Origin of the sequence: Pseudomonas sp. W2Aug9 (assembly GCF_023127755.1) — a bacterium.
Lineage (GTDB): Bacteria > Pseudomonadota > Gammaproteobacteria > Pseudomonadales > Pseudomonadaceae > Aquipseudomonas > Aquipseudomonas synxantha_A.
This window is the reverse complement of sequence record NZ_SPKL01000037.1, coordinates 215,617-264,190: the sequence shown is the minus strand read 5'-3', so window position 1 is coordinate 264,190 and position 48,574 is coordinate 215,617. Positions and strand designations below refer to the sequence as shown.

The following is a 48,574-nucleotide window of genomic DNA, read 5'->3' as shown; positions in this document are numbered from 1 at the left end:
AGGAAAAAAAAAAAAAACCCCCGCCATGAGAATGGCGGGGCTTTTTGCATTTCAAATGCCGGCTGAGGTGTTAAACCGTCGGGCCTCATCGGGAGCAAGCCCCCTCCCACAGTTAATCGCGTACACCCGCAAAGCCTGTACTCGACAGTCAGCACTCAACCACGGGGCAGGAACACATCGGCCAACAGTTGATTACGCGGCAGCCCCGCCAGAAACAAGCGCTTGGAAAAGGCTTCGACGCTGGCAGGATGCCCGCAGACCAAGGCCAGGGTTTGTCGCGAAGCAAGCCGCAGTTGCCCCAATGCCTGGGCCAACTCATCTGCGGTCCATAACTCCACCACAAGGTTCTGATGCTGCGCGGCCAGCGCCGCCAGGGGTTCGGCCAGGTAGTGAGCCTGGGCATCATGGGCCAGGTGAATGACACGGATGGCACCCTGGTGATCCTGGCGCAGCGCTTCGCGCAACACACCCCACAACGGACCCAGCCCAGTGCCGGAGGCCAGCAGCCACAAGGGCCGGGCTTGCCAGTCAGGGTCGTAGTGCAACGCCCCGCCGCGCAACTCGCCCAAGCGTAACGGCTCACCGACCTTGAAGTGGCGAGCAGCATCGCTGAATTCCCCGGGTTGACGGCAATCGATATGAAACTCCAGGTACGGGTCCTGCTGGGGCACGCTCGCCAGGGAATAGGGGCGTGCCACCTGCCCTGCCCACAACACCAGATGCTGCCCGGCGCGGTACCGCAGGCCACGCTCGGGTTGAAGGCGCAGGCGCAGCACCGTCGGACTCAGCCAATCGGCACCCTCCACCCGCGCAGGCAGGCCATCACGCAACGGATCAAACGCCTCGACCCTCAGATCAGCGCTGATCCGGCACTGACACGCCAGGCGCCACCCGTCCTGGCGTTGCGCCGAGCTCAGCGCGTCAGGCTGCTGGTCGTCGACTTCGCCCTGGCAACGCACCAGGCACGCATGGCAACTGCCGGCCCGGCAACTGTAGGGCACGGCCACACCTGCCTGATTCAAGGCATCCAGCAGGTTGCTGCCGGTGGTGACCGGCCAGTGGCGTTCGCCGACGTACAGTTCAGGCATATCAAGGTCTCAAGCATAAGGAGCGCGCACAGGGAATCATGCCTGCGACAGTTTGACCATAGTCGGGTGTATCGGCCACCGTGCCGGGTTATACTGCCGCGCCTTTTTAGCGTCGCGCCTGCACCACTTTGGCGTGCCTTGGAAAGGTGGGCTCAGCCGACCGATGCAGCACTGAACCCACCTTTATTGAATGTTCCCTTATAGAGGAGCGCGACTCATGACCGTGATCAAGCAAGACGACCTGATTCAGAGCGTTGCCGACGCCCTGCAATTCATTTCCTACTACCACCCCGTTGATTTCATCCAGGCCATGCACGAAGCCTACCTGCGCGAAGAATCGCCGGCGGCCCGTGACTCCATCGCCCAGATCCTGATCAACTCGCGCATGTGTGCCACCGGCCATCGCCCGATCTGCCAGGACACCGGTATCGTCACCGTGTTCGTGCGCGTAGGCATGGATGTGCGCTGGGACGGCGCCACCATGGGCCTGGACGACATGATCAACGAAGGCGTGCGTCGCGCCTACAACCTGCCGGAAAACGTCCTGCGTGCCTCGATCCTCGCCGACCCGGCAGGCGCGCGCAAGAACACCAAGGACAACACCCCTGCGGTGATCCACTACTCCATCGTCCCGGGTAACACCGTGGAAGTGGACGTGGCGGCCAAGGGCGGCGGTTCCGAGAACAAGTCGAAAATGGCTATGCTCAACCCGTCCGACTCGATCGTCGACTGGGTGCTCAAGACCGTTCCGACCATGGGTGCCGGCTGGTGCCCACCAGGTATGCTCGGCATCGGCATCGGCGGCACTGCCGAGAAAGCCGCGGTAATGGCCAAGGAAGTGTTGATGGAATCCATCGACATCCACGAGCTGAAAAAGCGCGGCCCGCAGAACCGTATCGAAGAGATGCGCCTGGAGCTGTTCGAGAAGGTCAACCAACTGGGCATCGGCGCCCAGGGCCTGGGTGGCCTGACCACCGTGCTCGACGTGAAGATCATGGACTACCCGACTCACGCCGCGTCCCTGCCGGTGTGCATGATCCCCAACTGCGCCGCCACCCGTCACGCGCACTTCGTGCTCGACGGTTCGGGCCCGGCGTCGCTGGAAGCGCCATCGCTGGACGCCTACCCGGAAATCGTCTGGGAAGCCGGCCCATCGGCCCGCCGCGTCAACCTCGATACCCTGACCCCGGAAGAAGTGCAGAGCTGGAAGCCGGGCGAAACCGTATTGCTCAACGGCAAGATGCTCACCGGTCGCGACGCGGCGCACAAGCGCATGGTCGAGATGCTGAACAAGGGCGAAACCCTGCCGGTGGACCTCAAGGGCCGCTTTATCTACTACGTCGGCCCGGTTGATCCGGTGCGCGAAGAAGTGGTTGGCCCAGCGGGCCCGACCACCGCGACGCGGATGGACAAGTTCACCCGCCAGATCCTCGAGCAGACCGGCCTGTTGGGCATGATCGGCAAGTCCGAGCGCGGCCCTACCGCTATCGAAGCGATCAAGGACCATAAGGCCGTGTACCTGATGGCCGTGGGCGGCGCCGCCTACCTGGTGGCCCAAGCGATCAAGAAGTCCCGCGTGGTGGCGTTCGCCGAGCTGGGCATGGAAGCCATCTACGAGTTCGACGTGAAAGACATGCCGGTCACCGTTGCAGTCGATAGCAACGGCGAATCGGTACACATCACCGGTCCTGCCATCTGGCAGAAAAAGATCAGTGAGAGCCTGGCGGTGGAAGTGCAGTAAGCGCTTTCTCCACAAGCATAAAGGCGACTGCGGCCCATGGCCCAGTCGCCTTTTTTATACCTGAAGCGATTGCCATGGCGAACTCTGTCAAATGTGGGAGCTGGCTTGCCTGCGATGACATCAATTCGGTGTGACTGAAGCACCGAGGTGTCTGCATCGCAGGCAAGCCAGCTCCCACACAAGCTCGTTCGCCACAAGATCCAGACAGCTCATGCTATGGTGCTCGCCCCTCACTGTGCCTGCTCATCATCGTATGATCGTGATCCCTCGCCCTCTGCGTCTGACGTTTTACTCGTTGCTGATCATCGCCGGCGCAGTGCTGGCCGCCGCCTTGGCCACCCGCCATGCCGAGCGCCAGGCCCTGGTGGATGAAGCCGCTCGAGCCAATCAACAGCTGGCGTTGTATGCCAACTCGCTGCATACCTTGATCGAACGCTACCGCGCCCTCCCCGCCGTGCTGGCGCTGGATTCGGAAATGATCAGCGCGCTGAAGGGCCCACTCGATAGCGCCACCCAGGATGTACTCAATCGCAAGCTCGAACGCATCAACGGCGCCGCCCAGTCCTCCACTCTGGAGCTGATGGACCGCACCGGCCTGGCGGTGGCCGCCAGCAACTGGAATTTGCCCAGCAGCTATGTCGGCCACAATTACGCGTTCCGTCCGTATTTCAGCCAGACCTTGAGCCAAGGCACGGGGCGCTTTTACGCGGTGGGGGTGACGACCGGCATTCCGGGGTATTTCCTATCCAGCGCGGTGGTCGATGAACACGAGCAGTTCCTCGGCGCCATGGTGGTCAAGCTGGAGTTTCCCGAACTGGAACGCGAATGGGCTCAGGGCAATGACTTGCTGCTGGTCAGCGATGCACGCGGCATTGTGTTTATCGCCAACCAGCCGGGCTGGCGTTATCGCAACCTGCGGCCGCTATCAGAGAGTGACCTGGCGGAACTCAAGGCCACTCGCCAATACGACAAGAAGCAGCTGCAACCATTGGAGACCCAGACCCTGCAGCGCTTCGACGACAACAGCCACCTGATGCGCGTCAACGGCCCGGACGGCAGCGCCAACTACATCTGGGAATCCCTGCCGCTGAAAGCCGAAGGCTGGACCCTGCACCTGCTGCGCAAACCGCAGTTCCCGTTTGAAGACCAACGCAATGCCGGCCTCGCCGCCGCCGGGTCCTGGCTGGCGCTGGTGTTTCTTGTGCTGTTCCTGAGTCAACGCTGGCGCCTGGCTCGCCTTCGCCAACGCAGCCGCGAAGAACTCGAACACTTGGTAGAAGAACGCACCCAGGCCCTGCGCACCGCCCAGGATGGCCTGGTTCAATCAGCCAAACTGGCGGCGCTGGGGCAGATGTCCGCCGCCCTTGCCCATGAGATCAATCAACCGCTGACCGCACAACGTATGCAGCTGGCCACCCTGCGGCTGTTGCTCGACCATGGCCGTGTGGACGACGCCTACAAGGCGCTCACGCCGTTGGATGACATGCTGACGCGCATGGCCGCGCTGACCGGCCACCTCAAGACCTTCGCACGCAAAAGCCCCAGCGGCCTGCGCGAACGCCTGGATCTGGCCACCGTGGTCGACCAGTCCCTGCACCTGCTTGACGCGCGCCTACGCGATGAGGCCATCGGCGTGGTGCTGGACCTGGCCCGCCCGGCCTGGGTACGCGGCGATGCGATTCGCTTGGAACAGGTGCTGATCAACCTGCTGCGCAACGCCCTGGACGCCATGGCCGACAAGCCGCGCAAACGCCTGGAAATCCGTCTGCACGCCGATCAGCAGCTGTGGCAGTTGAGCGTCAGCGACAGCGGTGGCGGGATTGCCGAAGAACATTTGAACAACGTATTCGACCCGTTCTTCACCACCAAACCGGTGGGTGACGGGCTCGGCTTGGGCCTGGCGGTATCCTACGCTATCGTGCATGAATTGGGCGGGCGCCTGATCGCCGGCAATCGTGGCGACGGCGCAGTCTTTACCCTGACCCTGCCCGTCGCGCTGGAGACACCTGGCCTATGTTGAACGCAGTGATTGTGGTGGATGACGAAGCCAGCATTCGTACGGCCGTCGAGCAGTGGCTGAGCCTGTCGGGGTTTGACGTTCAGTTGTACAGCCGTGCCGAGGAATGCCTGGCGCACCTGCCGAAGGACTTCCCCGGGGTGATCTTGAGCGATGTGCGTATGCCCGGGCTCAGTGGCCTTGAATTGCTGGCCGAGGTACAGCGGCGCGATGCCGACTTGCCGGTGATTTTGCTCACCGGCCATGGTGACGTGCCGATGGCCGTCGAAGCCATGCGCGACGGCGCCTACGACTTCCTGGAAAAACCCTTCAGCCCGGATGCCCTGCTCAACAGCCTGCGTCGGGCGCTGGACAAGCGCGGCCTGATCCTGGAAAACCGTCGCCTGCACCAACAGGCCGATCACCGTGCACAACTGGAATCCAGCTTGTTGGGGGTGTCCAAGGGCCTGCAAACCCTGCGTCGCCAGGTGCTGGACCTGGCGACACTGCCGGTCAATGTGTTGATCCGTGGCGAGACCGGCAGCGGTAAAGAACTGGTTGCCCGCTGCCTGCATGATTTCGGCCCACGAGCCAAAAAGCCGTTTGTGGCGCTCAATTGCGCGGCTATCCCCGAGCAATTATTTGAAGCCGAGCTGTTCGGCCACGAAAGCGGCGCCTTCACCGGCGCCCAGGGCAAGCGTATCGGCAAGCTGGAGTACGCCCATGGCGGCACCGTGTTCCTCGATGAAATTGAAAGCATGCCCCTGGCGCAACAGGTAAAACTGCTGCGCGTGTTGCAAGAGCAGAAGTTGGAGCGATTGGGTTCCAACCAGAGCATCAATGTCGACCTGCGCATCATCGCCGCTACCAAGCCGGACCTGCTCGAAGAAGCACGCGCCGGGCGTTTTCGCGAGGACCTGGCTTATCGCCTGAACGTCGCACAATTGCGCCTGCCGCCCCTGCGCGAGCGTCGCGAAGACATTCCGTTGTTGTATGAGCATTTCGCCCAAAGCGCTGCCGAACGTTTGGGCCGCCATCTTGAGCCATTGAGTGGGCCGCAGCTGAGTCGCCTGCTCAGCCATGACTGGCCGGGCAACGTACGTGAACTGGCCAACGTCGCCGAGCGCCAGGTGCTGGGGCTTGGAGAGCCTGAACCTGAAGGTATTGAACCTGGGCAATCGCTGGCGGCGCAGCAGGAGGCTTTCGAGGCGCATTGCCTGAAAGCCGCGCTGACCCGGCATAAAGGCGATATCAAAGCGGTGCTGGCCGAGCTGCAACTGCCGCGTCGGACCTTTAATGAAAAGATGCAGCGGCATGGGCTGGTGCGGGAAATGTTCCTCTGATCCTGCTTATGTAGCTCGCGAAGGGTCCAGCAGCCATAAGCGGATTTCCGCTCATCCCGCAAAAATAATCGGCAACTTTCCGCTCAAAAAAACCTCGCAACCCTTCTATTCCGGGCCTTCATCCACTTGGCACAGCTTCTGCTACAGCCCAAGCCAGGCAGTGCTCAAGCACGCTCCATAAAAACAACTAGATGAAGGATCCTTCAATGGATAACTCCAACTCCCTGCCTCTGGGATCGGCGTCTGCGCCGGCAAAAGAACGCACCACTTCCAGCCGCATCAAGTCGATCTTCAGTGGATCGGTCGGCAACATGGTCGAGTGGTACGACTGGTACGTCTACGCCGCCTTCTCGCTGTACTTCGCCAAGACGTTCTTCCCCAAAGGCGACACCACCGCCCAACTGCTCAACACCGCCGCGATCTTCGCCGTGGGCTTCCTGATGCGCCCTATCGGTGGTTGGCTGATGGGCCTGTATGCCGACAAGGTCGGGCGTAAAAAAGCCCTGATGGCCTCGGTCTACCTGATGTGCTTCGGCTCGCTGCTGATTGCCCTGAGCCCTGGCTATGAACTCATCGGTATCGGTGCGCCGATCCTGCTGGTGTTTGCCCGTTTGCTGCAGGGCCTGTCGGTCGGTGGCGAATACGGCACTTCCGCCACTTACCTCAGCGAGATGGCGACCAAGGAACGTCGTGGTTTCTACTCCAGCTTCCAATACGTGACCCTGATCTCCGGCCAACTCATCGCGCTGGCGGTGCTGATCGTGCTGCAACAACTGCTGACTACCGAACAGTTGTACGCATGGGGCTGGCGTATCCCGTTCGCCATCGGCGCCTTGTGTGCAGTGGTCGCGCTCTATCTGCGTCGTGGCATGGAAGAAACCGAGTCGTTCACCAAGAAGGAAAAGGCCAAGGAAAGCGCAATGCGCACCTTGATGCGCCACCCCAAGGAACTGATGACCGTGGTCGGCCTGACCATGGGCGGCACCCTGGCGTTCTACACCTACACCACCTATATGCAGAAATACCTGGTGAACACGGTCGGCATGAGCATCTCCGACTCCACCACCATTTCGGCAGCCACGCTGTTTCTGTTCATGTGCCTGCAGCCGATCATCGGCGGGCTTTCGGATAAAGTCGGTCGTCGCCCGATCCTGATTGCCTTCGGTGTCCTGGGTACCCTGTTCACCGTGCCGATCCTCACCACCCTGCACACCATCCAGAGCTGGTGGGGCGCGTTCTTCCTGATCATGGCAGCGCTGATCATCGTCAGCGGCTATACCTCGATCAACGCCGTGGTGAAAGCCGAACTGTTCCCCACCGAAATCCGCGCCCTGGGCGTGGGCCTGCCGTATGCGCTGACGGTGTCGATCTTCGGCGGTACCGCTGAATACATCGCGCTGTGGTTCAAGAGCATCGGTATGGAAACTGGCTACTACTGGTACGTGACCGCGTGTATCGCAGTGTCGCTGATGGTCTACGTGACCATGAAAGACACCCGCAAGCACTCGCGGATTACCACGGACTAAAAAATGTGGGAGGGGACAACCCCCCTCCCACATTGGATATGATGTGGGCCCCAGAATCGAGAGCAGAACAGGTCATGTCCGACGATATCCACTTCTACGAACCCGCCAACGGCCACGGCCTGCCCCATGACCCGTTCAATGCCATCGTCGGCCCACGCCCGATTGGCTGGATCTCCTCGCACGACAGCGAAGGCCGCCTGAACCTGGCGCCTTACAGCTTCTTCAATGCATTCAACTACATCCCACCGATCATTGGGTTTTCCAGTGTGGGGCGCAAAGACAGCTTGAATAACATTGAGCAGACCGGCGAGTTTGTGTGGAACCTGGCCACTCGCCCGTTGGCCGAGCAGATGAACCAGAGTTGCGCGGCGGTCTCACCGGATGTGAATGAATTCGAGTTGTCCGGCCTGACGCCGGTGGCTTCGAAAGTCGTCGCTGTACCCCGCGTCGGCGAGAGCCCGGTGTCGTTTGAATGCAAAGTGACGCAGATCATCCAACTGCAACGCGCCGACAAGGAGCTGGTGCCGAGTTGGCTGGTGCTGGGCGAAGTGGTTGCGGTGCACATCGCCAAGTGGTTGCTAAAGGATGGGATCTACGACACTGCTGCCGCCGAGCCGATTTTGCGCGGCGGCGGCCCGGCGGATTACTTCCAGTTGGGGCCGCAAGCGCTGTTCAAGATGTACCGCCCGGGCGCCACAAAACCCTGACTGACATACAGTCAAATTGTGGGAGGGGGCTTGCTCCCGATGGCTACGTATCAGCTTAAAATTTGCTGGCTGATACACCGCTATCGGGAGCAAGCCCCCTCCCACATTTGATCGGCAGCGTTCGTTAGTTGGAAGCCGTTGCCCAAGTCAGTTGACCTTCCGCGTCCACGTCGACCAGGTCCTCTAGCTGCACAGTGGCCGCATCATCGGCATCCGAAGCCGTCTTGAACTTCTGCCCGTCAAGGATCTTGTGGAACTTGGGGGCGCCCATGCCATCCAGTGCCTTGACGGCGATGGCAGCGCTATAGCCACCCTCTTCTTCACGCATCAAGGCGGAAACGGCTTCGTGGTGGGCAAATTGTTTACGTGCCATGTTGCAGGTCCTGGCCAATGGAAACGTCGGCCATTGTAAACCGGTTCAACCGGCCAGTTGCAGGTACTCGCCGTAGGCGTTGACGGCAGATGCATCGGTGAAGGTCTGGAAGTCCATGCTGCGCACGACCATGTCGTTGAGCAACTCCGTAAAAATCATCAAGGTCGGTGAGCTGAAGTAGGCACTCATGGCCTCCTCGCTGCTCCAAAAACCTGATACCAGCCATATATCAGGATCGACCTGGGAATGCTGCAACGAAAATTGCAGGCAACCTGGGGCTTGGCGGCCCGGTTCGATCAAACTGCTCAAGCGTGCACCGAGTTCGGTGCTGCACCCGCTACGGGCGCGGATAAAGGCCATGTGGCTCGCGGGAATGGGGGTGGACATGTTCGACTCTCCCGTTGAGAAGTGATGCTCGGCAAGCACGGTGAGGGTGTGTTGCCACAGGATCAAAGATAGCGGCCCAGCTGTGGATGCGGTTAGTCGATTCCTGCAGGCTTATTGCACAATCCTGCGAGAAACATAGAGAGGACATTTGGCCCCCGGGATTTATTCCATGCACCGGCCCAGTGTTTCAGGGAGATGACAGGCGGCCTGCTTGCCTGATTCACTACCTATCGCAGGATCAGGCAAGGATCCTGCAGAATCGACGTAACACTTTTTGAAAAGCTGCCGCTAAGCTGAGCCCATCAAAGCAGCGTGTAGAGGACGCCCCATGTCGTCGCCCGAACCAAAGCCCATCCCCGTCGATGCCGAGATGGAGAAACAACGCGCCGAGCTGGCCAGTATCGTGCACCGCCACACCTGGGAAGATGGCTCCTACGGCACGGCGATCACCTCGCTGTATCTGAACCGCCACAACACGCCACGGGATTTCATGCCGGTGCTGGTGGAACCTGCGCTGTGCATCCTCGCCAGCGGCAGCAAGGAAGTGCGCCTGGCCGACGAAATCTTTGCCTACGACCCGCTCAATTATCTGGTGTTCTCGGTCGCCATGCCGGTAGCCGGCAGAATCATCGATGCCACCCCGCAAGACCCCAACCTGTCGGTCCGCATCAATATCGATCCGGCCCAGCTCACCGCGCTGATTGCCGAAGCCGGGCCTATGGGGGTGCCGTCGCGTCCCACCTCTCGCGGCATGTATGTGGACCGCATCGACACCCCGTTGCTCGACGCCGTGCTGCGCCTGGCCCGCCTGCTGGACACGCCCAAAGACATCGCCATGCTCGCGCCGTTGATCAACCGTGAAATTCTCTATCGCTTGCTGCGGGGCCCACAGGGTTATCGCCTGTATGAAATTGCCGTAGCCAACAGCCAGAGCCATCGCGTCAGCCAGGCGATCAAGTGGTTGAACGGCAACTACGAACAACCGCTGCGCATCGACGACCTGGCCAAGGAAGTGAACCTGAGCGTCTCGACCTTGCACCATCGCTTCAAGGCGATTACGGCCATGAGCCCGCTGCAGTATCAGAAACAGCTGCGCTTGCAGGAAGCCAGGCGCTTGATGATTGCCGAAGGACTGGAAGCCTCGGCCGCGGGGTATCGGGTGGGGTATGAAAGCCCGTCGCAATTCAGCCGGGAATACAGTCGGTTGTTTGGAGCGCCACCGCTGCGCGACCTGGCCCGGTTGCGCCAAAGCATCTGATGTACGCAGCTCAGGTGTTTGTTAGTCCAAGGTTCTTGGTAGTTGCAGGGTGACGCGCAGGCCGCCTTCGCGCAGGTTCTGCAAACTCACTTCACCGCCATGGCTATGGGCAATGTTGCGCGCGATCCCCAGCCCCAGGCCATACCCCTGCTGCTGGCCGGCCAGGCGAAAGTGCGGTTCGAACACCTGCTCCAGACGCTGCTCCGGCACACCGGGGCCTTCGTCATCCACATGCAGGACGAACTGCACACCATCGTCCTCGATATGCAGATGCGCGTTCTGCCCGTACTTCAAGGCGTTGTCGATCAGGTTACCGATGCAACGCTTGAGCGCCAGCGGCTTGCCCGGGTAGGCCGCCAGGGCCGCGCCTTCAAGGGTTACCCGGCCGTTGCCGTTGGGCGCCAGGTACGGTTCCACCAGGCATTCGAGTACATGATTGAGGTCAACCGGCTGGATGTTTTCGTGGATGTCGGTGTCTTTCACGCATTGCAGCGCGCCTTTGACCAGCAGTTCCAGCTCATCCAGGTCGCGGCCGAATTTGGTTTGCAGGTTCTCGTCTTCGAGCAATTCCACACGCAACCGCAGGCGGGTAATCGGGGTGCGCAAGTCGTGGGAAATTGCGCTGAACAACTGGCTGCGCTCGGTCAGGTAACGGCTGATGCGTTCGCGCATTGCGTTGAATGCGCGGCCCACCTCCACCACTTCACTGCCGCCGCCTTCGGCCACCGGTTCTACATCGGCGCCCAGCGACATATCCCGCGCCGCCCGCGCCAGGCGCTTGAGCGGCCGGCTTTGCCAATGCACCAGCAAACCGATAAACAGCAGCAAAAAACCACTGGTCAGCACGATAAACCACACCTGCTGGGACGGCAGGCCCTGTTCTTCAAGGCTGGTGTACGGCTCTGGCAACAGCGAGGCGATGTACAGCCATTCGCCGGGAGCCAGTTGAATCTGGGTGACCAATACCGGTGGGTTAACCGGCTCCAGGGTTAACGCGTAATGGGCCCAGGAGCGTGGCAGTTCGTCGAGCTTGAGGCCGGCATTGAAGATGCGCAGGTCTTCGGCGCTGACGAACTCCACCGAGATATGTACATCGGCGCCCAGGGTTTGGCGTAGCACCTCATCGACCGCCTCCAGCACCGCTTGCTTGCGTGGCGTCTGCGGCAGGATCGCCATATCCAGCGGGCGATCATTGAGGGTCACTACAAAGCGGGTACCGCCCATGCTGCGCAACTGATCAAGGACCAAAGGTCGATAGGCCACCGGCAGCGAACGGAAATAACTCACGCTGGCGGTCATCGAGTGCGCCAGGCTGCGGGCGCTGGTCACCAGGCCCTCAAGCTGGGTGGCGCGCAATTGCGACACCCAGATCACGCTGGACAGCGCCTGGGCGAACAGCACGGCGAGCAAGGTCAGCAGCAACATGCGCCCCAGCAGCGAGCGTGGCACCGGAAAGCGGCGGCGGCGCTCGGTCAAAGGTTCAGTGGGCATTGCCGGCAACCACGCTGGCTGCCAGTTGATAACCGCTGCCGCGCACGGTGCGGATCAGCCTCGGGGGTTTTTCGGTATCGCGCAGGCGTTGGCGCAGACGGCTGACGGCCATATCGACGATACGGTCAAGCGGCATCAGGTCACGGCCACGGGTAGCGTTGCCGATAGTGTCGCGGTCGAGGATCTGTTGCGGGTGATCAAGAAACAACTTGAGCAAGGCAAAGTCCGCGCCGGAAAGGATGACCTCTTCGCCATCAACGTGAAACAAGCGGTGGCTGATCATGTCCAGGCGCCATTCATCGAAGACCAGCACATCACCGCCAGTGCTGCGCTCCTGGCCGAATTGGCAACGGCGCAGCAGCGCCTTGATCCGCGCCTGCAACTCGCGAGGGCTGAACGGCTTGCCGATATAGTCGTCAGCGCCCAGTTCCAGGCCGATCACGCGGTCGGCTTCGTCGGAACTGGCGGTGAGCATGATGATCGGTACCTGCGCCTGGCGCGGGTGCTGGCGGATCCAGCGGCACAGACTGAACCCGTCTTCATCCGGCAACATCACATCGAGGATGACCAGGTCGCACGGCGCCTCGTTCATCGCCTGGCGGAACCCCGCACCATCGGCCACGCCACGGACCTGGAAGCCGGCGCGACTGAGGTAGGTTTGCAGCAATTCGCGGATCTCCTGGTCGTCGTCGACGAGGAGAATGGATTTACTGATTACGCTCACGGGGGCCTCCTTGTTGTTATGGGGTGTTCTGTAGGGCCTCATCGGGGGCAAGCCCCCTCCCACATTTGCCTGCATTCCAGAGTTGGAACGCGGTCAAATGTGGGAGCGGGCTTGCTCGCGAAGAGGCCATCACAGCCTATGCAAAAGCCTGCTCAAGCGCCACGCCAGCCCCGGTCAGCCCCGAATACGGCGCTGTCACCAACCACACCGGAATACCTTTGAAGTAGTCGCTCATGCAGCCTTTATCCGCAAAACTTTTGGCGAAACCGCTGGCGATAAAGAAGTCGGCAAACCTGGGTATCACCCCACCCACGATGTACACGCCACCGCGCCCACCGGTGGTCAAGACGTTATTGCCCGCGACCCGCCCCAGCCAGATGCTGAACTGGTCCAGCACTTCCATGGCGACCGCGTCACCGGCCAGGCCCGCTGCGGTGATGGCTTCGGGCGTATCCAGCACCGGCTCGTGCCCGTCCACCGCACAAATAGCGCGATACAGACGCGGCAACCCGCCGCCGCTCAATACGGTCTCGGCGCTGACATGGCCGATCTCCGTGTAAATATGCTGCCACAGCTGGGTTTCCCGCGGGCTGCTCAGGGGCAGGTCGACGTGCCCGCCCTCCCCCGGCAATGCCGCGAAACGCCCGGCGCCAAGGTCCAGCAAGGTGCCAACGCCCAGGCCAGTGCCCGGGCCGATCACCACCGCTGGGCGCAACGGCTCCGGCGTGCCTTCGCAGACCACGCGGAACTCGTCGGGCTTAAGACGCGTCATGCCCAGGGCCATGGCCGAGAAATCATTGACCAGCAGCAGTTCATCCACTTGCAGGGCTTGGCAAAACGCCGTCTTGCTCAGGCGCCAGTGATTGTTGGTGAACTTGAACTCCTCGCCACTCACCGGCCCGGCCACCGACAGGCACACCGCACCGATGTCCCCGATTTCCAGGCCTTCCTCTGCGAGATAGACCTTGATCGCTTCTTCAGGGCTTTGGTGATCCGCTGTGGCATGCACGCGGATCGAATGCAGCTCCTGATCTCGCCATAACGCAAAACGGGCGTTGGTACCCCCGATATCACCGACCAGCGCAAGCTTCACTTAAGCGTCTCCAAGGCAGAGGTAAAGGCGCTGGCGCCCTGCTCTGCGGAGCTTGCGGCCAAGCGCATGAATGCAAACAGCTCGCGACCTGCTCCCACGTTATTGCCCAACAGGCCCGTGGCAGGCGTGCGCGCTGCAAATACTTCGGCGTCCACTTTAAGCTCCAGGGTGCCGGTGACGCCATCGACGCGGATGATATCGCCATCCTGCACCCGCGCCAGCGGCCCGCCGCTCTGGGCTTCGGGGTTGACGTGGATCGCGGCAGGGATCTTACCCGAGGCGCCGGACATTCGCCCATCTGTTACCAACGCCACTTTGAAACCACGGTCCTGCAACACGCCGAGAAACGGGGTCATCTTGTGCAATTCCGGCATACCGTTGGAACGTGGCCCCTGAAAGCGCATCACCGCAACGAAGTCTTTTTCCAGCTGGCCCGCCTTGAAGGCGTCGGCCAGGTCTTGCTGGTCCTGGAACACCACCGCCGGCGCTTCAACCACCTGATGCTCGGGCGCGACAGCCGAAACTTTCATCACGCCACGGCCAAGGTTGCCTTCCATCACGCGCAAGCCGCCTTCCGGCGAGAACGCACGGGCCACGGGGCGCAGGATGGTTTCGTCGAGGCTCTCGATCGGGCCATCGCGCCAGACCAGCTCGCCGTCCACCAGGAACGGCTCCTGAATGTAGCGGCTCAAGCCCTTGCCGGCCACGGTGTTGACGTCTTCGTGAAGCAGGCCGGCTTCGAGCAGTTCGCGGATCAGGAACGACATACCACCCGCCGCCTGGAAGTGATTGATGTCGGCCTTGCCGTTTGGGTACACGTGGGACAGGGTCGGCACCACCTCGGAGAGGTCGGCCATGTCTTGCCAAGTCAGGATGATGCCCGCCGACATGGCGATGGCCGGCATGTGCAGCGTATGGTTGGTGGAACCGCCGGTAGCGTTTAGCGCAACGATGGAGTTGACGATGGATTTCTCGTCGACGATCTCGCCGATCGGCGTGAAGTTGCCATTGGCCTTGGTCAAGCGCGTGACCTGGTGCGCCGCTTCGCGGGTCAACGCGTCACGCAGTGGCGTGTACGGATTGACGAATGACGCGCCCGGCAAATGCAGACCCATCACTTCCATCAACAACTGGTTGGTGTTGGCGGTGCCGTAGAAGGTACAGGTACCGGGGCTGTGGTAGGACTTCATCTCCGATTCCAGCAGCTCTTCGCGGCTGGCCTTGCCTTCGGCGTAGCGCTGGCGCACATCGGCTTTCTGCTTGTTGGAGATACCCGACGGCATCGGGCCGCCGGGCACGAAGATCATCGGCAGATGGCCGTAGCGCAGCGCGCCCATCATCAGGCCCGGGACGATCTTGTCGCAGATCCCCAGCATCAGCGCGGCGTCGAACATGTTGTGGGACAGCGCTACCGCCGTGGACATGGCGATGACTTCACGGCTGAGCAAGCTCAGTTCCATGCCTGGCTCGCCCTGGGTCACGCCGTCGCACATGGCGGGGGTGCCGCCGGCGAACTGGCCGACCGAACCTACTTCACGCAGGGCTTTCTTTATTTGTTCAGGGAAATGTTCGTAGGGCTGATGCGCCGAGAGCATGTCGTTATAAGAAGAAACAATTGCCACGTTGGCAGCATTCATCATGCGCAGGCTGTTTTTGTCTTCGGTGCCGCAACCGGCCACACCGTGGGCAAAGTTGGCGCATTGCAGCTTGCCACGCATCGGACCGTCGCTGGCTGCGCCGCGGATGAGCGCAAGGTAAGCCTCGCGGGTGGCGCGGCTGCGGGCGATAAGCCGTTCGGTGACCTCAAGAACGCGGGGATGCATGTATAGAACTCCAGGCTAACGGATGTGGCGACCTGAGTGTCTATGCTGATCAAACGCCCACGGCTCATGGGATGGCAGGGGGTCGTTTGGATCATCGGACCAGTTGATTCAGGTCACTCGTTGTAGATTGAACAAAATATTGCCACTAAAAAGGCTTGTTTTCTATTTTTATGCGAATAATCTTGTAATTCTTACAACAAATCGACGACAGGCACTTTTCCAATGACTCTACGTATCGCAATCAATGGTTTTGGCCGTATCGGCCGTAATGTCCTGCGCGCACTGTATACCCAAGGCTATCGCCAGGATTTGCAGATCGTCGCCATCAATGATTTGGGCGACAGTTCGATCAACGCCCACCTGCTCAAGTACGACACCGTACACGGCACTTTCGATGCAGAGGTCGCCCACGATCAGGAAAGCCTGACCGTCAATGGTGACCGGATTGCCGTCAGTGCCATTCGCACCCCCGCCGACCTGCCGTGGGCTGCGCACAAGATCGACGTGGTGTTCGAATGCACCGGCCTGTTCACCGACCGTGACAAGGCTGCCGCCCATATTACCGCCGGCGCGCGCAAGGTGATCATCTCGGCTCCGGCCAAGGGCGCGGATGCCACTGTGGTTTATGGCGTAAACCATGACATTTTGCGTCAGTCCCACCAGATCATCTCCAACGCGTCGTGCACCACCAACTGCCTGGCGCCGGTCGCGCAGGTGCTGCACCGTGAGCTGGGTATCGAAAGCGGCCTGATGACCACCATTCACGCCTACACCAACGACCAGAACCTGACCGACGTCTACCACACCGACCCGTACCGCGCGCGCTCGGCCACCCAGAACATGATCCCGAGCAAAACCGGCGCGGCTGAAGCCGTTGGCCTGGTGCTGCCGGAACTGGCGGGCAAGCTGACCGGCATGGCGGTGCGGGTACCGGTGATCAACGTGTCTCTGGTGGACCTGACTGTGCAGTTGAAGAAAGAAGCCACGGCCGATGAAGTCAACGCCCTGCTGAAACAGGCCAGCCAGCACTCGAAGATCCTCGGTTACAACACCCTGCCGCTGGTTTCCAGTGACTTCAACCATAACCCGCTGTCGTCGATCTTCGATGCCAATCACACCAAGGTCAGCGGCAAGCTGCTCAAGGTGCTGGCCTGGTACGACAACGAGTGGGGCTTCTCCAACCGTATGCTGGATAACTGCCTGGCGCTGTGCAACGCCGAGTAATCCCACCTGTGGGAGGGGCAAGCCCCCTCCCACAGTTACATCTTGTCCAGAGTAGGTTCAGGGAAATAGCCACTTGCCATTTCGGTTGATGATAAGCATTATCATTAACTGCATATCGGTCTGGTATCACTGTGAGCCAATCTCGCTTCAACCAAGTCTTTCTCACCCAACGGGTGATTCTGTTACGCACCTTGCAGCGGATGGTGAATAACCACAGCACTGCCGAGGACCTGTTGCAGGAAACCTACCTGCGCGTCACTCGGGCCCTGAGCGAGCGGCCGATCGACCACCTTGAACCCTTTGTGTACCAGACCGCGCGCAACCTGGCGCTGGATCACCTGCGCTCGCGCCGGATCCAGGCCCGCACGTTGCAGGAAGACGTCCCGCTGGACGTGCTGCAAAGCGTCGCCGCCCCTGCCAGCACGCCTGAAGAAGCCATTCAGGCCGAGCAACTGCTGGAGCATCTGAGCGTCAGCCTCGGCCAGCTGAGCGCTCGTCAGCAGCGGATTTTCATCCTCAGCCGCCTGCACGGTTGCAGCTACCAGGAGATTGCCGATCAGTTGAACGTGTCCTTGAGCACCGTACAAAAGGAACTGAAATTGATCATGGCCATCTGTGTAGGTGTGGCCGAACGGCTGGATCAGCCTTAAGCTCCATCCGACAGAGCTATCGATCCATGCTGTACGAAAAAATGAATAGAACGTGGCGAAGACCCGAGGAACACCGTGACGGACCCGAATAAACTGCGCCCCCATGCGTTGGCTCATGAGGTGCTGCAAGACACGGCCATGGACCAAGCCCTCGATTGGCTGATCGCCTTGCAGTGCCCGCAACCCGGGCAGCAGGCCGAGTTCGACGCCTGGCTGGCCGCGGACCCGGCGCATGTCCACGCGTTCAGCAAGGCCCAGGCGGCCTGGGCAGGTGCACCGGTACACAGCGCCGCCGTGGCCCTGGCGGTGCCACGCAAGCCAAGCGGCTGGCGCCGGATCAAACCGCACTGGAAGCCCTTGGCCACCGCGGCCGTGCTGTTGATCGGTCTGTTCAGCTTCAGCAACTTGCCGATGCGCTTGCAGGCCGATCACCTCACCGTGGTCGGCGAGCGCCAGCGCCTGCAACTGGACGATGGGTCCAAGGTGCTGCTCAACACCAACTCGGCATTTTCCAGCCGCATCACCGACCACCAGCGCATTGCGCGCCTGTACCAGGGCGAAGCGTTCTTCGACATAGCCCCCAGCCGTGGCCTGGCCCTGGAAATCGACGCCGGCCCCGTGCGTGCCAGCGTGCGCGACACCGCCTTCGCCGTGCGCTACCTCGATGGCGAGGCCCAGGTACAGGTGCAGCGTGGCGATGTCGACCTGAGCAACACCTTCGACGATGCCCGCGTACGCCTGAGTGCCGGGCAAAGCATCCGCATCGGCCCCAAGGGTTTCGGCCAACCGGCCAAGCTCGATGTCGGCAAGGATCTGGCGTGGGTGCAGGGTCGTCTGGTGTTCGAAAATTGCCCGCTGAGCGAAGTCCTGGCTGAACTGCGCCGCTATTACCCTGGCTGGATCGTCAACAACAATGAGCAACTGGCCAGCGTCGCCGTCACCGGCAACTATCGTCTCGACCAGCCCCTGGACGTGGTGCGCTCCCTGGCCCACATCACCTCGGCCAAGCTGTCGGAATACCCGGCGCTGGTGATTCTGAACTAAATGAGAATTATTTTTACTCGATGTTAACCGGCGATACGTCTCGTTATAGCCAATGCAACTGATTCCTATTTGGTTCAGTTCGCAACTATAAGATTCGTATCCCGGAGCGCTCTCGATGTCCTCTCGTTTCAACCGCCGGTGTTCTTCGCCCGTTTTGTCTTTGCTGACCGCTGCGATCCTGCTGGCTGGCGCGCCCGTCATGAGCGCCACCGCCGCCGAACCCGCCCCTCGCAGCCACGGTAATTACAACTTCAGCATCGAGCAGCAACCGCTCGTGTCGGCGCTCAACGCCTTTACCGCGGTGACCGGCTGGCAAGTCGGCCTGCCGGCAGAGCTGGGCCAGGGAGTGTCGTCCCCTGGTGTGCGCGGCCCGCTGTCGCCGGAAAAAGCCCTGGAGCGGTTGTTGGTGGGGACCAACCTGAGCTACCGCAAACTGGGTAATAACAACATCGTGCTGGAGAAACGCGCCGCGGGCGGCGCCCTCGCCCTGCAACAGGTGACCATCAGCGCCACCCGTAACGAACAGGATGTGAACAGCGTACCCAGCACCGTCAGCGTGCACGACCGCGAGGAACTGGACCGCCAGAACACCAACAACATCCGCGAACTGGTGCGCTACGAGCCCGGTGTCTCCGTCGGCGGCGCCGGCACCCGCTCAGGCAACGCGGGCTATAACATCCGTGGTATCGACGGCGACCGCATCCTCACCCAGGTGGACGGCGTCGAAGTGCCCAACAACTTCTTCAACGGCCCCTACGCCAAGACCCGTCGCAACTACGTCGACCCGGAAATCGTCAAGCGCGTGGAGATCCTGCGCGGCCCGGCCTCGGCCCTGTACGGCAGCAACGCCATCGGCGGCGCGGTGAGCTATTTCACCCTCGACCCGGACGACATCATCAAGCCCGGCAAGGACGTCGGCGCCCGCCTGAAAACCGGCTACAGCTCCGCCGACGAGAGCTGGCTGACCTCCGGCACCTTCGCAGGGCGGGTACAGGACTTCGATGGCTTGCTGCACCTGAGCCAGCGCAATGGTCATGAAACCGAATCCTACGACGGCAACAACGCCACCGGCCTGGCCCGCACCGGCGCCAACCCGGAAGACGCGCGCACCACCAACGTGCTGGCCAAGCTGGGCTGGAACTATGGTGATGAAAACCGCCTGGGCCTGACCTACGAGAAGTTCAAGGATGACCGCGACGTCAACCTGAAGAATGCCGTAGGCGGCCCGTTCATCGGCGGTCGAGGCATGAACCTCTACCGTGCCCGCTCGGGCAACGACACCATCACCCGCGAGCGCTTCGGTCTGGAAAACACCTTTGCCCTGGAGTCGCCGATCGCTGATCGCATCAAGACCAGCCTCAACTACCAGATCGCCAAGACCGACCAGACCACCGCCGAGATCTACCAGGCTGGTCGCCGCGTACTGCGTACCCGCGACACCCTTTACGAAGAAAAACAGTGGGTCTTCGACGCTCAACTGGACAAGGCGTTCAGCGTCGGCGAAACCGACCACCAGGTGACCTACGGCACCACCCTCAAGCAGCAGAAAGTCACCGGCTCGCGCGAAGGCTCCGCCTCGTGCCTGGCCATTGGTGGCGGCTGCACCGCCATCGGCGCGCCCAGCCCGCAAGCAAGCGACAGCGTGAAGAAGGCCAGCGACTTCCCCGACCCGACCATCAACACTTACTCGTTGTTTGCCCAGGACCAGATCAGCTGGGATAAATGGACCTTCCTGCCCGCCGTGCGGTATGACTACACCCGGCTCAAGCCCAAGCTGACCCAGGAGTTCCTCAACACCGTCAACCCGACCGGCGAATATGCCGTCGATGGCAAGGACAAAACCTGGCACCGCGTCACGCCAAAGTTCGGCCTGACCTACGCCCTGACAGATAACTACACCTGGTTCGGCCAATACGCCGAAGGCTTCCGCACCCCCTCGGCGAAGGCCCTGTATGGCCGCTTCGAAAACCTCAACATTGGCTACACCGTCGAACCCAACCCCGACCTCAAGCCGGAGACCAGCAAAGGCATCGAGACCGGGATACGCGGCAAGTTTGACGAAGGCTCCTTCGACATCGCGGTGTACTACAACAAGTACCGCGACTTTATCGACGAAGACAACGCCGTGGTCGGCGGCACCGTGGAGCAATTCCGGGCCGTCAATATCAAGCGCGCCACCATCAAGGGCGTGGAAGCCAAGGGCCGCCTGAACCTGGATGCGTTCGGCGCGCCGAAGGGCCTGTACACCCAGGGTTCGATTGCCTACGCCCACGGTCGCAACGACGACAATGGCGAACCATTGAACAGCGTCAACCCGCTCAAGGGCGTGTTTGGCCTGGGCTACGACCAGGACAACTACGGCGGCCTGCTGAGCTGGACCCTGGTGAAAAAACAGAACCGCGTCGACAGCACCACCTTCCACGCTCCCGACGGCAGCACCGACGGCCCGTTCAAGACCCCGGGCTTCGGCATCCTCGACCTGACCGCCTACTACAAGGTCACCAACGACGTGACCATCAACGGTGGCCTCTACAACCTCACCGACAAGAAGTACTGGAACTGGGATGACGTGCGCAGTTACGACAGCGTCGGCGAAGCTGGCGTAACCGGCCCGGCCAACCTTGACCGCCTGACCCAGCCCGGTCGCAACTTTGCGATCAACCTGATCTGGGACATCTGACCCACCCGCCTCACCTCGCCGGAATCCATCAGCGGCGGGGGGAGGATTTTTTACTGTGCCACGTCTTCTTGTTCGTCTAGTTGATAACAGCTCTCTTTAAGGGCACCCAGGCGCTCCCTCTTTCAAGGACTTTTTACATGACCGCTTCTCCTACCGCAGAACGCCCAAGCCTGCGCTCCCAGCGCCTGAACCAGATCACCAATGAACCGCACACCAAGCTGGATGCGTTGGTGAAGGCTCATGCGCCGTTCGAAACCCAAGCCAACTTCGCCCGCTTCGTGGTGGCCCAGTACCTGTTCCAGTCGGAACTGGTGGCGCTGTACAACGATGCCGCGCTGAACACGATCATTCCCGACCTGGCCGCCCGCTGCCGCGCCGAAGCCGCCAAGCTCGACCTGGCTGACCTGGACACCGACGTTCCGGCTCCGGTCGCCGGCGCGGTGAAAAACCCAAGCCAGGCCGAAGCCCTGGGTTGGCTATTCGTGTCCGAAGGCTCCAAGCTGGGCGCCGCGTTTCTGATCAAGCGCGCCGTCGGCCTGGGCCTGAGCGAAACCTTCGGGGCCCGCCACCTGGGCGAACCGACCGGTGGCCGCGCCGAAGGCTGGAAAAGCTTCACCCGCACCCTCGACAGCCTGGAGTTCAGCGCCGAAGAAGAAGCTGCGGTAGAAAAAGGCGCGATCGATGCGTTTGTGCGCTTCACCGTGTTGCTGGAACAGGCGTACGCTAGCGCCCCAGAAATGGCGTAAATGTTCCGGTAGACATCGGTTCAATGTGGGAGCAGGCAAGCCAGCTCCCACATTTGAGTGCATTTCATGGCAGATAATGTGTAAACCCTCCCACCAGAAAACTGCAGCATGACCGGCAAAACCCAATCCTCCTCAAAGATCGCCCAACTTCTTTATGGCCTGCTGGCCTACGTCAGCCTGGGGATCGGTTTGGTCGCGATTGTCATACCGGGTTTGCCGACCACCGAATTCATCCTGCTGGCCGCCTGGGCCGCCACCAAAAGCTCACCGCGCTTAAGCGCCTGGCTGGAAAACCACCGCCTGTTCGGGCCGATCCTGTTCAACTGGCGCAACGGCAAGATCATTGCGCGCCGGGCCAAGGTCAGCGCCACCGTAAGCATGTTGCTGTGTGCCGTGTTGATGCTGGTGATGCTTGATCATGGCTGGCCGGTGTACCTGGCAATCGCCGGGATGAGCCTGGGCAATCTGTGGATCTGGTCTCGCCCCGAGCAGCTCGCACGGCCCGTATAACGCCCGGCGTAGGCATTTTCCTACCGCTCATCGCCTATTACTCATGAATTGATTTGTGACGCCGATGTTTCAGGAACGGCGCCGAATGGACTTGGCTCTGCTGCGTGCATACCCACAAGTCCATTCGTGAGTGAACCTATGTTCGACACCCTTTCTATCCGCTTGAAAATCGTGCTGCTATCCGGCCTCTGCCTGCTGGGAGTGATCGCACTGGTGGTCGGCATCAATATCTACAACACCAACCAGAACGATCGGTTGGTCAGTGATTCAAGCTCACGAATGCTCACCGCCAGCGTGGAACAGCTGCTGCAAGCCAAGGCCGCCGAACAGGCCGGGCACTTGCAAAAGACCTTCGGTGAAAACCTGCTGGCAGTCACCGCCCTCGCCGACCAGATCAAGGACCTGCGTCAGTTGGGGACCAAGCGCTCCATTGAAGCCGGCGCCCTGCGCGAAGAAATCAACCAGAGCGTGAAAACCGCGTTCGAGCGCAACACCAAGGTGCTGGGCATCTGGCTGTCGTTCGAGCCCAACGGCCTGGATGGCAAGGACAGTGAATTCGTTGACGACAAGGCTCGCGTCTCCAACGAAAAAGGTCGCTTTTCCAGCTACTGGAGCCGTGCCGGCGGCGAAAGCCTGAACACCATCATGGTCGAGGATGACCTGACCAAGACCACCCTCAACCTTAGCGGTACGCCTTACAACATTTGGTATACCTGCCCACGCGACACCCGCAGCACCTGCCTGCTGGACCCGTATGAAGACACGGTGGCCGGCAAACCTGTGCTGATGACCACCATTTCCCTGCCTCTGATCGTCGACGGCAAAGTCATCGGCATCGTGGGTGTCGACATCGCCCTCACTGCCCTGCAAGCCACCACCGATGCGGCACAAAAGGACGTGTTCAACGGGGCTGCTCACCTGGAAATCCTGTCCAGCACCGGCCTGATTGCAGCCTACAGCGGCGAACCGGCCAGGGTCGGCAAGAACCTGGTCGACACCCTCGGCGCCGAAGGCAAGGAGATCGTGCAACTGCTGGGCAATGATCGGCCCATGATCCGCGAACAGAACGACACGATTCGCGCCGTGTACCCGGTCAAGCCGATTGCCGATGCCAAATCCTGGGGTGTGGTGATCAAACTGCCTAAAAGTGTGATGCTGGCTGATAACGAAAAGCTGCAAGCCGTGCTCGACGAAGCCCAGGCTACCGGCACCCTCAAAGCCTTGCTGGTGGCAGCCGCCGCCGGCTTGCTGGGCTTGTTGCTGATCTGGCTGACCGCCACCGGCGTGACCCGTCCGATCAACAGCGTGGCGGCCATGCTCAAGGACATTGCCAGCGGCGACGGCGACCTCACCCAACGCCTGGCCTACACCAAGAAAGACGAACTGGGCGAGCTGGTGAATTGGTTCAACCGCTTCCTCGACAAGCTGCAACCGACCATCGCCCAGATCAAACAAAGCATCACCGAAGCCCGAGGTACGGCGGATCAATCCTCGGCCATTGCACGCCAGACCAGCGAAGGTATGCAGGTGCAGTTCCGTGAAATCGACCAGGTCGCCACCGCGTCGAATGAAATGAGCGCCACCGCCCACGACGTCGCCAACAGCGCCTCCAATGCCGCCAGCGCGGCACGCGGCGCCGATCAGTCGGCCCGCGAAGGCATGTCGATCATCGAGCAGAGCACCCGCGACATCACCACCCTTGCCGAGGAAGTCAGCAAGGCCGTGACCGAAGTTGAAGCCCTGGCAGTCAACAGCGAGCAAATCGGTTCAGTCCTGGAAGTGATCCGCAGCATTGCCGAACAGACCAACCTGCTGGCATTGAACGCCGCGATCGAAGCGGCACGCGCCGGCGAAAGCGGGCGCGGGTTTGCGGTAGTGGCCGACGAAGTACGCAACCTGGCCAAACGCACCCAGGATTCGGTCGAGGAAATCCGCGTGGTGATCGAGCGCATCCAAAGCGGTACCCGTGGGGTAGTGGCGACCATGCACTCCAGTCAGCACCAGGCCCAGAGCAATGCCGGGCAGATCCATCAGGCGGTGCAGGCGCTGGGCAAGATCAGTGACGCGGTCACGGTGATCAGCGACATGAACCTGCAAATCGCCAGCGCTGCCGAAGAGCAGAGCGCGGTGGCCGAAGAGGTCAACCGCAACGTCTCGGCGATTCGCACCGTGACCGAAACCCTCACCGGCCAGGCCACCGAGTCGGCGGCGATCAGCAGCCAGCTCAATGCCCTGGCCAGCCAGCAGATGAAGTTGATGGATCAGTTCAGGGTGTAATTCACACCACAGGTCCAATGTGGGAGGGGGCTGCGCGACAGCCCCACGTTGACGATGTGACCGGGTGGTTGGGTGGTTGGGTGGTTGGGTGGTTGGGCCGAGTACATATCCGTTATTTAGGTAACGGCCACTATAGGTTCCGCTCTTACAGCGGGTCACTTTCGAAAAGCGCGAAAGTAACCAAAGCGCTCTTGCCCCACCACTCGGCACCTCGCTTAGGCTCGGTGTGCCCGTAATCCGACATTGATTTGGGGGGCCGCCGCCACGCGCCATCCATGGCGCGGGGCGGCTAAGATCAAGATCAAAAGCACAGCGAGGCGGCCTTATAGCCGACCTGATCGTTGAAGCGTGCGCGTACCCCTGTGGGAGCGGGCTTGCTCGCGAAGGTCGTTAACGATGACGGGGGAAATCAGAATGAGCGCGGCGCCCTCAGGTTTTTCGCGAGCAAGCTCGCTCCTACAGAAAAGCAGAAGCACCGCCAGCGTATCTACGATGCGAAGCGAGCCGCTCTTGATCTTGCTTTTGATCTCAAGCGCCCCGTTAAACCACGCTGGCCGAACGCAGGCTTGAATCCGTGGGTAACCCGGCAGGACGCCGGGTTAGCCGCACTGGGCCAGGGATGGCCCATTGCGGCGGCCCACGGATTCAAGCCTTCGTTCGGGCACACCGAGCCTAGGCGAGGTGCCGAGTGGTGGGGCGAGGACCTTTTGCTTACTTTTGGCTGGGCCGGCATTCCGGTCCTTCCAAAAGTGAGCCGCTGTAAGAGCGGAACCCTAAGTGGCCGTTACCGCAGCAATGGATATGTACTCGCCCCCCCAACATCCTAGTTAGCTGTCAAGCCCCCTCCCACATTTTGACCGCACACCGCTTAGCGTCCGCTCCAGGCCTGGACAAACGGCGTCAGGTCTTCCTTCGGCGCCGTACGCGGCGGGTTCTGCGGCGTGCCCAGGTAAAGGAAGCCAATCACTTCTTCACCCGCCGTCAGCCCCAAGCCTTTGGCCACATGGGCCGAGTAGGACAACTCCCCGGTCCGCCACACCGCACCAATCCCCTGGGCATACGCCGCCAGCAGGATGCCGTGGGCCGCACAGGCCGCCGCCAGCAATTGCTCGGACTTGGGCACTTTGAAGTGCTCCTGCAAACGCGCAATCACCACAACTACCAACGGCGCACGCAGCGGGCCGTTCTGCGCTTTGTCGATGACGGCTTGCGGTGCGTCGGCATCCTGCATCCGGGCGGCTTCGGCCAACAGCGTGCCCATTTGCTCACGGGCTGCGCCTTCTACGGTGAGGAAACGCCAAGGGCGCAATTGACCGTGATCGGGCGCCCGCATGGCGGCAGCGAACAACAGGTCGCGCTGCTCCTGGGTCGGTGCCGGGTCGAGTAAACGCGGCACGGAAACACGGTTGAGCAAAGCGTCGAGAGCCTGCATTGGCCACCTCCAAAAAAAATGTGTGGTCATTCTAGCGGGAAAGAATCGCGATGCCACCAAACGATAATTGCTCTTATTCAAACCGCCCGGCCCTGTTAGACTTTGCGACCAGATTTTGCCCCCTCGTCCAGGAATCTCGATGTTCCGTTCGCTTTCCTACCTGTCTGCGGCGTTGCTGGCTCTATGCCTGACTGCTTGCGACGACGCCCCTCGCTTCACCAAGGCCGAGCCGGGTGAATCGCGATCCGGTGGCGCGACAACGGTAAACAAGCGCGACCAGAACGCCTTTTCCCTGCCCTCGGCCAACCTGGCACCCAGCCGTCGCCTGGATTTCAGCGTCGGTAACAGCTTCTTTCGCAACCCCTGGGTGATCGCGCCGGCCACCACCACGGCACGGGATGGCCTGGGCCCGCTGTTCAATACCAACGCCTGCCAGAACTGCCATATCAAGGACGGCCGTGGCCACCCGCCACTGCCTGATGCGCCCAATGCCGTGTCGATGCTGGTACGCCTCTCAATTCCTCTCTCCATTACAGAGCAGCCCCCCTACGCCAAGCTGATCGAACAGCTCGGCGCGGTACCCGAGCCGGTGTATGGCGGGCAGTTGCAAGACATGTCCGTGCCGGGCGTCGTTCCGGAAGGCAAGGTGCGGGTCGACTACAGCCCTGTCCAGGTCAGCTTCAAGGACGGCACCGTCCTCGAACTGCGCAAACCCGACCTGAAAATTACCCAGCTCGGCTACGGCCCGATGCACCCCGACACACGCTTCTCGGCACGCATCGCGCCGCCGATGATCGGCCTGGGCCTGCTCGAAGCAATCAGCGACGCCGATATCCTGCGCAACACCGACCCCAAGACCGCCGACAAAGACGCCATCGTCGGCCGCGCCAATTGGGTCTGGGATGACGCCCAGCATAAAACCGTACTCGGGCGTTTTGGCTGGAAAGCCGGGCAACCCAACCTCAACCAACAAAATGTTCACGCGTTTTCGGGTGATATGGGCCTCACGACCTCCCTGAGACCCTTTGATGACTGCACCGACGCCCAAGTGGCGTGCAAGCAGGCGCCAAACGGCAATGGCCCTGACGGCGAGCCGGAAGTCAGCGACAACATCCTGCGCCTGGTACTGTTTTACACCCGCAACCTCGCGGTGCCTGCACGCCGAGACGTCAACACGCCTCAAGTGTTGGCCGGCAAGAACCTGTTCTACGAGGCCGGTTGCCAGGGCTGTCACAAGCCGACATTCACCACGGCCGCCAACGCCGCCGAACCCGAGCTGGCCAACCAGGTGATACGCCCCTACAGCGACCTGTTGTTGCACGATATGGGCGAAGGCCTGGCCGACAACCGTACCGAATTCAACGCCACTGGCCGTGAGTGGCGCACCCCGCCGCTGTGGGGCATTGGCCTGACGCAAACCGTCAGTGGTCACACCCAGTTCTTGCATGACGGCCGCGCCCGCAACCTGCTTGAGGCCGTGCTGTGGCACGGCGGGCAAGCACAAGCGGCACAGCAACATGTGTTGTCATTTAACGCCGAACAGCGGGCCGCGTTGCTGGCGTTCCTGAATTCTTTATAAGCTTCGCCCCACTCACAGAAGGGAGCTCGACATGTTTCGTCCCAAGTTGTTGTTCACCAGCCTCGCCGCCCTTGCCCTGGGCGCGTGCTCGCCCCAGGACCCGCAAGCGGTGACCTCGGCGGCTATCGCCAAGCAGGTGATCCTGCCGACCTACAGCCGCTGGGTTGAAGCCGACCGCCAGTTGGCCGTAAGCGCCCTGGCCTACTGCCAGGGCAAGGAAAGCCTGGACACTGCCCGCGCCGACTTCCTGCACGCACAAAAAGCCTGGGCCGAGTTGCAACCGTTGCTGATCGGCCCACTGGCCGAAGGCAACCGCGCCTGGCAGGTGCAGTTCTGGCCGGACAAGAAGAACCTGGTGGGCCGCCAGGTCGAGCAATTGGTCAGCGCCCAACCACAGATCGATGCGGCCGCCCTGGCCAAATCGAGCGTGGTGGTGCAGGGCCTGTCGGCCTACGAATACATCCTCTACGACGCCAAGCCCGACGTTGCCGACGAAACCCAGAAAGCCCGCTACTGCCCGCTGCTGATGGCCATCGGCGAGCGTCAGAAAGCCCTGGCTGAAGAGATCCTCGCCAGCTGGAACAGCACTGACGGTATGCTCGCGCAGATGACCAAGTTTCCGAACCAGCGCTACGCTGATTCCCACGAAGCCATCGCCGATCTGCTGCGCGTGCAGGTGACCGCGCTGGACACCCTGAAGAAAAAACTCGGCACGCCGATGGGTCGCCAGACCAAGGGCATCCCGCAACCCTTCCAGGCCGATGCATGGCGCAGCCAGTCCTCCCTGCAAAGCCTGGAGGCCAGCCTCGCCGCCGCCCAGACCGTATGGGTCGGTGTCGACAACAAAGGCCTGCGCGGCCTGCTGCCGAGCGATCAGAAGCCGTTGGCCGAGAAGATCGATGCCGCCTATGCTGCGTCCCTGAAACTGTTCGCCAGCAACCAGCGCTCCCTCAACGAACTGTTGAACGATGACGCCGGGCGCCAGCAACTCAACGATATCTACGACAGCCTCAATGTGGTCCATCGCCTTCACGAGGGCGAGCTGGCCAAAGCATTGGGCGTCCAACTGGGCTTCAACGCCAACGATGGTGACTGATGATGCTCAGGCGACAGGCTTTGGCGCTGGGTAGCGTGCTGCTCAGCGCCCTCACGTTGGGCGGCTGGACGCTGTTCAAAGGCAAAGACAAGGGGCCGCTGCTGCTCTCGGCACGCGATGATGCCGACGGCAAGCACTACGCTGTCGGCTATCGCCTGGACGGCAAGCCCGTCTTTGCCACCCAGGTCGGCCAGCGCTGTCACGACATCATCAACCACCCCACACTGCCAATTGCGTTGTTCGTCGCCCGTCGTCCGGGCACCGAGAGCTACCTGATCGACCTGCGCGATGGCACGCTGCTGCAAACCATCACCTCAAAGGCCAACCGGCACTTTTACGGCCATGCGGTGATCCACAAGAGCGGCGACTGGCTGTACGCCACCGAGAACGACACCTCCGATCCCGGTCGTGGGTTGTTGGGTGTGTATAAGTTCGAAGGCGAGCGGCTGGTACACAGCGGCGAGATTTCCACCCACGGCATCGGCCCGCACCAGGTCTCCTGGATGCCCGACGGCGAAACCCTGGTGGTGGCCAACGGCGGCATTCGCACCGAAGCCGAAAGCCGCGTGGAGATGAACCTCAACGCCATGGAACCGAGCCTGGTGCTGATGCAGCGCGATGGCACCTTGATCAGCAAGGAAACGTTGGGCCAGCAAATGAACAGCGTGCGCCATATGGGGATCGCCAGCGATGGCACCATCCTCACCGGGCAGCAGTTCATGGGGCCGTCCCAGGAGCGTTCCGAGTTGCTCGCAATCAAGCGCCCGGGCCAGCCTTTTATAGCGTTCCCGGTAGCCGATGAGCAACTGCAAGCGATGGGGCACTACACCGCCAGCGTGGCGGTGCACAGCGAACTGCGCCTGGTAGCGCTCACGGCGCCGCGTGGCAATCGTTTCTTCATCTGGGATATGGACAGCGCCGAGCTGCGCCTGGATGGGCCGTTGCCCGACTGCGCCGGTGTGGGTGCAGTGGCGGACGGGTTTGTGGTTACGTCGGGACAGGGACGTTGCCGCTTCTATGATTGTCGTCAGGAACGACTGATGGCCAAGCCATTGGAATTACCGGCGGGGTTTTGGGATAACCACCTGCACCTGATCTGAAAACTGCCCCTCTGCAGGAGCGAGCTTGCTCCTACCGTTAAAGCGTCAGGCGTAAAAAAAGGGCCTCGCATCGCAAGGCCCTTTCCAGGAGTTTTACTCGTTTCAACTTTGCGGCCTCATTGCTTGAGACATCCCGAACATGAATAGCAGCAAATCATGATCAGGCCTGGCCGCCACACTTGCCTTGGCAATCCGCGGCAGCAGGCATTGCCCGCCACCGTCTACCGCACTGAGCACTTGTGTGCGAGGTTGTTCCCACGCTGCCAGGGCAAGGGCTGAAATGCCCAACGCCCCGACCAAAAACAAACCTCGTGCTATTTCTAGCTTCATCTGGTTAAACCCTTGATAGCGCTGCCAAACGCCGTCTCGTAAAAGTAGCTGAGTTTTTTCCAGTCGGTATCGTTCCACGACGAATGGCGGCGCAATTGCAGCATGTCATGGGACGCCGCCCGATAAGCGGTCAAACGCTGGCGACATTTTTCAAAGTCCAGCAGGGCCACTTCCACAATCGCCGCATCAGGCTCACCGGTTACCCGCACGAAAATGTGCTTGATATACAAGCAACCGTGCTGCCAGCGACCCTTGTGCATACGGGCCAGGGTGCCGGCCAGCTCCTGGAGCAAACGCTCGTGGACCGCCTCGCCGTACTGCTCACGGCCACCGGCGGCGTACCAGTTTTCGATCTCGTCGAAACCGTCCAATGACGCGGTCACCAACAGGGCTTTCCATTGATGCTCCGGGTCGCGTCGCGCCTCGCAAAACACCAACTCCGGAACGCGCACATCCAGCAAACGCAGGCCCTTCAAGGCATCACGCTCACGCAGCACCGTCGGACGCCCGAATGGATGCAACCAACTGCGGTAGATGTGCCCGGTCTGACGCTTGCAATACAGCAAACGCCCATTAGGGCTGACCACTCGCTGCACACCACTTTCACCGCCACGCCGGCGATTGGGTTCTTCGACCCACTCACCCTTCTGGCGCCAGAAATAATCAAACCGCTCCTCGGGAGCTACATGACTGCCTGCTACGCACTCAACTGCCATCTGTTACCTCTTGCGCAATACATACACTCGCCACATGGCGTAGAGCGGTATGAAGTCCAGGGACTCCTGAACACGGAAACCGGCCTGCTCGAATTCTGCCTCGACAGTAGCAGCCGGTAACACAAACCGGTTTTGGTAACCTTCCTGCTCACCTCTTTTGCGACGACGTACTTCGCTGCGCTTGCGCTTCCAGGCCTTGAAATTGCCGTCCACCCACAGCGAAATAATCACGCTGTCACGGGTAACTCGCTGAAACTCACGCAGTATTGTCAGCCTGTGCTCCGCTTCACCGATGTGGTGCATCAAGCGCATGCAGAAAATACTGTCGACGGAGTTATCTGGCAAATCGATATCAAAGGCAGATGTCTGCAAAGGGCGTACCCGTTTCACCACCTCCGCCGGTTGCGCGGTGGTGGCGATCTTCAACATCGACGCCGAATTGTCAGCCCCGATAATCACACGGTTGGGTTTTTCGGCCAGCAACGGCCAGAAACGTCCAGCGCCACATGGCAGGTCCAGCACCAGGCCCGGCTCACCGGCCATGGCCAGTGCACCACGCGCCAGTTGCTCGTCGCGTTTGTGGGACAACCGGCGAGCCAGATTGTCCTGATGTTTGAGCAAATATTGTTGCGCGTGTTGATCGTCGTACTTTTCGGAAAATTCCAACTTGATCGGGGAAGGCATCGTACGTCTCCGGTAACTGATGCCTGCAACCTTAAGCAGTTAAACGTAATCAACAGGTCAACTCATTGTGAAAATCTTGTCCTGTCCAACTGCATACATTTCAAGACTTTACAGAAACATTCAGTAGCATCGGGCCATCTTCGCTGAAAAGCAGGCAGTCTGCATCCGCAAAACGACAGACTGAACGGTCAGCTTTTGACCTGGCTCAGCTCCACATGAAAACGGCAGCCATTGGGCTCCATCGTCGTCAGGCTCACGCTCCAGCCCTGGCTCTCGCAGATCCGTTGCACCAGCGACAGGCCGAGCCCCAGCCCCTCGCCACGGTTCTCACTGCCGCGCACAAAAGGCTCGAACATCGCTTCGCGCTTGTCTTCAGGAATGCCCACGCCAGAGTCCTCCACCACAAAACCACTCGGCTCCAGCGTGAGGCGGATAAACCCTTGCTCGGTGTAATGCAGTGCATTGCGCAACAGGTTACCCATCACTGCGTGCAGGAACGTGGTGTTGTAGCGAGTATCCAGAGGATTGCCAGGGCAGTAGATCAACTCAAGGCCTTTTTGCTCGATGGGCCCACGCCAGATCCCAAGCAAATCTTCGGCGACCTGCGTCAGGTTGACCTGAGCCGACATGGCAGCATCATCGTGTTTGGCGCGGGCCAGCATCAGGAAGGTCTGCACCAGTTCACGCATTTCCTCACAGGCCCGCGCGATTCGCTGGACCTGGTTACGGCCGCGTTGATCGATGGCGGGGTTTTCCAGCAGCAGCTCACAGGAGCTGGCCAACACCATCAAGGGCGTGCGCAACTCATGGCTTACATCACTGGTAAACAACTGCTCACGGGACAACGCTTGCCGCAGGCGCCCCAGCGTGGCATCGAACGCCACCGCCAGCTCGCCCACTTCATCGGCTGCATAATCCGGTGCCAAGGGCGGCGCCAGCCCTAATAACTGGTCACGATGCCGCACCTGGCGAGCCAGGCGCACTACCGGCGCCATCACCTTGCGGGCCAGCACCCAGCCGAGGAACACCGCCAGCGCCAGGCTGAGCACGAACCCCACCAGCACCACGGCAAACAGCACGCGCTCGCGCTCTTCAAAATCGCTTTGATCCTGCAACAACACATAACGCCGACCGTCGATCACCTCGACCATGGCGTGGTACGACAGAGACTCGCGAAATACTTCGTGGAAGCCCGGATCCAGATGCCGAAGATCCTTGGGCAGCTCGAAATCGCCTTGCCCGCCGCTGAAGTAAAACAACTGGTCCGGCTCCGGCCGATGTCGCCAGTCTTCCATGCTGTCCATCAACAGCAGGCGTTGCAGGTCACCGCCCAGGCCCGCCGAGATCAGCTTCTCTTCCACCAGGTGCACCGTCGCAACGATCCCCATGGCGAAGGCCCCCGCCACCAACGCACTCATCAAGGCAAAGGCGATGATGATCCGTTGGGCAAGGCTTTGTCTAAACTCCATCACGTCCCTCGGCCAAGCGATAACCCACCCCGTGCACCGTTTGCAGCAACGGCTTGGCAAAGGGCTTATCGATCACCTGGCGCAATTGGTGAACGTGGCTGCGCAGGCTGTCGCTGTCCGGGCAGTCATCGCCCCACAGGGCTTCTTCGAGAATTTCCCGGCGTAGCACGTGCGGGCTCTTCTGCATCAGCACTGCCAGCAGTTTCAGGCCGACGGGGTTGAGCTTGAGCAGGCGCCCTTCGCGGGTGACTTCCAAGGTATCGAGATCGTAGCTCAGGTCACCCACCTGCAGGGCGCGGCGGCCACCACCCTGGGCACGCCGCAACACCGCCTCGATCCGCGCGGCCAGTTCCGACAAGGCAAATGGCTTGAGCAGGTAATCATCAGCCCCGGACTTGAAGCCTTGCAGGCGGTCATCCAGTTGATCGCGTGCGGTGAGCATGATCACCGGCGTATCGCGCCGTGCGTCTTCGCGCAGGCGTTTGCACAGGGTGTAGCCATCGATGCCAGGCAGCATGATATCGAGCACGATCAGGTCGTAATGCTCGGTGGCCGCAAGGTGCAGGCCCGACAAGCCGTCCTGCGCACAGTCCACTGTGTAGCCTTTGAGCCCCAGGTAATCGGCCAGGTTGGCCAGAATATCGCGGTTGTCTTCAACCAATAAAATTCGCATGGGCAGTGTCTCCGTACGCGGTAACAGCCGTGTTGGCTCGCGCAGCTTAAGGCCAAGCGGGGCTCAGGGATAGAGCTGAAAGGCCCACTGATGAGGGTTTTCAACTGATTACAGGGACAAACGAGTTTTTCACTATAGCTTCACAAACAGACCACAGTGTCAGGGTGAAGATCGCGCCCATCGATCTAAGGAACCTGGACATGGGCTTTCTCAAAACAGCGCCAATGCGCTATTTGCTGTTGATAACCGCTGCCTGGTTATTGGTTTTCCTGCTCACTCGCAGCGTGTTGCTCGTGACTCACCTGAATGAAGTGGGCGGCAACTTGCTGCCGGTGTTTGGCGTGGGTCTGGTCTACGACCTGGGCTTCCTCGCCTATGCGGCCTTGCCGCTGGGCTTGTATTTGCTGCTCTGCCCACCCGCACTGTGGCGCCGCCGCGGCCACCGCTGGTTCTTGCAGGCGCTGCTGACAATCAGCCTGTTCGCCATGCTGTTCACCTCGGTGGCCGAATGGCTGTTCTGGGATGAGTTTGGGGTGCGCTTCAACTTTATTGCGGTCGACTATCTGGTGTATTCCGATGAGGTGCTGAACAACCTGCTGGAGTCTTACCCGATCGGCAAGCTGCTGAGCCTGCTGGCAATGCTGGCGATCCTCATGAGCCTGGCCCTGCGTAAACCCTTCAATGCCGCCATGGCGGCACCGTTGCCGACACTGCGTGGCCGTTTGGTCAATGCCCTGGGCCTGTTGGTGGTCGCCGGCCTCAGCCTGCAACTGATCAGCCAGGACAGCCCGCGTACCCAGGGCGGTAACGCTTACAAGAACGAACTGGCCAGCAACGGCCCTTATCAATTCTTCGCTGCGTTCCGCAATAACGAATTGGACTACACCCAGTTCTATCAGAGCCTGCCCACTGACATGGTCGCTCGGCAACTGCGCGCCGAACTCAGCGAGCCCAATGCGCGCTTTATCGACCCGGACCCACTGGATATTCGCCGCGCCATCACCAACCCGGGCACACTGCGCAAGCCCAACATCGTGCTGGTCACCATCGAAAGCTTCAGCGCCAAGTACATGGGCAGCAACGGCGATCAACGCAACCTCACGCCCAACCTGGATGCGTTGCGCAAACAAAGCCTGTACTTCAATAACTTCTATGCCACCGGTACCCGAACCGACCGGGGCCTGGAAGCCATTACCCTGGCGATCCCACCCACGCCAGGCCGCTCGATCGTCAAGCGCATCGGTCGTGAAAGCGGGTTCGCGAGCCTCGGCCAACAACTCACGGCCATCGGTTACGACAGCGTGTTTGTCTACGGCGGTCGCGGTTACTTCGACAATATGAACGCGTTTTTCAGCGGCAACGGGTATCGGGTCGTGGACCAAAGCAGCGTGCCCGAGTCAGAAATCTCGTTCAAAAATGCCTGGGGCATGGCCGACGAAGACCTGTTCAAACAGACGCTTAAACTGGCCGACGCCGACTACGCCAAGCAACAGCCGTTCTTACTGCAACTGATGACGACTTCCAACCATCGCCCCTATACCTACCCGGATAGGCGCATCGATATCAAATCCGGCAAGGGTCGCGATGGTGCAGTGAAATACACCGACTACGCCATCAACCAGTTCCTTGAAGCTGCACGCCAGAAACCCTGGTTCGACAACACCATTTTTGTGTTCGTCGCCGACCACACGGCCGGCAGCGCAGGCAAGGAAGACCTGCCGATCACCAACTACCAGATCCCGTTGTTTATCTATGCACCCAAGCTGATCGACGCACGGGAGTCCGCGCAACTGGCCAGCCAGATCGATCTTGCGCCGACCTTGCTGGGCCTGATCAACCTCAGCTACGAGTCGACGTTCTTCGGCCGTAATCTGTTGCAAGACAACCCGCTGCCACCGCGAGTCGTGGTGGGCAACTACCAGCATCTGGGCTTGTTTGACGGCAAGGACCTGGCAATCCTCAGCCCGCGCCAAGGCTTGCGTCGCCATGACCAGGCCCTTGGAGAAAGCCAGGAGTTGCGCGTCGGCAGCGATGACCCATTGATCCAGCGGGCAATTACCTACTATCAGGCCGCCAGCTACGACTACAAACAGCAACTGCTGAGCTGGAAAGCGCTCAAGGAAGAGGCTCCAGTCTTAAGCAAACGCTAATCAAAAAGCCCCGTGCAGGTGAGCACGGGGCTTTCTCACCAAGGTTCGTGATGAAATCCCCCTCTTCTTTACCGGTTTCCAAACCGCTCAATTTCTGGCTGTGCCTGGGCCTGCCTGCCGGCGCCGCAGTGGTCTTGCTGTTGCTGGAACTGACCTCATTGGACATGGACCTGGCCAGGCGCTTCTACAGCGCGGAGGCTGGCGGCTTCATCGGCCGCTATAGCTTCTTCCTTGAAGACATCCTGCATGATCGGGCCAAGCAACTGGTGATCCTGTTTTCGGTACTAGCGATCCTGGGGCTGGTCGGCAGCTTCATTCTGCAACGACTCAAGCCGTACCGCCGCGAACTGGTGTGCCTGGTACTCTCCCTGGGATTGGCGACGGCCTTCGTGGCACCTTTGAAAACCATCACCGCCGTGCAATGCCCCTGGAGTCTCAAAGAGTTCGGCGGCCAGGAAACCTACAGCGAACTGCTCAGCCCGCGCCCACCTACCGATAAACCTGGCCGCTGTTGGCCCGGCGGACATGCAGCCACCGGTTTTGCCTTGTTCGCCTGGTTCTTCGCGCTGAGGGATCGGCGACCACGACTGGCGCGCAACGCGTTCATTTTTGCCGTCAGCCTGGGCAGCGTCTTCTCCGTCAGCCGTATGCTGCAAGGGGCACACTTTTTTTCCCACAACGTGTGGACAGCGATTTTTTGCTGGCTGATTTGCCTGGGTTTGTATTGCTTGTTGCTGTACCGGCCTTCACGGCAAGCCGTAATGCCGATCAGTTAAGCGAATGCAATGCTCAACGCAACGAAGATTCCGTGTAGGAGCGGGCTTGCCTGCGAAAGCCAACGGTAACCACGATGCGAAGCGAGCCGCTCTTGATCTTGATCTGCTTTTGATCTTGGGCGCCCCGTTAAACCACGCTGGCCGGAATTCGACAGGGATTTGGGGGGTAAACCGGCAGGGATGCCGGTTTAGCCGCCCCGCGCCATGGATGGCGCGTGGCGGCGGCCCCCCAAATCCCTGGCGGATTACGGGCACACCGAGCCTGGGCGAAGTGCCGAGTGGTGGGGCAAGAGCGTTGCTTACTTTGGCCTGGGCCGGCATCCCGGCTTTTGCAAAGTGAGCCGCCGTCAGGGCGGAACCCTAAGTGGCCGTTACCGCAGGAATGGATATGTACTCGGTATAACTGTGTCGGCTGGCAGGCCGCCATCGGGAGCAAGCCCCCTCCCACATTGGGACCGAGGGGTGTCAGGTAGATAGGCGTCGGCTGTCAGGCCGCCAGCGGGAGCAAGCTCCCTCGCCACAGGTCCAGTGTCCTACCGAAGTTGAGTAGATACAGCCGCTCACAAAAAAGCCCCGCCTGCATCACTGCAGGCGGGGCTTTTTATAGCGCCGGGTAAGGCTGGCTTACATCATGCCGCCCATGCCACCCATGCCGCCCATGTCTGGCATACCGCCGCCAGCTGCGCCTTCAGCCTTCGGCTTGTCAGCGATGGCAGCTTCGGTAGTCAGGATCAGGCCACCGATGGAGGCTGCTGCCTGCAGCGCGGAACGGGTCACCTTGGTAGGGTCCAGGATGCCCATTTCGATCATGTCGCCATAGACGCCAGTCGCAGCGTTGTAACCGTAGTTACCTTTGCCGTTCTTGACTTCGTTGACCACAACGCTTGGCTCGTCGCCGGAGTTGGCAGCGATCTGACGCAGCGGTGCTTCAACGGCACGACGCAGCACAGCGATACCAACGTTCTGATCGGCATTGTCGCCGGTCAGGTTGGTCAGGGCTTCCAGAGCACGGATCAGCGCAACGCCACCGCCAGGTACCACGCCTTCTTCAACGGCTGCACGGGTTGCGTGCAGGGCGTCTTCAACGCGGGCCTTCTTCTCTTTCATTTCAACTTCGGAGCCAGCGCCAACCTTGATCACTGCAACGCCGCCGGACAGCTTGGCCAGACGCTCTTGCAGTTTTTCACGGTCGTAGTCCGAGGAGGTTTCGGCAACCTGGGCACGGATCTGCGCGATACGGGACTCGATGTCGCCTTCAACGCCAGCACCGTCAACGATGATGGTGTTTTCCTTGGAGATGGTCACGCGCTTGGCGCTGCCCAGGTTTTCCAGGGTGGCGCTTTCCAGGCTCAGGCCGATCTCTTCGGAGATAACGGTACCGCCAGTCAATACGGCGATGTCCTGCAGCATGGCCTTGCGACGGTCGCCGAAGCCTGGAGCCTTGACGGCTGCAACCTTGACGATGCCACGCATGTTGTTCACAACCAGGGTCGCCAGGGCTTCGCCTTCAACGTCTTCGGAAACGATCAGCAATGGGCGGCCGGCTTTGGCAACGGCTTCCAGTACTGGCAGCATTTCGCGAATGTTGGAGATCTTTTTGTCGACCAGCAGAATCAGCGGGTTGTCCAGCTCGGCAACCATGGTCTCTGGCTTGTTGACGAAGTACGGGGACAGGTAGCCACGGTCGAACTGCATGCCTTCTACAACCGACAGTTCGTTTTCCAGGCCCGAGCCTTCTTCAACGGTGATCACGCCTTCTTTACCGACTTTTTCCATGGCTTCGGCAATGATGTCACCGATGGAGCTGTCGGAGTTGGCGGAGATGGTGCCGACCTGAGCGATGGCCTTGGTGTCAGCGCATGGCTTGGACAGGTTTTTCAGCTCGGCAACAATGGCGATGGTCGCCTTGTCGATACCACGCTTGAGGTCCATAGGGTTCATGCCGGCAGCGACGGCCTTGTAGCCCTCGTTGACGATCGCCTGAGCCAGTACGGTAGCGGTGGTGGTGCCGTCGCCTGCGTCGTCGTTGGCACGGGAGGCAACGTCTTTGACCAGCTGCGCGCCCATGTTCTCGAAACGGTCTTCCAGTTCGATTTCTTTGGCGACGGAAACGCCGTCCTTGGTGATGGTCGGAGCGCCGAAGCTCTTCTCGATGATCACGTTACGGCCTTTCGGGCCCAGGGTCGCTTTTACTGCGTCAGCCAGGACGTTGACACCGGTGAGCATTTTCTTGCGGGCGGAGTCGCCGAATTTAACTTCTTTAGCAGCCATGATCGATATTCCTTAAATACTTTGTAGTAACGGGAAAATGAGCGAGGAAATCAGTCTTCCAGTACGGCGAGAATTTCGTTCTCAGCCATGACCAGCAGGTCTTCGCCGTCGACTTTCACAGTGTTGCTGCCGGAGTAAGGGCCGAAAACAACCTTGTCACCCACTTTCACGGCCAGTGCGCGTACATCACCGTTCTCCAGGGTCTTGCCTGGGCCAGCAGCGACGATCACACCGTGGTTGGCTTTTTCAGCAGCCGAACCTGGCAGAACGATCCCGCCAGCGGTTTTCTTTTCTTCTTCGCTGCGACGGATTACGACGCGGTCGTGCAGAGGACGAAGCTTCATTGTCGATCTCTCCTAATTGTGTTTTTCATCGGCCGGTATCAATTCCGGCGGGTTAAATTCCGGCGGTGCCGGTCGCGGCTCGCTGGGCGAGACGCGGAAGTCTGTCTGATGTCACCACCAGAAACCTTGCGGTGACCGTTACATAAGGGCGCATACGCTTATTACAAGGGGGCCGGGAGGAAATTTTTTCTCAGATTGCTCGCCGGGCCAATGCAACACGGCACCCGAAGGTGCCGTGCCAGTGAAGCAGTTATTTGTTGTCGCGGTGTTCGAACTCGCCTTCGATCACGTCGCCTTCACGCCCCAGCGGTTGACGCGGGGCCGGGCCGCCACGGGGTTGCAGGTCGTCGGCAAACGCGCGTTGGCGAATCGCCGCTTCTTCGGCGCGCTGGCGCATCTTGCCGGCCAGCAGTTTGCGGGTAAACGGCAGCAGCAGGACCAGGCCGAGCACGTCGCTGATAAAGCCCGGCAGGATCAGCAGGCCACCGGCCAGGGCCATCATCAGGCCCTCAAGCATGGTCTGGGCCGGCAGTTCGCCGCGGTTCAGGCTTTCACGGGCACGCAACGCCGTGGCCAGGCCGGCCACGCGCAGCACCAGGACGCCGAGCATGGAGCCTGCGATGATCAGCAGCAGCGCCGGGAAAAACCCGATCGCACCGCTGACTTTGACGAATACGAACAGCTCCAACACCGGGAACAGCAGAAAGAGCAATAAAAAAGGGCGCATCAAATGGTTCCTCAACGCAAGAATGCCTTGCCAGTTCACCTTAGATGACGTCGCCATTGTGTGAATTCAAGCGTCGGCAGTGGTTTTTTTCGGCCACACCGCGGCGTGAGCCAATGAAACCAGGGCCTCGCGTACTTGTGTCGGTGTGTTGCAAGGCGTCTCGAAAGGCAACCAATGCAAGCTTTGGCCAATACGCAGGTGCATGCCTTCGCTGTCGATGCCGGCCAACTGCGCAGGCTCGCCAGTCGGCAAACCGCTGAGGTCGACGTAATGGGCGATGGCCTTGGTGTGATCGCTGTTCATGTGCTCGATCATGCTGCGCTCGGCCTTGCCGGCGAACGGATTGGCCAGGGTCAACTGGTCGACCCAGTGAATCGCGCCAAACCCACCGATATAACGGTGGCGCACCGGCTTGAGCACCCAGAAATCGAAATCGTGGGCCTTGTGGTAGTTGGCCGAATCGGGGAAGTAGCGGTAGTAACGCTCGGCGGCCGCTTCAATGGCCGCGCCGTCTTCCAGTTTCTCGGCCTCGGCCAGGTAGGTCAGACGCCCCACGGCCTGCACATCATCAGCCTCGCGCTCACCCACCAGCAATGAGCACTTGGGGTCTTTTTGCAGGTTATGGGTGTGCTGGGCGATGCGGCTGATCAGGATCAGCGGACGGCCCTGCTCATCGAGGCAGTAGGGCACGACCGAGCCGAAGGGAAAACCGGGCATGGCTTTTGACTGTGTGGCCAAAGCCCCACGGTATTCCTTGAGCAACAGCTCTCGGGCGTTCTTGGCAACGTGCGCGCTCAACGTATGACTCCTCGGGTGTTCCGCCGCCCATGGCATATGGGAATGGATCTCAAAACAAGGTAATCAATATCCGCGCAGGTTGCCAGAGTGGCCGACGCAGCTTTTACCAGGCCACACCAAAGCCTGCGGTGTAGCGAGTCTTGCTCAGGCTGCTCTCGGAACTGCCGCTGACCTCGTTGCGCTCGGCCTTCAAGTTGAGCGAGGCCCACTCGGTAACCTTGTAGCGCAGGCCCATTTCCGCATCCAGGGAATACTCGGACGGCCCGGCAAGGGGTTTGCCCAATTCGCCGTTGGTGAAGAACTCGACGGTCTTGCCCACCAGGTAGCGGTTGTAGTTCCACTTCATGGCCAGGGAATAGAAGTTGTCCTTGCCGCCGTCGGCGTATTCGTAATCGGTGCGGTTGACCAGCGAACCGAGGGAGAACGCGCCCAGTTCATCGTCCCAGAACTGATAGCCCGGGCCGGTACCGACAACGCGCTGACGGGCCAGGTCTTCGACCTTGTCGCGCTTGTAGGTCAGGCGGCCCTGCCAGAACCAGTGCTCGGTGATGAAGCGGTCCAGGTTGTACTCCAGCGCCCAGTTATCGGTGGTGGTAACGTCGTCCTGGAACTCGCGGTTGTATTCGCCCTTGCCCGTATGACGCCATTGGCCATGACGGGCCGAGGTCTTGAAGTCGATGTCGTAATCGTTGGTGTCTTTGTCGGCACGCTTGTAGTCCAGCGCCAGGTCGACGTTGCCCTTCCACACCAGGTCTTCGATCACTGGCTTGGGCTTCATGATCTGTTGGATGCTTGCCAGGTCGACCGTCTTGGGTGCCTCGCCATTGGCCAGCACCACCTTGCCGTCATCTGACGCCTGCAACGACTTGGCCTTTTCGCCGCTGTAGGCGTCCTGCTTGACCAGCAACTCCTGATCGCTTTCCAGGGTCTTGACCTGCTTCCAATCCACCGGGATCGAGCCTGCGTAGGTGGTTTGGATCAGCAGTTTGCCACCGTCGAAGACTTTGATCTTGCCGGTCAGCCGGTCGCCGTTTTTCAACCAGACGGTATCGGCGAGCAAGGGCGTGGAAGCACTGAAAACAGCAAGGCACAACAGGGTTCTGGACAACATAAGCAGATACGGGGCTCAGGGGTGGCAAAAAATAGGGGCGTTATAGTGTTACATGGCTAGAACTGACTCAAGGATTTATATTGAGTTCAATGCTCATCGTCATGTTTACAGACGTTTCTGACAAAACCGCGACGATCTCAACGGATATCCCCATAGTGAAGCCACCTGCCGATACGCCGCAAAGCCCCGCCGAAATGCGGCGTACCGCGCTGTACCTGACCTTGTCGCAAGTGCCCGAAGGCTGTGTGGTGAGCTACGGCGAGCTGGCTCACCTGGCGGGTCTGGGCCGTGCCGCCCGATGGGTCGGGCGCACCCTGAGCCAGTTGCCCGAAGACACCCGATTACCCTGGCATCGGGTGTTGGGCGCCGGTGGTCGGATAAGTCTGCCGGCGGGCAGCGCCTCAGGCGACGAACAACGTGCGCGTTTGCGTAGCGAAGGCGTCACTATCTTGAACAATCGTGTTGATATTCAGCGCCATGGCTGGCGTCCGGTAGAGCACAGCGGTTAGAGTGCGCGCTTTGTTTCCGCAAACCTGAGGCAGACTCCAGCCCATGCCCCGTAAAACCTGGCGCGCCGCGCTCGCCGCCTATGCCAGCCCCTCGACATTAGTGCTGTTGTTGCTCGGCTTCGCCGCCGGCATGCCTTACATGTTGGTGTTCTCGACGCTTTCAGTGTGGCTGCGTGAAGCCGGTGTGGCTCGCGAGACCATCGGCTATGCAAGCCTGATCGGCCTGGCCTACGCCTTTAAATGGGTCTGGTCGCCGCTGCTCGATCAATGGCGCTTGCCGTTGCTCGGTAAACTGGGGCGTCGTCGCTCCTGGCTGGTGCTGGCCCAATCGCTGGTGATCCTCGGATTGATCGGCATGGGTTTTTGTGACCCGCAAAAACACCTGTCCTGGTTGATCGCCATCGCGGTGATCGTCGCCTTCGCGTCGGCCACCCAAGATATCGCCGTGGATGCCTACCGCCTGGAAATCGCCGACGACAGCCGCCAGGCCGCCCTGGCCGCGAGCTACATGTCCGGCTACCGCATCGCTGCCCTGCTGGCCACCGCCGGCGCGCTGTTCTTTGCCGAAGGCTTTGGCTCCACCGGCTTCAACTATAAACACTCGGCCTGGACCGGCACCTATGTGCTGTTCGGCGTGTTGATGGTGCCGGCGTTGCTCACCACCTTCCTCATGCGTGAACCTGATGTACCACTGCGCACCCAGTTGCAGGCCGGCCGCTACAGTTTCATGCACCAGTTGGTGTCGGTGTTTGTGCTGATCGTGCTGTTGGTCTCGGTGCCGGCGATGTTCACCCAGCTGTACAACACCGACTTCGCCAGCGTGCTGTTCCAGGGCGTGAGCCTGTGGGAACTGCTGATGGAAGACCGCGCGTTCCTGCGCGCCATCCTTTATATCATCCTCACCACCCTGTGCCTTTCGGCCATGGGCCGTCGGGGCCTGGCGCCGGTGCTGACGCCGGTCAACGACTTTATCCTGCGCTATCGTTGGCAGGCGCTGCTGCTGCTCGGGCTGATTGCCACGTATCGCATGTCCGACACGGTGATGGGCGTGATGGCCAACGTGTTCTATATCGACCAGGGTTTCACCAAGGACCAGATCGCCGGAGTGAGCAAGATCTTCGGCTTGATCATGACCCTGCTCGGCGCCGGCATGGGCGGCCTGTTGATTGTGCGGTTCGGGATCCTGCCGATCCTGTTCATCGGTGGCGTGGCCTCGGCCGGTACCAACCTTTTGTTCGTGATGCTCGCCGACATGGGCCCCGACCTGCAGATGCTGATCGTCACCATTTCCCTGGACAACTTCAGTTCGGGCATGGCCACCTCGGCGTTCGTGGCATACCTGTCGAGCCTGACCAACCTCAAGTTCTCCGCTACCCAATATGCGTTGCTCAGCTCGATCATGCTGTTGCTGCCACGCCTGATTGGCGGGTATTCGGGGGTGATGGTGGAGAAGTTCGGTTATCACAACTTCTTTATGATTACTTGCCTGCTGGGGGTGCCGACGCTGCTCCTGATTGCATTGCACTGGTTCCAGGAGAACCGGCGCGCCCGGTTGAATCCGCCGCAGGAAGACTGATACGACTCGGTCAATGTGGGAGCTGGCTTGCCTGCGATAGCGATGGTGAACCCAACGCCGCTATCGCAGGCAAGCCAGCTCCCACACAAGCGACGGTTACGACAGATACGCCCCGCCACCTCACGCCTGTACTCCTGCAGCAACCGCCCGTACAATCCCAAGTCATTTCAAGTCCAAGCAACCGACAACGGCCTACCATGCGTACCAGTCAATATTTGCTCGCCACACAGAAAGAAACGCCTTCCGACGCGGTTGTGATCAGCCATCAGCTGATGCTGCGCGCCGGCATGATCCGCAAACTGGCCTCGGGCCTGTACACCTGGTTGCCCATGGGCTTGAAGGTGATGCGCAAGGTCGAAGCCATCGTTCGCGAAGAAATGAACGCTGCCGGCTCTCTGGAAGTGTTGATGCCGAGCACCCAACCGGCTGAGTTGTGGCAGGAATCCGGGCGCTGGGAAGAGTACGGCCCTGAGTTGCTGCGCTTCAAGGACCGTCATGGCCGCGATTTCTGCGCCGGCCCGACCCATGAAGAAGTCATCACCGACCTGATGCGCAACGAGTTGAGCAGCTATAAACAGTTGCCGCTGAACCTGTATCAGATCCAGACCAAATTCCGCGATGAAATCCGCCCGCGCTTCGGCTTGATGCGTGGTCGCGAATTCATCATGAAGGACGCCTATTCGTTCCACGCCGACCAGGCTTCCCTGCAAGCGACCTACGACCGCATGCACCAGGCCTACTGCAATGTATTCACGCGCCTGGGCCTGAAGTTCCGCCCGGTTGAAGCGGACAACGGCTCCATCGGCGGTGCCGGCTCCCACGAATTCCACGTGCTGGCCGAGTCCGGTGAAGACGATATCGTGTTCAGCAACGGTTCCGACTACGCGGCGAACATCGAGAAGGCCGAAGCCATACCACGTGAAACCTCGCGCCCTGCTCCCACCGAGGAGCTGCGCCTGGTCGACACGCCTGACACCAAAACCATCGCGGCCCTGGTGGAGAAATTCAATCTGCCGATTGAAAAGACCATCAAGACCCTGATCGTGCGCGCTGAAGAAGAAGGCAAGCTGATCGCCCTGGTGATCCGTGGCGACCACGAGCTCAACGAAATCAAGGCCGCCAACCAGCCAGGCGTAGCCAGCCCGCTGGTCATGGCCACCGATGCCGAACTGCGCGACGCCATTGGTGCCGGTGCCGGTTCCCTAGGCCCGCTGAACCTGCCGCTGCCGATCATCATCGACCGTTCCGTCGAGCTGATGAGCGACTTCGGTATCGGCGCGAACATCGACGACAAGCACTACTTCGGCGTGAACTGGGAGCGTGACCTGCCGGTTCCGACCGTGGCCGACCTGCGCAACGTCGTAGCCGGTGACCCAAGCCCGGATGGCAAGGGCACCCTGGAAATCAAGCGCGGCATCGAAGTCGGGCACATCTTCCAGCTGGGCAACAAGTACAGCAAGGCGATGAAGTGCGAAGTGCTGGGCGAGAACGGCAAGCCGATCACCCTGGACATGGGCTGCTACGGCATTGGTGTTTCCCGCGTGGTCGCCGCTGCCATCGAGCAGAACAACGACGAGAAAGGCATCATCTGGAGTGACGCTTTGGCGCCGTTCCAGGTGGCCCTGGTGCCGTTGCGCTATGAAACCGAGCAAGTACGCGAAGCCACCGACAAGCTGTACGCTGAACTGACCGCTGCCGGTTTTGAAGTGCTGCTCGATGACCGGGACAAGAAAACCAGCCCGGGCATCAAGTTCGCCGACATGGAACTGATTGGCATCCCGCACCGGATCGTGGTCAGTGACCGTGGCCTGGCCGATGGCAATCTGGAATACAAGAGCCGGACCGAAGCGCAAGCCCAACCGTTGCCGGTGGCTGACGTGCTGTCTTTCCTTCAGGCGCGTATTCGTCGCTGAAAACCAGATCAAGAGAAGTCATGTTCAAGCGAAACACCAAAGCCCTGGGGGGTGCCGCCTTGTGCGGCGCCCTGCTGGTCAGCGGCTGCGCCAATCAGATGTCGCAACGCAGTGAGCACGAGGAGCGGGTCGAGCGTAAATTGCTCGATCACAGCCTGCAGATCGATGTAGGCGAACCCAAAGTGCTGGAGCTGCCGCAACGCCGGGTTCGCATTCATGAGCAGAAGACCTTCGAGGTCACCGAATTCGAAGTCACCCGTCGTTACGATCGCTACACGCCCTACCAGCCCTGGCGCAAACTCTATGAGATGCCGCTGGGTGCCGTGGCGTTGGTGGCGGGCGTGGGTGCCAACGTGGCGAATATCTTCGCCCTCGGCAACCTGCCCACGAGTGTGACGCGAGACTGGCTGAGCTATGGCGTGGACGGCATCAACCCGTTCATGAACGTGCAATCCCATGGCCGTGCGCAACAGAACCTGGCAGCTATCGATGAAGTCCAGCGCGACAAGCGCCTGGAGTATTCGAGCCTGCCGTGGAGCGAGCGCCCGGTACAAGTCACTGCCGGCAAGCAGACCCATGAGCTGACCACCGACCGCAACGGCATCCTGCGCCTGAACCTGCTGGACAGCCCGTTTGCCGAGCAGGACCTGAACCGCGTCACGACCTTGAAGATCAGCGTGGCAGATGGTCAGGACGATGTGCACACAGACTCGACCCTGGCGGTCAGCAACGGCCTGCGTGGCAAATTGCTGGAAGCCCATGCCTTGATCTACGACGACCTGGAAGATGACGAAGTGAACCAATGGGTGCACCGCGTCAAGCGCCTGTCGGAACTGGGCCTGGAAGAAGAAGCCAGCGAACTGGAACAAAGCCTGATCGAGCTGACCCGCAATGATCCGGAATTGCAGCAGGAGTTTGTGCAGGCACTGACCAAGGATGCGGGGCGGTTGGTCGCAGATCCTGGCGCACGCTGAAATCTGCAGCCTGTTGGAGATCAAATGTGGGAGCAAGCCCCCTCCCACACTTGAGTCTCCCACACTCTCTAATCCCGGTTTCTACCAGGAAAATTCGAGCTGTTCGTTACCGCCGCTCAGGTCCAGCAACCGCACCCCAATCCCCAACAAACGCACCGGCTTGCCCCCGCGATTAAACGCCTGGGTCAGCAACTGCTGATAACTCTCCAGATCCCGCCCTGCCCCCGCCTGCTCCAGCGTCGTCTGGGTAAAGTCATGAAACTTCACTTTGACGAACGGCTTGCCCGCCCGGTAGCTGCTGTCGATGCGCGCCATACGCCCCGCGAGGGTTTCCATCAATTCGGGAAGTTTAGCCAGGCAGCTTGAAAGATCCGGCAAGTCCACATCGTAGGTGTTTTCTACGCTGATGGACTGTCGACGACTGTCGTTTTGCACCACGCGATCATCAATCCCACGGGCCAGGCTCCAGAGTCGTTCGCCAAAACTGCCGAATTCGCGCACCAGCGCCAGTTTGTTCCACTCGCGCAGCTGCAAGCAGTCTTCGATGCCCAGGCGCGCGAGCTTATCGGCGGTGACCTTGCCAACGCCGTGCAGCTTGCTGACCCGCAGCTGCGAGACAAAGTCTTCGACCTGGTCCGGGGTAATCACGAACAGGCCGTTGGGCTTCTTCCAGTCGCTGGCAATCTTGGCCAGGAACTTGTTCGGCGCCACGCCGGCAGACACGGTGATATGCAACTGGTTGGAAACGCGCCGGCGAATGTCCTGGGCAATGCGCGTGGCACTGCCGCCAAAATGCGGGCTGTCGGAGACGTCGAGGTAGGCTTCATCCAGCGACAACGGCTCGATCAAGTCGGTGTAGTCGCGAAAGATCGTCTGGATTTCCTTCGATGCTTCTTTATAGGCATCCATGCGCGGCTTGACGATGGTCAGGTCGGGGCACAGCTTCAAGGCGTGACGCGACGACATCGCAGAACGAACTCCATACGCACGCGCTTCGTAGTTGCAGGTAGCGATAACCCCTCGCCGATCCGCCGAGCCGCCCACAGCCAAGGGCTTTTGCGCCAGGCTCGGGTCGTCACGCATCTCGATGGCGGCGTAGAAGCAATCACAGTCGACGTGGATGATTTTGCGCTGCGTCATATAAACGGGGTGTGAACCAACGGGTGGGCAGTATCGCATCCACACCTGTATATAGCACCAGTAGTTTGATTCTTCCTTCCAAGTGGTAGGAAGTTTCCCCGATGAATTTATTTTCTCAATCGAATTCAGGCTTCCGATAGAGCTGAAAGCCTCAGCCTGACTGGCCCGAAGCGCTTCACGAGCCCGCCTTGGAGAGCTAACCGATTGAACCACAAGCGCTTTTGTTTGATTTACAGGTTGACACACACGCGTTCCTCTGTAGAATGCCGACACACAGACGCGGGATGGAGCAGTCTGGTAGCTCGTCGGGCTCATAACCCGAAGGTCGTCGGTTCAAATCCGGCTCCCGCAACCAAACATCAAAAAAGGCTACTCGAAAGAGTGGCCTTTTTTGTGCGTGCCTGTTTTTCACCCACTGCTTCTGCAAAATGCGGCCAAGGCCTTGATTTCAGAATAATTAGCGCTTATTTGCACCATCGGCTCATTAACGGTTGACACCTCGCCGCTTGGCTGTAGAATGCCGCC

At 60.5% G+C, this 48,574-nt stretch carries 41 protein-coding genes, 1 tRNA gene and 1 pseudogene; 24 read left to right on the top strand and 19 right to left on the bottom strand.

All coding sequences use genetic code 11. From position 1 onward, the window contains the following. Window positions 1–155 precede the first annotated feature (155 nt). A complete protein-coding gene (locus E3O56_RS25780; protein ID WP_248092580.1) occupies window positions 156–1,088 on the bottom strand; it encodes an iron-sulfur-binding ferredoxin reductase in 933 nt (310 codons plus the stop codon). 217 nt (window positions 1,089–1,305) lie between these two features. On the opposite strand from E3O56_RS25780, the gene E3O56_RS25775 reads away from it, so the two are divergent. The 5 genes from E3O56_RS25775 (at window position 1,306) to E3O56_RS25755 (ending at window position 8,401) form a co-directional block, all read left to right on the top strand. Next, a complete protein-coding gene (locus E3O56_RS25775) occupies window positions 1,306–2,829 on the top strand; it encodes a fumarate hydratase (RefSeq protein ID WP_032879675.1) in 1,524 nt (507 codons plus the stop codon). A 253-nt stretch (window positions 2,830–3,082) separates the two neighbouring features. Beyond that, window positions 3,083–4,849 (top strand): ATP-binding protein, encoded by a 1,767-nt coding sequence (locus E3O56_RS25770; RefSeq protein ID WP_103734698.1) that lies wholly within the window; start codon window positions 3,083–3,085, stop codon window positions 4,847–4,849. After that, a complete protein-coding gene (locus tag E3O56_RS25765) occupies window positions 4,843–6,168 on the top strand; it encodes a sigma-54 dependent transcriptional regulator (protein WP_032879673.1) in 1,326 nt (441 codons plus the stop codon). Before E3O56_RS25770 ends, E3O56_RS25765 begins: the two co-directional genes overlap by 7 nt. A 206-nt stretch (window positions 6,169–6,374) precedes the next feature. Then, window positions 6,375–7,694 carry an MFS transporter gene (locus E3O56_RS25760; RefSeq protein ID WP_005790985.1) on the top strand — a complete coding sequence of 440 codons (1,320 nt, stop codon included), beginning with the start codon at window positions 6,375–6,377 and terminating at the stop codon, window positions 7,692–7,694. A 74-nt stretch (window positions 7,695–7,768) separates the two neighbouring features. Beyond that, entirely contained in the window at window positions 7,769–8,401 is a 633-nt protein-coding gene (locus E3O56_RS25755) for a flavin reductase family protein (protein ID WP_032879672.1), read from the top strand. Between the two features lie 124 nt (window positions 8,402–8,525). Here the strand turns inward: E3O56_RS25755 and E3O56_RS25750 are convergent, their stop codons facing one another. Together E3O56_RS25750 and E3O56_RS25745 are read right to left on the bottom strand one after the other, a co-directional pair. After that, window positions 8,526–8,774 (bottom strand): hypothetical protein, encoded by a 249-nt coding sequence (locus E3O56_RS25750; RefSeq protein ID WP_078822210.1) that lies wholly within the window; start codon window positions 8,772–8,774, stop codon window positions 8,526–8,528. A gap of 45 nt (window positions 8,775–8,819) precedes the next feature. Beyond that, window positions 8,820–9,161: an antibiotic biosynthesis monooxygenase family protein gene (locus E3O56_RS25745; RefSeq protein WP_032879670.1), complete on the bottom strand. Its 342-nt coding sequence runs from the start codon at window positions 9,159–9,161 to the stop codon at window positions 8,820–8,822. A 328-nt stretch (window positions 9,162–9,489) separates the two neighbouring features. Between E3O56_RS25745 and E3O56_RS25740 the strand changes: the two genes are divergently transcribed. Next, window positions 9,490–10,419: an AraC family transcriptional regulator gene (locus E3O56_RS25740; protein WP_032879669.1), complete on the top strand. Its 930-nt coding sequence runs from the start codon at window positions 9,490–9,492 to the stop codon at window positions 10,417–10,419. A 21-nt stretch (window positions 10,420–10,440) separates the two neighbouring features. Here the strand turns inward: E3O56_RS25740 and E3O56_RS25735 are convergent, their stop codons facing one another. The 4 genes from E3O56_RS25735 to edd form a co-directional block, all read right to left on the bottom strand. Then, on the bottom strand, window positions 10,441–11,910 hold the full coding sequence (locus tag E3O56_RS25735) for an ATP-binding protein (RefSeq protein WP_032879668.1): 1,470 nt from the start codon (window positions 11,908–11,910) through the stop codon (window positions 10,441–10,443). Then, window positions 11,900–12,634: a response regulator transcription factor gene (locus tag E3O56_RS25730; protein ID WP_005790997.1), complete on the bottom strand. Its 735-nt coding sequence runs from the start codon at window positions 12,632–12,634 to the stop codon at window positions 11,900–11,902. The genes E3O56_RS25735 and E3O56_RS25730 overlap by 11 nt, the downstream gene beginning before the upstream one ends. Before the next feature lie 136 nt (window positions 12,635–12,770). Continuing rightward, entirely contained in the window at window positions 12,771–13,727 is a 957-nt protein-coding gene (locus tag E3O56_RS25725; protein WP_078822212.1) for a glucokinase, read from the bottom strand. Beyond that, complete coding sequence (gene edd / locus E3O56_RS25720) at window positions 13,724–15,550, bottom strand: phosphogluconate dehydratase (RefSeq protein ID WP_005791001.1); 1,827 nt, start codon at window positions 15,548–15,550, stop codon at window positions 13,724–13,726. The genes E3O56_RS25725 and edd overlap by 4 nt, the downstream gene beginning before the upstream one ends. A gap of 222 nt (window positions 15,551–15,772) precedes the next feature. Here edd and gap point away from each other — a divergent pair, with 222 nt between their 5' ends. The 8 genes and pseudogenes from gap to E3O56_RS26875 form a co-directional block, all read left to right on the top strand. Continuing rightward, a complete protein-coding gene (gap, locus tag E3O56_RS25715; protein ID WP_248129168.1) occupies window positions 15,773–16,774 on the top strand; it encodes a type I glyceraldehyde-3-phosphate dehydrogenase in 1,002 nt (333 codons plus the stop codon). A gap of 131 nt (window positions 16,775–16,905) precedes the next feature. Further along, window positions 16,906–17,424, top strand: a complete 519-nt coding sequence (locus tag E3O56_RS25710; protein ID WP_005791005.1) for a sigma-70 family RNA polymerase sigma factor — start codon at window positions 16,906–16,908, stop codon at window positions 17,422–17,424. A gap of 75 nt (window positions 17,425–17,499) precedes the next feature. After that, window positions 17,500–18,468 carry a FecR domain-containing protein gene (locus E3O56_RS25705; RefSeq protein ID WP_032879665.1) on the top strand — a complete coding sequence of 323 codons (969 nt, stop codon included), beginning with the start codon at window positions 17,500–17,502 and terminating at the stop codon, window positions 18,466–18,468. Between the two features lie 115 nt (window positions 18,469–18,583). Next, the gene (locus E3O56_RS25700) at window positions 18,584–21,148 is read left to right on the top strand and encodes a TonB-dependent receptor (RefSeq protein WP_103734695.1); all 2,565 of its coding nucleotides are present in this window, start codon (window positions 18,584–18,586) and stop codon (window positions 21,146–21,148) included. 137 nt (window positions 21,149–21,285) lie between these two features. Beyond that, a complete protein-coding gene (locus E3O56_RS25695) occupies window positions 21,286–21,894 on the top strand; it encodes a biliverdin-producing heme oxygenase (RefSeq protein ID WP_248129167.1) in 609 nt (202 codons plus the stop codon). A gap of 108 nt (window positions 21,895–22,002) precedes the next feature. Next, window positions 22,003–22,404 carry a YbaN family protein gene (locus tag E3O56_RS25690; protein WP_078822216.1) on the top strand — a complete coding sequence of 134 codons (402 nt, stop codon included), beginning with the start codon at window positions 22,003–22,005 and terminating at the stop codon, window positions 22,402–22,404. Between the two features lie 138 nt (window positions 22,405–22,542). Then, window positions 22,543–24,681 carry a methyl-accepting chemotaxis protein gene (locus E3O56_RS25685; protein WP_248129166.1) on the top strand — a complete coding sequence of 713 codons (2,139 nt, stop codon included), beginning with the start codon at window positions 22,543–22,545 and terminating at the stop codon, window positions 24,679–24,681. 341 nt (window positions 24,682–25,022) lie between these two features. Further along, a pseudogene (locus tag E3O56_RS26875) lies at window positions 25,023–25,142 on the top strand (outer membrane lipoprotein carrier protein LolA); the annotation flags it as partial. Between the two features lie 407 nt (window positions 25,143–25,549). Here E3O56_RS26875 and E3O56_RS25680 read toward each other — a convergent pair. Next, window positions 25,550–26,113: an NAD(P)H nitroreductase gene (locus tag E3O56_RS25680; protein WP_103734875.1), complete on the bottom strand. Its 564-nt coding sequence runs from the start codon at window positions 26,111–26,113 to the stop codon at window positions 25,550–25,552. Window positions 26,114–26,252: 139 nt separating this feature from the next. On the opposite strand from E3O56_RS25680, the gene E3O56_RS25675 reads away from it, so the two are divergent. From E3O56_RS25675 to E3O56_RS25665, 3 genes are read left to right on the top strand one after another with little or no spacing between them, the layout of a single operon-like run. After that, the gene (locus tag E3O56_RS25675) at window positions 26,253–27,692 is read left to right on the top strand and encodes a di-heme oxidoredictase family protein (RefSeq protein WP_248129165.1); all 1,440 of its coding nucleotides are present in this window, start codon (window positions 26,253–26,255) and stop codon (window positions 27,690–27,692) included. Between the two features lie 31 nt (window positions 27,693–27,723). After that, the gene (locus E3O56_RS25670; RefSeq protein ID WP_005791021.1) at window positions 27,724–28,788 is read left to right on the top strand and encodes an imelysin family protein; all 1,065 of its coding nucleotides are present in this window, start codon (window positions 27,724–27,726) and stop codon (window positions 28,786–28,788) included. Between the two features lie 2 nt (window positions 28,789–28,790). Next, window positions 28,791–29,888: a DUF1513 domain-containing protein gene (locus E3O56_RS25665; protein ID WP_103734876.1), complete on the top strand. Its 1,098-nt coding sequence runs from the start codon at window positions 28,791–28,793 to the stop codon at window positions 29,886–29,888. A 102-nt stretch (window positions 29,889–29,990) separates the two neighbouring features. Here E3O56_RS25665 and E3O56_RS25660 read toward each other — a convergent pair whose 3' ends face one another. The 5 genes from E3O56_RS25660 to colR all read right to left on the bottom strand — a co-directional run bounded on the left by E3O56_RS25660 (window position 29,991) and on the right by colR (window position 33,760). Beyond that, on the bottom strand, window positions 29,991–30,218 hold the full coding sequence (locus E3O56_RS25660) for a hypothetical protein (protein WP_005791025.1): 228 nt from the start codon (window positions 30,216–30,218) through the stop codon (window positions 29,991–29,993). After that, on the bottom strand, window positions 30,215–30,934 hold the full coding sequence (locus E3O56_RS25655; protein WP_005791027.1) for a lipopolysaccharide kinase InaA family protein: 720 nt from the start codon (window positions 30,932–30,934) through the stop codon (window positions 30,215–30,217). The genes E3O56_RS25660 and E3O56_RS25655 overlap by 4 nt, the downstream gene beginning before the upstream one ends. Window positions 30,935–30,937: 3 nt before the next feature. Then, complete coding sequence (locus E3O56_RS25650) at window positions 30,938–31,618, bottom strand: class I SAM-dependent methyltransferase (RefSeq protein ID WP_005791029.1); 681 nt, start codon at window positions 31,616–31,618, stop codon at window positions 30,938–30,940. Window positions 31,619–31,806: 188 nt separating this feature from the next. Next, the gene (locus E3O56_RS25645; RefSeq protein ID WP_103734877.1) at window positions 31,807–33,087 is read right to left on the bottom strand and encodes a HAMP domain-containing sensor histidine kinase; all 1,281 of its coding nucleotides are present in this window, start codon (window positions 33,085–33,087) and stop codon (window positions 31,807–31,809) included. Beyond that, window positions 33,077–33,760 (bottom strand): two-component system response regulator ColR, encoded by a 684-nt coding sequence (gene colR / locus E3O56_RS25640; protein ID WP_003175870.1) that lies wholly within the window; start codon window positions 33,758–33,760, stop codon window positions 33,077–33,079. Before colR ends, E3O56_RS25645 begins: the two co-directional genes overlap by 11 nt. Window positions 33,761–33,960: 200 nt before the next feature. Here colR and E3O56_RS25635 point away from each other — a divergent pair, with 200 nt between their 5' ends. Beyond that, window positions 33,961–35,910 (top strand): LTA synthase family protein, encoded by a 1,950-nt coding sequence (locus tag E3O56_RS25635; RefSeq protein WP_248129164.1) that lies wholly within the window; start codon window positions 33,961–33,963, stop codon window positions 35,908–35,910. Between the two features lie 50 nt (window positions 35,911–35,960). Next, on the top strand, window positions 35,961–36,686 hold the full coding sequence (locus tag E3O56_RS25630; protein WP_248129163.1) for a phosphatase PAP2 family protein: 726 nt from the start codon (window positions 35,961–35,963) through the stop codon (window positions 36,684–36,686). Between the two features lie 624 nt (window positions 36,687–37,310). Here the strand turns inward: E3O56_RS25630 and groL are convergent. The 5 genes from groL to E3O56_RS25605 form a co-directional block, all read right to left on the bottom strand. Beyond that, entirely contained in the window at window positions 37,311–38,957 is a 1,647-nt protein-coding gene (gene groL, locus E3O56_RS25625) for a chaperonin GroEL (RefSeq protein ID WP_005791041.1), read from the bottom strand. Between the two features lie 50 nt (window positions 38,958–39,007). Then, the gene (locus E3O56_RS25620) at window positions 39,008–39,301 is read right to left on the bottom strand and encodes a co-chaperone GroES (protein ID WP_003193940.1); all 294 of its coding nucleotides are present in this window, start codon (window positions 39,299–39,301) and stop codon (window positions 39,008–39,010) included. A gap of 250 nt (window positions 39,302–39,551) precedes the next feature. Next, the gene (locus E3O56_RS25615) at window positions 39,552–40,028 is read right to left on the bottom strand and encodes an FxsA family protein (RefSeq protein ID WP_032879654.1); all 477 of its coding nucleotides are present in this window, start codon (window positions 40,026–40,028) and stop codon (window positions 39,552–39,554) included. A 66-nt stretch (window positions 40,029–40,094) separates the two neighbouring features. Further along, on the bottom strand, window positions 40,095–40,826 hold the full coding sequence (locus E3O56_RS25610; protein WP_148852649.1) for a HugZ family protein: 732 nt from the start codon (window positions 40,824–40,826) through the stop codon (window positions 40,095–40,097). A gap of 103 nt (window positions 40,827–40,929) precedes the next feature. After that, window positions 40,930–41,937, bottom strand: a complete 1,008-nt coding sequence (locus E3O56_RS25605) for a DUF481 domain-containing protein (RefSeq protein ID WP_032879652.1) — start codon at window positions 41,935–41,937, stop codon at window positions 40,930–40,932. Window positions 41,938–42,131: 194 nt separating this feature from the next. On the opposite strand from E3O56_RS25605, the gene E3O56_RS25600 reads away from it, so the two are divergent. The 4 genes from E3O56_RS25600 (at window position 42,132) to E3O56_RS25585 (ending at window position 46,909) form a co-directional block, all read left to right on the top strand. Continuing rightward, complete coding sequence (locus tag E3O56_RS25600) at window positions 42,132–42,446, top strand: MGMT family protein (RefSeq protein WP_050549437.1); 315 nt, start codon at window positions 42,132–42,134, stop codon at window positions 42,444–42,446. A gap of 43 nt (window positions 42,447–42,489) precedes the next feature. Then, window positions 42,490–44,022: an AmpG family muropeptide MFS transporter gene (locus tag E3O56_RS25595; RefSeq protein WP_005791052.1), complete on the top strand. Its 1,533-nt coding sequence runs from the start codon at window positions 42,490–42,492 to the stop codon at window positions 44,020–44,022. A gap of 197 nt (window positions 44,023–44,219) precedes the next feature. Further along, complete coding sequence (locus tag E3O56_RS25590; protein WP_005791054.1) at window positions 44,220–45,935, top strand: proline--tRNA ligase; 1,716 nt, start codon at window positions 44,220–44,222, stop codon at window positions 45,933–45,935. A gap of 20 nt (window positions 45,936–45,955) precedes the next feature. Further along, entirely contained in the window at window positions 45,956–46,909 is a 954-nt protein-coding gene (locus E3O56_RS25585; RefSeq protein WP_032879651.1) for a hypothetical protein, read from the top strand. A gap of 81 nt (window positions 46,910–46,990) precedes the next feature. Here the strand turns inward: E3O56_RS25585 and dinB are convergent, their stop codons facing one another. After that, window positions 46,991–48,049 (bottom strand): DNA polymerase IV, encoded by a 1,059-nt coding sequence (gene dinB, locus E3O56_RS25580; protein ID WP_005791058.1) that lies wholly within the window; start codon window positions 48,047–48,049, stop codon window positions 46,991–46,993. 278 nt (window positions 48,050–48,327) lie between these two features. Between dinB and E3O56_RS25575 the strand changes: the two genes are divergently transcribed. After that, window positions 48,328–48,404: transfer RNA gene (locus E3O56_RS25575), tRNA-Met, on the top strand. Window positions 48,405–48,574: the final 170 nt, after the last annotated feature.

Coding starts and splice junctions, on each gene's coding strand:
- E3O56_RS25605 (WP_032879652.1), bottom strand. CDS start 41,937: ATGTTGTCCAGAACCCTGTTGTGCCTTGCTGTTTTCAGTGCTTCCACG.
- E3O56_RS25600 (WP_050549437.1), top strand. CDS start 42,132: ATGCGGCGTACCGCGCTGTACCTGACCTTGTCGCAAGTGCCCGAAGGC.
- E3O56_RS25635 (WP_248129164.1), top strand. CDS start 33,961: ATGGGCTTTCTCAAAACAGCGCCAATGCGCTATTTGCTGTTGATAACC.
- gap (WP_248129168.1), top strand. CDS start 15,773: ATGACTCTACGTATCGCAATCAATGGTTTTGGCCGTATCGGCCGTAAT.
- E3O56_RS25735 (WP_032879668.1), bottom strand. CDS start 11,910: ATGCCCACTGAACCTTTGACCGAGCGCCGCCGCCGCTTTCCGGTGCCA.
- groL (WP_005791041.1), bottom strand. CDS start 38,957: ATGGCTGCTAAAGAAGTTAAATTCGGCGACTCCGCCCGCAAGAAAATG.
- E3O56_RS25595 (WP_005791052.1), top strand. CDS start 42,490: ATGCCCCGTAAAACCTGGCGCGCCGCGCTCGCCGCCTATGCCAGCCCC.
- E3O56_RS25620 (WP_003193940.1), bottom strand. CDS start 39,301: ATGAAGCTTCGTCCTCTGCACGACCGCGTCGTAATCCGTCGCAGCGAA.
- E3O56_RS25615 (WP_032879654.1), bottom strand. CDS start 40,028: ATGCGCCCTTTTTTATTGCTCTTTCTGCTGTTCCCGGTGTTGGAGCTG.
- E3O56_RS25690 (WP_078822216.1), top strand. CDS start 22,003: ATGACCGGCAAAACCCAATCCTCCTCAAAGATCGCCCAACTTCTTTAT.
- E3O56_RS25745 (WP_032879670.1), bottom strand. CDS start 9,161: ATGTCCACCCCCATTCCCGCGAGCCACATGGCCTTTATCCGCGCCCGT.
- E3O56_RS25740 (WP_032879669.1), top strand. CDS start 9,490: ATGTCGTCGCCCGAACCAAAGCCCATCCCCGTCGATGCCGAGATGGAG.
- E3O56_RS25655 (WP_005791027.1), bottom strand. CDS start 30,934: ATGGCAGTTGAGTGCGTAGCAGGCAGTCATGTAGCTCCCGAGGAGCGG.
- E3O56_RS25755 (WP_032879672.1), top strand. CDS start 7,769: ATGTCCGACGATATCCACTTCTACGAACCCGCCAACGGCCACGGCCTG.
- E3O56_RS25680 (WP_103734875.1), bottom strand. CDS start 26,113: ATGCAGGCTCTCGACGCTTTGCTCAACCGTGTTTCCGTGCCGCGTTTA.
- E3O56_RS25675 (WP_248129165.1), top strand. CDS start 26,253: ATGTTCCGTTCGCTTTCCTACCTGTCTGCGGCGTTGCTGGCTCTATGC.
- E3O56_RS25630 (WP_248129163.1), top strand. CDS start 35,961: ATGAAATCCCCCTCTTCTTTACCGGTTTCCAAACCGCTCAATTTCTGG.
- E3O56_RS25660 (WP_005791025.1), bottom strand. CDS start 30,218: ATGAAGCTAGAAATAGCACGAGGTTTGTTTTTGGTCGGGGCGTTGGGC.
- E3O56_RS25695 (WP_248129167.1), top strand. CDS start 21,286: ATGACCGCTTCTCCTACCGCAGAACGCCCAAGCCTGCGCTCCCAGCGC.
- E3O56_RS25585 (WP_032879651.1), top strand. CDS start 45,956: ATGTTCAAGCGAAACACCAAAGCCCTGGGGGGTGCCGCCTTGTGCGGC.
- E3O56_RS25650 (WP_005791029.1), bottom strand. CDS start 31,618: ATGCCTTCCCCGATCAAGTTGGAATTTTCCGAAAAGTACGACGATCAA.
- E3O56_RS25750 (WP_078822210.1), bottom strand. CDS start 8,774: ATGGCACGTAAACAATTTGCCCACCACGAAGCCGTTTCCGCCTTGATG.
- E3O56_RS25780 (WP_248092580.1), bottom strand. CDS start 1,088: ATGCCTGAACTGTACGTCGGCGAACGCCACTGGCCGGTCACCACCGGC.
- E3O56_RS25685 (WP_248129166.1), top strand. CDS start 22,543: ATGTTCGACACCCTTTCTATCCGCTTGAAAATCGTGCTGCTATCCGGC.
- E3O56_RS25700 (WP_103734695.1), top strand. CDS start 18,584: ATGTCCTCTCGTTTCAACCGCCGGTGTTCTTCGCCCGTTTTGTCTTTG.
- dinB (WP_005791058.1), bottom strand. CDS start 48,049: ATGACGCAGCGCAAAATCATCCACGTCGACTGTGATTGCTTCTACGCC.
- E3O56_RS25770 (WP_103734698.1), top strand. CDS start 3,083: ATGATCGTGATCCCTCGCCCTCTGCGTCTGACGTTTTACTCGTTGCTG.
- E3O56_RS25765 (WP_032879673.1), top strand. CDS start 4,843: ATGTTGAACGCAGTGATTGTGGTGGATGACGAAGCCAGCATTCGTACG.
- E3O56_RS25760 (WP_005790985.1), top strand. CDS start 6,375: ATGGATAACTCCAACTCCCTGCCTCTGGGATCGGCGTCTGCGCCGGCA.
- E3O56_RS25670 (WP_005791021.1), top strand. CDS start 27,724: ATGTTTCGTCCCAAGTTGTTGTTCACCAGCCTCGCCGCCCTTGCCCTG.
- E3O56_RS25775 (WP_032879675.1), top strand. CDS start 1,306: ATGACCGTGATCAAGCAAGACGACCTGATTCAGAGCGTTGCCGACGCC.
- E3O56_RS25590 (WP_005791054.1), top strand. CDS start 44,220: ATGCGTACCAGTCAATATTTGCTCGCCACACAGAAAGAAACGCCTTCC.
- edd (WP_005791001.1), bottom strand. CDS start 15,550: ATGCATCCCCGCGTTCTTGAGGTCACCGAACGGCTTATCGCCCGCAGC.
- E3O56_RS25665 (WP_103734876.1), top strand. CDS start 28,791: ATGCTCAGGCGACAGGCTTTGGCGCTGGGTAGCGTGCTGCTCAGCGCC.
- E3O56_RS25645 (WP_103734877.1), bottom strand. CDS start 33,087: ATGGAGTTTAGACAAAGCCTTGCCCAACGGATCATCATCGCCTTTGCC.
- colR (WP_003175870.1), bottom strand. CDS start 33,760: ATGCGAATTTTATTGGTTGAAGACAACCGCGATATTCTGGCCAACCTG.